This is a genomic window from Halomonas citrativorans (assembly GCF_900163645.1).
In the GTDB taxonomy this organism is placed as follows: Bacteria; Pseudomonadota; Gammaproteobacteria; order Pseudomonadales; family Halomonadaceae; genus Vreelandella; species Vreelandella citrativorans.
This window is the reverse complement of record NZ_FUKM01000036.1, coordinates 1-44037: the sequence shown is the minus strand read 5'-3', so window position 1 is coordinate 44037 and position 44037 is coordinate 1. Positions and strand designations below refer to the sequence as shown.

The window sequence follows — 44037 nt, the reverse complement described above, 5'->3', positions numbered from 1 at the left end:
GACGCGCTAGCTTCAGGTGCTAGTGTCCGTATGGACGTGGAGGTTCAAGTCCTCTCCTGGGCACCATACGAATACAATCAGCAAAACACCCGCAGTACAAATGATGCGCCCAGGTGGCGGAATTGGTAGACGCGCTAGCTTCAGGTGCTAGTGTCCGTATGGACGTGGAGGTTCAAGTCCTCTCCTGGGCACCATTAAGCTGGTCCCGTCCGCATCATTGAACATCGCCTTTTGTGTTATACCTTCCCTGCTTTTCTCTTTTTTATTTCGCTATTCAAAGAGCGAGCGCCAGTACTGGCCTAAACACCTGCCCTGTTAGTCTGTATAGCGCTGCAAACTCGTTATGCAATGGCATTGAACAACTCAGGTGCAGCCAGGCTTTACTTGATCTGGTAACGCACGTCGATGGTGTACACCCTACTCTGCCAGCTAATACCAGCGGGAGCACGAGGGAAAGGCATAGCGCTTTCCACTAAACGGCCACCCGCCTGGTTTAATTCTCGCACGCGGGATAATCCTACCAACTGATGGCTTAACACGTTGCCATTGCGATCCAGCGTGAACTCAACCGTAATCACCTCCTCTATGCGGCGAGCCCCCATCACTCTGGGCGTCTGCTTGTTTTCAAGCAAGTGCTGACGAACCAATAAATCATACCGGTTATCGACATCCGCACTGTTAGCCTGAGCAATCCCCGTTTCTTCCATGACCACCCCCTCGGCTGAAGAACCATCTTCGCCGGCGTGGCCAGCCACTGCCTCCACCATTTCATTTTCAGCCTGAGTATTATCGACGGCTTTCTGATTGACCAAAGGCTGTTCGACTTGCTCAAGCTGCGCGGTCGGCTCTGATTGTTTAACCGGATCAGGCCGTTCAGCCACGACAGGATCGGGTACGGGTTCTGGTACGGGTTTATCAGTCTTGGCCACTGGGCTTCTGCGTTCAACAGGAGGGGCCGCCTTATCTTCTGCTGGCTCTGGAAGCTCTGACAAAGGCTCATCGACAACCTCTTGGAGAGCCTCCTTAGGGGCCGAGTCCGACGTTGTGACTAAAGGTACTTTCGCTTGAGCCGTGTCGGGCTGGGTAGCATCACTCTTTTGCTCCCCCCCCGCCATGGCGGCCTGCAACCCTACGCTCATGGAAACGCTTTCGGTAGCTTTGGTCGCCACGACAGAATCTGCATCCTGCTTTAACCAGAAAACGCCCACTATTAAGTGCAAAAAGACAGATAAGCCTACATAAAAACCAATGCGTTGCGACATCAACCTTGGCATTTCTATCCTTCTCCAGAACGCTGCAAGGCCAGGTTTGCCACCTCAAGATCCAGCTTTTGGAGAATAGAAAAAAGGGTCACCACCCTTTCCATTGGCGCTTCCCGGTCACTCTGAACCACAATTTCCAGTTGCTCGCCATGCGCCGTTTTCAACATCGCCAGATGTTCGTACAAACTATCATTACTTTCAATCACTTGGTCATCCAAAAGCCACGCCGGGCCTTCGGATTTAACAGCAAGAATTGCTAGATGCTTATCACTAGAGGACAGGCTTGTTGATTCATCTGATGCCGGCAGATTAACCTCCATAACCTGCAAAGGCACATTAATCATTAACATCATGAAGGCAATAAGAACGAAAATAACGTCTATCATAGGAGTCATGATATCTTGCAGCGCCATGCGCTGCTCTTCATCATCCAACTCAATCATGACACCCAGACCCCAACTGCAAGTTATGCGAGATATAGTTCATAACCTCGGTGGCCTCAGCGAGATGACGCCGAATATAAGACCCGATAAGTGCATGAAAAAGAATACACACGACGGCAATCACCATACCAGCAGCCGTCGTCGACAGCGCCTGCCAAAGGCCATCGGCCACAGTAGCGGGCTCCACTGGCCCCTCACTCAACCCAATGTCATAAAAAGAGCGCATAAGGCCAACAATCGTGCCTAATAAGCCAAGCATGGGCGCTAAAGCCGCGACCGTCACCAGGCCCGACATTCGACGTCTTAATAGATTAGCGTACCGCATGAGCGCAATTTTAACGGCTTCATCACGAAGCTGCTTATCGCCTCCTTGATGCAGCCTTAATTCATCAATAGCATCCTGATAACCCCGCTCGTTTATTTCAAGAATGCGGATAGCCATACTCAAATCACGACGCTTTAGTGCTAATGTCATATCTTTATAATGCTGTTTATCAAGACCGCGCTTACTAAAAACGTAGAAGCATCGCTCCATGATCAATGCCAAGGCAGCGATCGAACAAATCGCCAAGGGTATAAATGTCACAATAACCCACTTATCAGCTTGCATAACCAGTTAAAACCTCCTGACGATTAAGTTCGATCATTTTATTTTCAAAAGCATTTAAACGCTTATAAACAGAAATAAGCTCCACAATACTTGCCCAACTAAAAACCAGATAATGCAATGCGCCTTCAACTTTATTAAAGGCTCTAAGAATTTGCTGCAAAACACCTAATGTAATAGCACCAGACACAATAGTAGGTGCCATTATAATATAGGGCATGAGTGTAGATAACTGTAAATAGGAGTGTTTAACCAAGTCAAAATAGAGATAATGACGATACATGGTCACGTAATTGTGCCGCACAGAATCAAACAAACTTCTAATTGACTCAGGCTGAGCTCTTTTTTCGTCATCCTCTCCAAAAACAAGCTCTTTTCTTAACGCAGCTTCAGTTCTCTGATTATTAAATTCAAGACCCGGAAGCTTTATACCAACCAAAGCCATTAATGCAGTTCCAAATATTGCAGATATAATCGCAACATAGATTAATATATGATCAACCTCTCCCAGCAGGGGCACCTCTTTCACTTGCTTACTTAATTCCCAAAGTAGCGGCTGAAAAGCAATAAGTGTTAAAACAGACCTCAACAAAAACGTACCTAGCCCTTGTACGAGCTGAGCAAAACGCATTGTATCCTCCTGCACACGCTGAGCCGCGCCTTCTATATGACGCACTTTATCCCAGCTCTCCATATAATAGTGGTGCATAGCTGAACGCCAACGAAAAACATAGTGACGAACAAAGAAATCCAATAGAATGGCAACCACAACAAAGATAGCTGCAATTTTTCCAAACGTTAGCATATGCAATAAAAGATCCGTGGACTCCACTGCACCTGGCTCAGCCAAGGCCTGCTGAATCGTATCGTAAAAACTCCCAAACCACTCATTTATTTTAACATCCAGATGAACCTGATAATAAGTGGCCGACAAAATGGCGGTCGCGCCCAACCAGGACCAGGCCCACCACTGTCTATTCAAAAAGAAACATCTAAACATAGTTAACAACCTAGTTAGTAACAGGAAGGCCTACAAAGACCGACTGATGCGCCATAGGCATTAATTCTCCTATAACATCGGACAATGATACTTCAGAGACCAATGCCCCAAGATCATCAAAAGAACCTAAATAATGCGGAGAATCGTACGCTTCATAACTAAGCGCCAAACGACGAAGCCAAGTATTGGAGTCAGCCATCCGAATGGCTTCAGAGTAATTAACGTCTTCTCTTATTTGGTTAAAATTTTCGCTTTTCATCCAGTCATTCAGGCTTTCCATTACATCCTGATAAGCCGCAACTATAGATGGCACTTTCTCAGAGCCAGTGTAAAATTTAGCCTCGGATCTCGCTCTATTATCTCTATCGAGTGTTATCTCAAAGCTCAATGTATAAATGCCGCCCAGCTCATGTCTTAACTTTCTCTTTAAAGCTCTTTTAATAATCGGATTCAAGGTGGATACAACGAAAGCACGTTCTGGCGTCCACTGATAACTGGACTCAGACTTAATTCTTATCATGGCTCTTTGATCATCAAAAACTTCAGAGGCTAAATATCTATCTCCATCAGGAATGCTGCCATAAGAGGATAGCAATGTGCTTTCTCGATGAATAGAAGAGATATACGGAAGGACATTTTCTAAAATCTCACTCTCACTTAGCTCTCCCACAAGAAATATCGTGACGGGCTGTTTCTGTAGTTCATTGATGGCAGATACGATATCGTTAGCCGCTAACTGTTCAGCTTCATTTTCTGAAGGATGCAACTCCTCTGAGGCACTAAAAAACGCCTCTTCCAGCATACTGTTAGCACTTCTTGCGTTAATTTGCTCAAAGAGCTGATTCTGCACATCAGCCATCGCCCCGCTATCAAAACGCCAGTGATTTTGGCGGATCAAGTAGCTTTTAAATAAGCTATCTAATTTATCTCGACCAATGATAGTCGCAATATCCAGCTCATTCTGTTTATGCGCCCATGACCAATCAATTTCATTTTTCTGTTCCCATGCCTCAAGCCGGGAACTTACTACAACATCTACGTCGGCTTGCTCCCAAATCTGCACGGCTAACTGTGAAAGCCAGGGCGATACTTTATTGTTAAAATATCCTGCAGAAGAAAGCGCTTTGACATAGATATTGCCGCTTGGTGTTGATCTGTTGAGCCAAACAACTTTGTCGCCATTTTCCAATTGCCATTCAGTTATACCATCTTGAGGATACGAGACCCTATGGCTAACCGGGTAAGCACCATTAACCTGCCCATCAGACAAGTTCACTTCTTCATAAGCATCCAAAGGCTCTGGTGTCTCACGCTCATCAGAAAAAGATGACACGGGTTGATGCTCAGCGTGTTCGATAACAGCTAAACTTCCTTGGGATACCTCTTCAGCAAGCGCCATCACCTCTTCTACACTTGGTAGGTCAGCCTGCCTATCACCAGGCACTTGATAAAATAAAAACTGATCAGGTGAAGACAGCAGGTATCTTGCACGCGCGTTTAACTCTTCAATCGTCATCTCCTCAATCCAGCTTAGAAGACGAGCGGATTTTTCAGTATAATTTTCCTCAACCGTATTTTTGATAACCGCTTCGGAGAGCTTATCTTCCCATTTGGCAAAATCCCGCTGAGCCACCAGCTCTCTATTTCTCTGAACTGCCTGGCGAGCACTATCTTTCAGGGCTTCAAATTCACCCTCATTCAATCCATCACGGTTAAGCCTTTCAACTTCCGTTAATACCGCTTCAAGCCCATTTGCATAATCTGTTGTTTTAGCTGAAATAGCGGTGATCAATCGCTCATTATTTGACGACCTTAATGTCGAAACCATCTTAAAGTCACTGGATATGGCCAAGGGCGTGTTTCTTATTTCATTAAACAGCAGTTTTCTTATGAAGTAGTTCTGTAGGCGAGCGTACTGCCCCTCTAGCGTGGCATGAGGAGCGACGGGCGACCGAAACCCATAGGTAACGGCTGAACTGGTGCCTTGATCATCCTGCACCTTACCAATAACCAGACCAGGCTCAAGAGGTAACTCAATGTAATCACGTATTGGGGGCTCTACAAAAGCTTCTTGGCCGAAGGATTCATGTATGCTGGTGATCGTTTCATCAGTATCGACATACCCTGACACTATCAATGTCATGTTGCCCGGCACATAAAACTTTTTATAGAAAGCTGTAATTTGTTCAGCCGTGACAGCCTGTATATCCTCCAGCCTTCCTATGGTGGGACGGTCTACATATCGAGACCCGTTGCGAACAATTGCTTTTTTAGCATCGTTAACACGCGAGGCAACGCTTTGCCCCCGGCGCATTTCTTCAAAAATCACTTCACGCTCAACATCCCAGTCAGTGCCAAGCATTTTAGCGCCGAACGCCAGGTCATTAAGCAGAATAATTGATTCACGTATATCCAATGCATCGTCTGGACGCGTTCGAATCATAAATTGCGTTTCAGTTTGACGGGTAACAGCATTCACTTGCTTGCCTGTTTCCCAGCCAATACTATCCAGAAACGCAAAAACATCCGGCTCATGAGCTCTATTTGAACGAAACACCATATGCTCAACAATATGCGCCATACCACGCTGCTCATCGTCGACAGAACCCGCATTAACGATTAAGCGTAAATTAAAAGGCTCATCAGGGTTATCACTACCGTGAATGATATAGCGAAACCCATTTTCAAGACGCCCCTGTTCAATCGACTCATCCCACTGCAGCTCTTGTGCTTTAGCAATATTACCCAGCACAAACAGACTAAAAACAATCAACACAGCTGAGCAAAGCTTGCTCCCACTCTTATAACGCTCTCTGCAAAACATTACACCCGCCTTAATGATAGAAAGACCCGACGCTCAGTCATGGTTAATTATTCTTTTGATCACTCATTCCCTCCGACCAGACGAAACATGAGTAGTCAGAGTGATGCGCCCTACCGCAAATTTTCGGGCAGTTGACGCCCACATTACGAAGCTAATCATTCATCGCACAAGAAAGCAAATGATCATGATTTTCATTAGCGTTCTCATATTAACATGTTATGATTCGCTGACAACAGCTACTAAACCGTATAGATATCAAGGAGTCGAATACGAATGAGAAAAGCTGCTTTGGGGTGCACTTTTCTATCAGCGGTTAGCTCGAGTGCCGTACTGAGTGACGAAAAGATTGACCTTGGAGAAATCGAAATTACTGAACAGGCCTCAATCTATTCAAACATTGAGCGTGTCAGCCCTGCCTATGAAAGCTACGACCCTATTAATTCAGGGTTGTCGGTCATTAGTGGTCAAGCGGTAGAAAACAGGCGTGGAGGTGGAATTGATACAACAGAACTGTTGCGCCCTCTTCCATTTGTCCAGATGGATGCACGTTCGGACGATGCCACAAAAGAAAACATACAGTCATTTAGGCCGCAGGATTTTTCGATTTCAGGTGGTAATTACTACGATAACAACATAAGTATTGATGGTGTCTCCGCAACGTCACTACATGATGTAACAGCGGCCTCGGGCGACAACGATTGGAACAACGTTTACACACAAACCTCTCAAACCTTTTACATTGATCCAACACTTATTGGTAACGTGGAAGTATTCGACTCCAACATTTCGGCCAAGTATGGCGATTTTATCGGGGGAGTCGTTAATTACGAAATTCGCCAACCCAAAGATGAATTTTCATTCAATATAACGACGGGCTTTCAAAGTGACAGCTTAGTCAAATATCATGCTCCTATCCCTGATGAAGATGATCCGCTTGACGCTCCTGCTGACTTCACAAAGTACCAAACATCAGTAACGGTTGATCTCCCCGTCACCGATAAGCTTTTCTTGTTAGCCGGCTATACCAGAGCAGAATCCAACGTTCAGTACAAGAAAGATCCTGAGCTTGGGTCCTTGACGCACTATAACGGCGATGTCTCGCAAAACTTTTTACTCAAAGGGCGCTACCTCTATAGCAATGATTTGACGTTCGAGGCGCAAATAGCTCACAGCCCTTATCGTAGCGAGCGCGATCTACCAAATACTTATAACGGTTTGACCACCAGCGATTCCAACGGAACTCAGGGATACTTTTCCGCATCAGGCTTCCTTGATACGACCAGTTGGGAAAGCAAACTCTCTCTGATGCACAACAATTCAAGCCGCCATGCCAGGAATCAACGCATTGCATGGCGAGGGGACTCAGTTGACTGGTGCTTTACAACACGCAACTGCTTTGAAGGCGGGGTGGGCAACCTTAATCAAACGCAAACAGACTATACGTGGAAAACAGATTTTTCTACCTACCTGCAAAGCGGCACACTTAATTATGGGAGCGAATTAAACTATTCCAACGCACAGAAGAGTCGTGATGAAGAAGCTCGCTACTATTATTTATCCCGCTCTGCCGGTAGTGAAGAGTTTAGCTGCGCACCCGGTGACCCTGCTTGTAATGGCCTAAATGCCGCCTCAAGAGATTTGGTCTATCAACCGTTTAATGCTGAGGTAAGTATTTATAATCATTCGCTTTGGGGCGAATATCTAAACACTTACGGAAATATAGATATTCGCGCAGGCGCGCGTTACTCCTATGACGACTTTCTGGGCAACCATAACGTGGCGCCCCGCCTGACGGGCACTTGGCAGTTTGTTCCTGATACATTTTTAACGCTAGGCGCTAACCGCTACTTTGGAAGAAACATGGTAGGGTATGCGATTAATGAGCAAGTTCCAGTCCACACCTGCTACGAGCGCCAGTTAAAAAACGCCCCCGATAACAGCTATGGCGGAGTACCAGGCAAGTGGGATGCCTGTAACTTTCAACCCTCGGTTACCAACTACTCTTCCTCTAACCTGCAGACCCCTTATAGTGACGAGTTGACGGCGTCACTGACGATTCCAACGCCACTGAATGGCCACTTGCGCCCTAAAGTCGTGTATCGTGAAAACCGCGACCAGTTCTCTCGCAGCGAAAAGCTTACGGATCGTGATGGCAATGATTACTATACGATGTCTAACGATGGAGAAACGGATTATCTTGGTTATGCGTTGGAGTGGTCTGGTAGCTATAAAAGCCATTTTTTCAATGCAAACGTGGTTTGGTCAGAAACTCGGACTAATGGAGCCGTTGATTATACGTATGAAGCCGACGATCAAAATGAGCTCGTCTATTACAGCAATGCAATCATGTCTATGGCCGACCTACGCGAACAAGATGCACGGCAAAACTTCGCAGCCCCCTTCAAAGCCTCTGTGAACTGGGCAACGGGCTGGCTTAACGGCAATTTAATTACTGATACCAGTTTAAATTATCGCGGTAAATACGAGTATTTAACCGATTCCAGAGAAAACTATACAGACAATGAGGGCAACACTTATGATATCTATGAGGACACTAACACGGGGTCTTTGACGACCGTTGATACGAATATTAAATATTATTTTTTAAACAAAAACATCCACAACGCCTCAGTTGATTTTAGAATTAAAAATATATTCGACAGGGTCACAGGTAATACCAGCAACTATCAGATTGGACGCTCTTTCTGGCTTGGCTTGAATTACGCATTTAACTGATAACCTGCATAATGCCCCTCAGCAAGGCGAGCATTTTATTGAACGAGAGCGCTACTCGCTAACATATAACGCTCGCCGCCAATCGCTACAATGATGATTTACTGAAAACGCCCTGGTCGCCGTGCCACCTCCTCCAGCGCCCACCCTTGCGTGCGCAACTCACCTTCCAGCACGGTTTCCATTTCGGGTGTCAGGTCCGGGAAAAAATTAAGCCCAGTACGCGCTTCTATTTCATTAATAGTGACCAGGTAATCATCTAACGGCTCGTTGCCGCGAACACCCTGGGGCATGATGAACGCCAGTGCGAGCGGTGCCTCATCGTGTGGGGCAACAATAATCTTATAGAACGCCTCTGGCACTTCGACAAAGCCCACCCGATTAAACACATTATCCATGAAATGTTCAGGGAATATCGGCCCGGTAATCACCTGTACGCGATCAAAACGCGGCGCAAAGTGGTTGATCACCGACTCTTCCAACCGCTGCCATAGCTGACGATTTAGATTAGGCCGCTGCGGCGTCATGTTACTCATCAAAAACGTATCAACCTGGGCATCGCGCCCGTGCACTGCGGCAATGGCATAGTTAGGTGCCATATGCCCCCGATCATAGCCACTACGGGCATAGCTGTCGGTTTTTACCGGCCAGAGGGTCCGCCAATCCGCTTGAAAATTGGGCCGTGAGCCAATCTGCGTCCCTTCCGGCACCGCCTCCAGCTGGTAACTCACCCACAGCGGGTTAACACGCACATCCGACCAGCCAACTAAATAGCCCTCATTGCGTAATACGCGGTGAAACGTTGTGGGATGAAAACTCTCCCACGTGGGAACGCCCATCCAGGTATACGCATCCTGATGCTGACGCTCCTGAAACTCCCATAACCCAGCTCCCGCGACCACAAACAGCAAAGCAACGCCCAGACGTCGCCCCTCTCGACGCCAGCGCCAAAACGATATCCCCACGTTCCCCTACTCCCCACACGCTAATTTTTATCGCCTGCTTATGACACGCGGCCATTGCTGTGGCCGGTGCCTATGTCAACATTACCAGCCTAGTGAAAACATGGTTTCAAGATCGTGGCGTGAATGTACCTGCATGGCGTTAAGCGTTTCCGTATCGCTGATACCTTCAACCTCGTTAAGGCGCTCGGTGACCAATTCAGCCAGGCTTTCAAAATCTCGCGTACGTGCAATGGCCACCAGGTCGTAACGCCCGCAGGTTGAGTACACTTCACTAATGCCTTCTACGTCCGCTAAACGCTCCGCTACTGCTTTAACCTGGCCTTTTTCGGTATTAATTAAAATAACTGCGTTTTGCATAGCGTCCTCACTGAAAAATGTAAGTGATACCGGGGCCCATCGTCATTTTACTCACAACGCCTACACCTGTTTAATGGCGTAATACGCAAGAAAAACGTCAACAGCCGCCAAAGCGTGGAGTATAACAGGCCTGGTTAAATCCGCAGCCTGGACACAAAATCTCTCTAAATCCTTGCCTTGCACGAAGAAGTCGCGCGCCACGCATCTATTCGTTAGCATGGATGGATAACAACGCGATATTTAGGGTCAAACGGTTGGTGCTCAAAACAGCATGTAACAAAACGGTCAGCAATAAACCGTTAGTCATTGACCGCTAGTAATAAACAGAAGCGATGGCCCACCATCCGATCACCGTGACTTATCGATGAGAGTGACCTTAAGGAGAGATCATGGCTAATCAGAGCCGCCGTCATTTTATACGCACCAGTATATGGGGGCTGGCAACCCTACCCTTGGGCATCGGTATTTTATCGAAAACGGCCTTTGCTCAATCGCTACCTCGCCTTGACCCTTCCGTACCGAGTGCCCAAGCGCTGAGCTATGTTGAAAAAGCGAGCGATGCCAGCGACCACCCTGCTTATACATCAGGTGAACGGTGCGACAACTGCATGTTTTATACCTCTGGTAATCAAGGCTGCCAGCTGTTTCCTGAAAACAGCGTTGAACCTGGTGGCTGGTGTCAATCCTGGGTAGCTCAGGGGTAACGCGGCTAAAAAGCCCTGCCAAACGCAGGGCGTTATACGTTACTCGCCTGTACGTTGTAATCATTTACGGATTGTCTTTACTTTCCTCCTCTATGGGCCAACGGTAGCGATGCGTCACCCGCCCTTCATCCATGGAAACCAGACGTACAGGGAACCCCCAAAGCTCATGCAGGTGCCGAATAACCGGGTAGACACTACGTCCAAGGGGGCGGCGACAATCCTGGACATGGTGCAGTGTTAATGAGCGATCTCCCCGGATATCAGCCTCAACCACTTGAATATTTGGCTCTTTCACCGATAGCGCGTACTGAGTAGAAAGCGCATCGCGCACCCGGCGATAGCCCTGTTCATTATGAATAGCCGCAACTTCGAGTGTTTCCGACTGATCATCATCCACAATTAAAAACAGCTTAAGGTCGCGCATTACCTTGGGCGACAGAAACTGCTGAATAAACGACTCATCCTTAAAGTTGCGCATAGCAAATTCAAGCGTACTACGCCAAGGCGTACCCGCAATATCAGCAAACCACTGATAATCCTCCTCGGTCGGTGCTTCGCATATCCGTTTGATGTCCATAAAGATGGCAAACCCCAACGCATACGGATTGATACCGTTGAAGTAAGGACTATCAAAGTCAGGTTGATTAATGACCGCGGCGTGAGACTGCAAGAACTCAAGCATCAGACCTTCATCAACATCGCCTTCGTCATACAAGCGATTCATCAACGTGTAATGCCAAAAGCATGCCCACCCCTCATTCATGACCTGAGTTTGGCGCTGGGGGTAAAAATACTGCGCCAGCTTGCGCACAATACGTACTATTTCACGCTGCCAAGGGGCCAATAACGGGGCATTTTTTTCAATAAAATAGAGCAGATTTTCCTGAGGCTCCGGCGGGTAAATTCCGCCGCTGTGCAGTCCTAGCGGATCGTTGTCGCTGTTAAGGCTACCAGGCAGCGGTGACGCATTGTCAGGCGGCTCAGGAATCGTACGCCACAACATATTCACCTGCGTTTGCAGGTAGGCTTCCCGTTCATCCTGGCGCCTGGCCTCCTCTTCAGCCGAGATCGGCGAAGGTCGCTTATAGCGGTCAACGCCATAATTTTGCAGCGCGTGACACGCATCCAACAGTTGCTCAACCGCATGAACGCCGTGGCGCTCTTCGCATTTAGCAATGTAGTGACGTGCAAACACCAGATAATCAACGATCGATTCGGCATCGGTCCAGGTACGAAACAGATAATTGCCCTTGAAGAAGGAATTATGCCCATAGCAGGCATGCGCCATGACCAGCACCTGCATCATCAGGGTGTTTTCTTCCATCAAATAGGCAATGCAAGGGTTGGAATTAATCACCAACTCGTATGCCAAGCCCATTTGGCCCCGCTTGTAAGCTTGCTCAACGGCCAGAAACTGCTTACCAAACGACCAGTGATAGTAGCCCACCGGCATGCCCACACTGGCGTAAGCATCCATCATCTGTTCGGTGGTGATGACTTCTATTTGGTTGGGGTACGTATCCAGGCGGTACTCGTCGGCAAGCGCAGCCAGCTTGTCGTTAAAGTGCTCCAGAATACTAAAATTCCAGTCAGAACCAGTCGCAATGGGCTTTTGGGACGCATTCATAGCGTACTCCTCAACACGCACGCGTTTAGCGCGCTTGATTCAAGCGGCGTTTAAACAGCTCACGAAAAACAGGGTAAATATCACTGGCTTCGACAATTTGGCGCATCGTAAAGCGTTCAGGAAAGTGTTCAGCGACGTTCTGGTACTCATGCCAAAGCGACTGATGATCGTGAGGGGTAATTTCTACATACGCGTAGTACTGAAGTTGAGGCATCAGCTTTTTAATCAGTAAATTGCGGCAGGTATTGGAATCATCGTCCCAATTGTCGCCATCCGATGCCTGAGCCACGTATAGATTCCACTGCTCGGCGGGATAGCGCTTTTGAATAATGTGATCCACCAGCGTGAGTGCGCTTGAGACAATGGTGCCGCCCGTTTCGCGGGAGTAAAAGAACTCCTCCTCACTCACTTCTTTTGCGGCTGTATGGTGGCGGACAAACACCAGTTCGACCTTTTCGTAGTGTTTCTCTAAAAAAAGATAAAGCAGCAGAAAAAACCGCTTCGCAATGTCTTTATGGTTCTGTGTCATGGAGCCTGAAACATCCATGACACAGAACATTACCGCCTGGCTTGAGGGCTGAGGCTGCGCTGCCAACTGGTGATAGCGCAAATCGTAGGTATCAATAAACGGCACTGCCTCGATGCGTTTCTTTAAACGCTCGATGTCAGCTTTCAGTTCAGCCACCCGTGCCGGATTACGTAGCACGCTGTCCTTGCGCTCTTCTGCCTCCAGTGCTTGCTCAGCTTCTTTTAGCGCTCGCTTGATCGGTGCTCGCATGGCAATACGGCGGGCGTAGGCCTCCCGCATGGAACGCGTAATACTGATACGCGAGGGCACGCCATCCCGGGAAAGGCCCGCGCGCACCATTTTTACTTCTTCCAATGATTTAAGCGGCTTACTCTGCAGGTGCGGAAGCTCCAAACCATCGAAAACAAACTCTAAAAACTCCTCCCGGCTAAGCGTAAACGCAAACTCATCGTTACCTTCGCCTTGGTCAGAAGCACTCCCTTCACCCGCGCCGCCTCCGCCGCCTTGGCCACTGGGGCGGCGAATCCTGTCGCCCTGTAGAAACTCTTTATTACCCGGCGAGACGATATTGCGCGCCCCACCAGGGCCATGCTGAAACACCGGCTCGGAAATGTCCTTGGTGGGGATAGAGATTTTTTCACCGCGCTCCATATCGGTAATGGAGCGGCGGTTAACCGCCTCTTCAACAGAGCGCTTGATATGCTGACGGTAGCGCTCCAAAAAGCGCTGCCGGTTAACCGCGCTCTTATGTTTGGCATTAGGTCTTCGATCAATAAAGTAGGTCATACGACCTCCTTAACCCAAAGGGCTTTTGCAGTACCGGCGCTTACTGCGACTTGCGCACGCGCAGGTACCACTCGGAAAGCAGACGCACCTGCTTCTCGGTATAGCCGCGCTCCACCATCCGAGCGACGAAGTCCTCGTGCTTTTTCTGGTCCGACTTTGAGGCCTTGGCGTTAAACGAGATGACCGGCAAAAGCTCTTCGGTATTGGCAAACATCTTGTGTTCAATAACCCCTTTAAGCTTCTCATACGACTGCCAGCTGGGATTCATGCCATTGTTCTGGGCACGCGCTCGCAGCACAAAGTTAACCACTTCATGACGGAAGTCCTTGGGATTGGAGATGCCCGCTGGCTTCTCAATTTTTTCAAGCTCTTCATTAAGCGATTGGCGATTCAACTGCTCGCCGGTATCCGGGTCGCGGTACTCCTGGTCTTGAATCCAGAAATCGGCATAGGTGACATAGCGATCAAAAATATTCTGCCCATACTCGCTGTAGGATTCGAGATAAGCCGTCTGGATCTCTTTGCCAATAAACTCCACATAGCGCGGAGCCAAAAACTCTTTAATAAAGCCCAGATAACGCTCAAATACTTCAGAGGGCAGTTGCTCACGCTCAAGCGCTTGCTCCAGCACATACAGCAGGTGTACCGGGTTAGCGGCAACCTCGGTGCTGTCAAAGTTAAATACCTTGGAAAGAATCTTGAACGCAAAACGGGTGGAGAGCCCTTGCATGCCTTCGTCCACACCTGCCGCATCGCGGTACTCTTGTATCGACTTGGCACGCGGGTCGGTATCTTTTAGATTTTCGCCATCGTACACGCGCATTTTGGAGTAGATACTGGAGTTCTCGGGCACTTTTAACCGAGACAGCACCGAGAATTGTGCCAGCATGCGCAGCGTATCGGGCGCGCAGGGTGCGGAATTGAGGGAGGAGTCTTCCAGTAGCTTTTGATAGATTTTGATCTCTTCAGATACTCGCAAGCAGTAAGGCACTTTGACGATATATACGCGGTCAAGAAAGGCCTCGTTGTTACGGTTATTGCGAAATGCCTGCCACTCGGATTCGTTGGAGTGCGCCAGGATAATGCCATCAAACGGAATGGCGCCCATCCCCTCCGTTGGGTTGTAATTCCCCTCTTGGGTGGCGGTTAACAGCGGATGTAGCACCTTGATCGGCGCCTTAAACATCTCAACGAATTCCATTAACCCTTGGTTAGCGCGGCAAAGCCCGCCCGAGAAGCTATAAGCATCCGGGTCATCCTGGGAGTAAAGCTCAAGCTGGCGGATATCGACTTTACCCACTAACGAGGAGATATCCTGGTTATTCTCATCACCCGGTTCCGTTTTAGAAATCGCTATCTGGTGCAGCCGCGAAGGATAAAGACGCACTACACGAAACTGGGAAATATCGCCGCCGTACTCTTTTAAACGCTTGGCGGCCCAAGGGGACATCACACTTTTCAGATAGCGCGGCGCAATCCCATACTCTTTTTCAAGCAGCTCGCTATCCTCTTCAGGTGAGAACAGCCCAAGCGGCGACTCATAAACGGGTGAGCCTTTAATGGCGTAAAAAGGGATGCGCTCCATTAGCAGTTTTAAGCGCTCCGCAAGTGATGATTTACCGCCACCCACCGGCCCCAGCAGATAGAGAATCTGCTTGCGCTCCTCAAGCCCTTGGGCGGCATGACGGAAGTAAGCCACTATCTGCTCAATGGCCTCCTCCATACCATGAAACTCAGCAAAAACCGGGTAGCGGCGTATTACCTTATTGGAAAAAATACGCGATAAGCGCGGGTCTTTTGCCGTATCAATAACAGTAGGCTCGCCGATGGCGTCCAGCATACGCTCCGCGGCGCTGGCATAAACCGTTGGGTCACGACGACAAAGCGCCAGATACTCTTCCAAACTCATGTCTTCTTGCTGCACGCGGGAAAAACGGTCTTGAACGTGGTCAAAGATGCTCATGGAACTCTCCTATGGCCATCCCCAGGCAATCACCACCCAGATGAATATTTTATCGTGGTGAGCCTAACGAGGTGTCGCTCTATTAGCGTAGCCAGCATTAGCAAAATGTGATGACTAAAACTTCAACGCTAACATGTGATACGCATAGGCATTCGCCAGAAAAGCCCTGCACTTAAAAGGCAGGATGTTGATACAACAGTGTTTTAACCAAAAAGCACTTCATCAGAAACGTTTAACGATTCTCTAATGATCAACATTGGCATGGCGGGCCAGACGTCACGCCTTTTTATTGAGCATCTACAAAAAACCGCCGCTGCGTGTGCAGCGGCGGTAAAAAAAGCGATACGCCTGAAAACTCCAGAGTCTCTTACTACCCAGAATGCTGTTCAAGAGCAATTTTGACATCCGCGATAAGTAAATCCAGTAATTCAACGGTGGTATTCCAAGCACATACAAAGCGTGCTCCTCCGGCGCCAATAAACGTATAGAAGGTCCACCCCTTGGCTTTTAGCGCGCTAATTGCATGGGCTGGCAACTCAACAAAGACGCTGTTTGCCTGGGCAGGAAACATCAACGACACGCCTGGCAGCGCTTGCAGCCCTTGCGTTAAATATTGTGCCATTGCGTTAGCATGTTGAGCATTGGTGAGCCACGCCCCACTCTCCAAAAGGCCTAGCCACGGCGCTGATATATAGCGCATTTTGGATGCCAACTGACCTGCCTGCTTGCAGCGATACGAAAAATCTTCTGCCAGCTCGCGATTAAAGAACAAAATCGCCTCACCCATCGCCAAGCCATTTTTAGTCCCAGAAAAACACAATGCATCAACACCTACCTGCCAGGTCAGCTCGGCAGGCGTAGCATTCAAGCTGGCACAGGCATTGGCAAACCGAGCGCCATCCATGTGTAGGCGTAAATCATGCTTATCGGCAATGGCACGAATGGCCAGTAGTTCTTCGCGGGTATATACCGTTCCTACTTCGGTTGCCTGGGTCAGCGAAACCACTTTAGGTTTTGGGTAGTGAATATCGCTCCGCCGAGTAACCAACGCCTCAATCCCCTCAGGGGTAAGCTTGCCATTCGCTCCTGGCGAGGTCAGCAGTTTGGCGCCATTGGAGAAGAACTCCGGGCCGCCGCACTCGTCGGTTTCAATATGCGCCAGCTCATGACAAATCACGCTATGGTAACTGCGCCCCATCGCAGAAAGCGCCAGTGAGTTAGCCGCAGTACCGTTAAAAACAAAAAACACTTCGCAGTCGTAATCAAACATTTGACGAAAGCGGTTCGCAGCACGCTCGGTCCAATGGTCATTGCCATACGCCAAGTCATCAACCTGATTAGCGTCCAGCAGATACGCCATGGCTTCCGGACAAATACCAGAAGTGTTATCGCTGGCTAAAAAACGGGGGGTACACTCCGACGTCATGGCAATTATCCTTTTTCACTGACATTGTCTTTCACTGACATTGTCTTTTGCAGACACAGTTACAGCGCCAGCTGGGTGCCACTAGCGCCTTTAAACATCACGTTATGCTTAATAAGGTGATGGGTCAGCCAGTCTATCGTCATTTATGGACGAGCGTCACCCGCCACTATCAACGCGTTTAAAGCTGGGCAGCCAAGCGCATTCCCTGATCAATAGCGCGCTTGGCGTCAAGCTCTGCCGCCTCATCGGCACCGCCAATGATATGAATCTGTTTACCGAGCGCCTCAAGCGGCGCCACTAAATCACGCACCGATTCCTGCCCCGCGCATACCACCACCGTATCCACACCCAGCACGCTGTCCTCGCCATTGCGGCGAATATGCAGCCCATCATCATCAATTTTAAGGTACTCGCAGCCCGTCAAGGTCGAAACGCCGCGCGCCTTTAGCGAAGCCCGGTGTACCCAGCCCGTGGTTTTACCCAGGTACTTGCCAGGCTTTGAGGTTTTACGTTGTAGCATGACAATGTCACGTGCTACAGCGGGCGCCACAGGGGCTTTTAAACCGCCGCGTTCGCTAACGGCCAGGTCAACGCCCCACTCGTCGCACCAGGTATCGATATCAAGGGCCGGATGTTCTTCATGGGCCAAAAGCTCGGAAACGTCAAAACCAATACCGCCTGCCCCGATAACGGCAACCCGGCGGCCTACCCGTTCAGGGGATTCAATGGCATCGGCATAGCTCAGCACGCTGGGGTGTTCAGCGCCGGGCAGCGACAGCGTGCGTGGGCGTACGCCGCTGGCAATAATAATATCGTCAAACTCAGCCAGTGCTTCTGGGATGGCACGGGTGTTCAAACGAATCTCTACCGCGTACTTTTCCAGCATTACGCGGTAGTAGCGTAGGGTTTCGTTAAACTCCTCTTTGCCTGGAATCCGGCGCGCGTAATTAAACTGCCCGCCCAGCGTGTCACGCTGCTCAAATAGCACTACGTGATGGCCACGGCTGGCGGCAGTAACGGCCGTGGCAAGCCCCGCTGGTCCACCGCCCACCACGGCCACGCGTTTAGGCGTGGTGGCGGGTTCAATCACAAGCTCGGTTTCATGGCAGGCGCGCGGATTAACTAAACAAGAGGTTAACTTGCCTGCAAAGGTGTGATCCAGGCAGGCCTGGTTACAGGCAATGCAGGTATTGATTTCATCGGCCTGCCCCGCTTCGGCTTTACGCACCCACTCAGGATCCGCCAAAAACGGCCGCGCCATGGACACCATATCGGCGTGGCCTTCGGACAGCACCTGTTCGGCAATCTCTGGCATATTAATCCGATTAGTAGTGATCAGCGGCACCGAAAGCGCTGTTTTTACTCGCCGGGTCACCTCGGTAAAGGCGGCACGTGGCACGCTGGTGACAATCGTGGGCACCCGCGCTTCGTGCCAACCAATCCCGGTATTGATGATATCGGCACCCGCTGCTTCCACCGCCTGGCCAAGCGTAACGATCTCTTGCCACGTACTGCCGTCTTCCACCAGGTCAATCATCGACAGACGAAAAATCACCACAAAGCGCTCGCCCACTGCCGCTCGAATGCGTTTAACAATTTCAAGTGGAAAGCGCATGCGCTGCTCAAAACTACCGCCCCAGGCATCCTGACGCTGATTGGTACGCTGGCAGATAAACTGATTAATCAGATAGCCTTCCGAGCCCATTATTTCGACGCCGTCATAACCTGCCTGTTGCGCCAGGCATGCGCAGCGCACGTAGTCGGCAATTTGCTGCTCAACGTCGTCACTACTTAGTTCGCGGGGAGTAAACGGATTAATGGGTGCCTGAATTGCCGAGGGCGCCACCAATTCAGGCGAGTAGGCGTAGCGCCCCGCATGGAGAATCTGCATGCACAGATGCCCGCCTTCCGCGTGAACAGCCTCCACGACTTGACGATGCTCTGCCAGTTGGCTTTCATCGGTTAGCGCGTTGGCGCCCTGAAACACCGCACCTTCCGGGTTTGGCGCAATCCCCCCGGTGACGATTAAACTTACCCCGGCCCGCGCACGCTCAGCATAAAAAGCCGCCAACCTTGCAAACCCATTGGGCGTCTCTTCCAGATTGGTATGCATGGAGCCCATTAAAATGCGGTTGGGTAGCGTTAAATGGCCAATCGTAATTGGCTGAAAAAGATGCGGGTAAGCGGGCGCACGGGTCATTACGGTTCTCCTTGGCGTTATTCAAACAAGCGTATGACATCCAAACGCCGTCGTACAGCCCTTTACTACTTACCAACGACATCCAGAGCCATCGCTTCTCAGTCTTGCTCATTGCGTTAAAGCACGTAACATTATCCGGCTAACGATAAGGAAAACCGCTATGCCGTTGATTTACTTTTTGCCGCCACTTGCCACCGTGCTGATCTGGTCGGGCAACATGACCATCAATCAGTTGACCGTAGGCGCTATTGCGCCGAGCAGCATCGCTTTTTTACGCTGGCTGTTGGCGCTAGCGGTGATGACACCCTTCGTGCTTCCGGCCGTGCTTCGTCATCGTGCGGAAATACGCCGCAACTGGCCGAAACTCGCCTTACTGGGCCTTTTAGGTATGGGGTTATGGCAAGGGCTGGCCTATGTTGCAGCGGAAACCACAACGGCTACCAACATGGGCATTCTAGCTGCGATGGTACCGCTTTTAACCGTGCTGCTGAGTGCGCTTATCCTGCGTGATCCGCCAACCCTGGGCGGCGTTATGGGGGGCGTGCTGGCCTTTATCGGCGTCACCGTGTTGCTGGGCCGCGGTAATCCCGTATCGCTTCTTCAGCTTGAAGTTGCCCATGGCGATGCGCTAATGGTGGTGGCAGCAAGCTGCTACGCGCTCTACGGCGTTATGCTAAAGCGTTGGAAAATGAACTTACCGCCTTGGGTAATGCTCTATGCTCAGGTATGTTTTGCGGTACTGTTTTTGCTGCCGCCCTATTTGATGGGGCCAATGACGCCTGTAGATAGCCAGAACATTGGGCTTATTCTCTATGCAGGCATTCCTGCCTCCGTCATTACCACATTTTTATGGATGCGCGCGGTCCGCCAAATTGGCGCTAACCAGGCGAGCATTTTTATCAACCTGATGCCTCTGTTCAGCGCACTGATTGCCATGGCGATGCTGGGCGAACAGGTGGCTGGCTTCCACTTTGCCGGTGGACTTCTGATTCTGGCGGGCGTCATCATGGCGCAAACCTTGACGCGCCCACTGGTGGGAAGCGTGTCGGTGAATAAGCCGGGCAGCGCCTAGCCATCATGTACTAGGCTGTTTTCTTTTTTATTCTGGAATCCCCTGATATGTCCCTGGAAGACCTGCATCTAAATCTGCGCAACCTGACGAGCGATGATTACGATCAGCTCAAGACATTGATGGACGCTGTCTATCATAACATCGGCGGCGCTTGGCCCCGTCACACCATCGACAAGCTGATTCAGGAATTTCCCGACGGCCAGATCGCCATTGAAGATGACGGCAATCTGGTAGGCGTAGCGCTAACGGTTCAGGTGGATTACGACGAGTTTTCCAACCCGCATAAGTATGACGACCTGATTGGCCATCGTGAGATTATTCTCAACGATGAAAATGGCGATGCGATGTACGGGCTGGATGTGCTGATTCACCCGGACTACCGCGGCCACCGCTTGGGGCGGCGCCTATACGAAGCACGCAAAGAGCTGTGTCGTTCGCATAACCTGCGCGCCATTTTGGCGGGTGGGCGCATTCCCGAATACTATCAGCATGCCGATGAGCTAACGCCGGCCCAGTACATCGAAAAAGTCTCTCGCAAGGAGATTTATGATCCCATTCTGTCGTTCCAGTTGGCTAACGACTTTCAAGTAAAACGCCTGCTGCGCAAATACCTGCCCGAAGATGAGCAGTCAAAGGGCTACGCGACCCTGCTCGAGTGGAACAATATTCTCTTTGAGCCTGCCGACAACGTGCTGGATACGCGCCCGACCCAAGTGCGTGTTGGCGCCGTACAGTGGCAGATGCGTGAGTTTGCCTCGGTAGAAGCTGCCCTCCAGCAGATTGAGTATTTTGTCGACGCGCTTTCAGATTACCAAAGTGACTTTGCGGTTTTCCCGGAGCTATTCACCACCCCGCTGATGGGCTTGCAAGACCGCGCCGCCCAGCAGGACCAAATGGCGGCGATACGCTTTCTGGCAGGCTTTACCGAGCGCTTTAAAGCCGAACTTTCACGCATGGCGGTCTCCTACAATATCAATATTGTCGGCGGTTCAATGATTGAAGTAGGCGAGGATGACCGGCTCTATAACGTTGCCTACCTCTTCCACCGTGACGGCGAAGTAGACAAGCAGGCCAAACTGCATATCACCCCTCAGGAGCGTCGCGATTGGGTAATCGAAGGCGGTGACAGCTTGCAGGTGTTTGACACCGATGCAGGCCGCGTGGGCATTTTGATCTGCTACGACGTGGAGTTCCCGGAACTCGGCCGTCTCCTGGCCGACCAGGACATGGATATCCTGTTTGTGCCGTTCTGGACCGACACCAAGAATGGCTATCTGCGGGTTCGCCACTGTGGTCAGGCGCGCGCCATCGAGAACGAGTGCTACGTAGTTCTCTGCGGTAGCGTCGGCAACCTGCCCTCAATTGAAAACCTGGATATCCAGTACGCGCAGTCTGCGGTCTTTACCCCTTCTGACTTCGCCTTCCCCCATGATGCAGTGCTGGCGGAAACCACACCCAATACCGAGATGATTTTCTTCTCGGACCTGGATTTGACTCGCCTAACCGTGGTGCGCGCAGAAGGCTCAGTGACGAACCTGAAGGATCGCCGCAAGGACCTGTTTGATCTGCGCTGGCGCGACTGGTCATTGAAATCAGGCTCCATTGAAGTATAAGCGCGAGCTGGAAGCCCTATGCCAATAACCAAGTACGGACGCAATTCGGGTACATTTTAATAAATGAGACAGCCAACAAGCCCACGATTTAGTCGTGGGCTTGTTAGTTAGGGGATGTTTTTAATTCTCACATAGCCCGTTTCAGGTCTACGTCTGGCTAGCCTGATACTGCAAACGAGCGGCCACGATGGTGCGGTGATGGGCATCTGCCCACGCTACCAGCTGTTGCATCGGCTCAAGAAAAGAGCGCCCCAACGGGGTTAGAGTATATTCCACCCGTGGCGGGACTTCAGGATAGAGCGTACGCGTGACAAAGCCATCCTGCTCCAGCTGTTTGAGGGTACGGGAGAGCATCTGCTTTGAAATATCACCAATCTCACGCATCAAGGCATTAAAACGCAGCGTGCCGGGGGCCAGGGCTTCCAGAATCAGTAAGCTCCACTGGTCGCCAATGCGGTCAAGCACATCGCGAATCGGGCAAGGCTGTTCAAGAACGATCTCTTCGCTAGCGGTAATGGCAGTCATCACGGCTCCATGGATGGGTATGCAGTGGGCATATAGATGTGACCGGGTCAGGTAAATGTGACTTCTTGTGCGGTCATGGGAACTCCTTTAAGTTTACCCCAAGGTCTACATTTTAGACCGTTTATTAAGGTGAAACTCAAGGGGCATGATGCGGTGATTAGTGCTGTGCCTTTGATCCATCTACCCGAAACAGGAGTGTTGACATGTCGTTACTGAAACCGTTGAGCGTTGCCACGTCAGTGCTGATGCTATCTTTACCCGCCGTATCGTTTGCGCAAGCCGAACGTGATCTTGAGGCCGAGGAAGCAAACCGGGCATTGGTCATCCAGTTCTATAACCAGTTCTTCAACGAGCATGAAACAGAGCAGAGCTCATTGGTGCTGGCGGAAGATTACATTCAGCACAATCCGGGCGTACCGGATGGCAAGGCGCCTTTCGTGGATTACTTTGCAGGCTACTTCCAGGAAAATCCGGACTACCAGAGCGAGATCGTGCGTAGTGCAACCGATGGCGACCTGGTCTGGCTGCATGTTCACTCTACCAATGGTGATGAGGATCGCGGTGAGGCCGTTGTGGATATCTTCCGCGTTGAAAATGAAATGATCGTCGAGCACTGGGATGTCATCCAGTCTGTGCCGGAAGAAGCGGCCAACGACAACAGCATGTTTTAAATCGGATAGTGTCAGATTATTGGCCCGAAAGGGCCTTTTCTACACCACTCAAAGCTACCTACCGGTCGGTAGCTTTTATAGTATGATGCGTCGCTTGGTTTTTGACATGCTTTAAGCATGCATCATCAAGATGTTTCATGTTCGGAGACTCGAAATGTTATCCACGACAACACCCGCGCTACGCCGGGTGCTCAACGCGGCCGTTGCCCAGTTTGCCCGGCATGGTTATGAGGGCGCCTCACTGGCGGGGATTGCTGCCGACGCCGGTATTCGCAAAGCGTCGCTTTATTCGCATATCAAAAATAAGGACGCGCTGTTTTTGGCGGTGTTTGAAGATGCCTTGAAAATTGAATCGCAATTTGCTCATGAATGCTTTGAGCATTCCAATACTGGACTGCCAGGCCAGCACTATTGCGAATCGTTGTTGGCACGTTACGCCGACTCTGAGCACTTTCGGTTTCTGCTACGCACCTCGTATATTCCACCTGAGTCGCTTTTCCACGAGCTTCAGGAAGGCTACGAAACTTACATGCAACAGCTGTTAGCAGATTTTACGGCAGCGCTGCGTCGCCATGTGGGGGAGGCACTCTCCGATCAAGATGCCCTGATACTGGGCCACGCTTACATGGGCATGGTGGATAGCCTCCACGTGGCGCTTATTTATATTGGCACCGAGCGCTTTGAGGCACGTCTCAACGCGCTTGAGCGCCTTATGGGCGACAGCATCGCCAAGCTTGTAGGAGAGCATCATGACTGAACAGGCCATCCGTGAGAATACTCACCAAAGTACCGTGGGCATGGCGCTAGTCACTCTGCTGGCCCTTTTGACCGCACTCGATGCCATGGCGATTGATATGTATCTGCCCGGCATGCCGATGATTGCGCACACCTATGAGGTCTCGGCAGGCAGCGTGCAGCAAACGCTGTCGGTCTTTTTGGCAGGACTGGCGCTGGGGCAGTGCCTTTATGGCCCGCTACTGGAGCGTTTTGGCCGCCGAATGCCGCTCCTGGTGGGGCTTGTGATCTTTGTGGCGGGCTCGGTGGTTGCGGCCATGGCGCCCACGCTTGAGTGGTTACTTGCTGCCCGATTTTTACAGGCCATCGGCGCGGCCGCCGGATTGGTCGCGCCGCGTGCCATTGTGGCCGATCTTTGCGATGTAAAAAGCTCTGCCAAAATCTTTTCGCTATTGATGCAAGTCATGATGATTGCACCCGTCGTGGCGCCCATGATGGGAGGCTTTCTGCTTGAGCACGGTGGCTGGCGCGGTATTTTCTGGATGCTGGCAGCTCTCGGCGTTATTGGATTGGCATGGAGCCTGGCCGCCATTCCCGAGACGCTTGATGTTGGGCAGCGCACAACGCTTAGCGTAAGCAGTGTCGTGCGTGGGTATCTGGCTCAGTCTCGTCGTCGAGTCTTCATGACTTATACGGCGGCCGGAGGCTTTGTTCTGGGGTCACTTTTCACCTATATCAGCGCCGCAGCGTTTGTGTTTACCGACCATTTTGGCATGACCCCGACCCATTTCAGCTATCTGTTTGCCGCCAATTCTGTCGGGCTGATTATCGGTGGCATGCTGTCCAATGCGTTGTCTGCACGCGGTATGACGCCTGCCGGGGTAACTTATATCGGGCTTGGTATACATGCACTGGCGGGTGCGCTTTTATATCTGGTCGTCACGACGGATATGGTCACGTTCGAAACGTACGTGGCGCTGCTGGGGGTGGCGATCGGGGCGCTCGGGCTAGTGTTTGGTAATTTGACCGCGCTAACCATGAACGCTGGCGGGGCGCAGGCCGGCGTGGCTTCGGCGCTGATGGGTACCCTGCACTATGTGGTCGCGGCGGCCGTTGGCTATGTTGCCAGCTTGGCGACCCAGGGGCCGCATCTGATGCCACTAACACTTACGCTGTGTGGCGTGACCGCTTTATTGCTCTGCCGACTTGCCGGTGCCATGACGATAAAAGCACAGGACGTTCACCTCGATGGGGCACGTACTTAGCGCTTTTCAGAAAGGGATAAATGAACGAACAAACGAAAAAGCCGCGCAACCGCGCGGCTTTTTCATTGAAAGACTTATTCTACGGCTCATCCGGCCACACCAGATGACGCGGCACGCGGCCCTTGGCATCAAACATCACGCCTTCATCACGCAATTTCTGGTGCTGACGGGTAGCACCGCCGTGGTCAGCAAGTTTAAGTGAGGCCGCAATCACCCGGTGCCAGGGAAGCTCATGGCCATCGGGCAAGTGGCGCATGGCAGACCCCACCATTCGTGGTGTGGCGCCTTCTGTCATAGCGGCAATACGCCCGTACGTCGTGACTCGCCCCGCCGGAATCTGATCGACAATCGTATAGATCTGCTCCAATAGTTCGGGACGTGCCATAACGGATTCTCCGTAATTACCTCAGGCTAACGGGCTTATAGCGCTTCCACCAACTGATCAATTGCCTGAAACGCTTCTTTCTGCGCCGCAGCACGCTGCTCTTCGCCCATGTTCAGGCCTTCTGCGTACACAACATCAACATCGGTAATGCCCATCAAGCCTAGCATGCTTTTCAGGTGTGGCGTTTGGCTATCCATGTCCGACCCCGCATACATACCGCCACGGGCCGCCAGAATAATCACCCGCTTACCTTCGACTAGACCTTGTGGGCCGTTTTCTGTGTAACGGAACGTTTCGCCAGCACGCAGTACGCGGTCAAACCAGGCTTTTAACTGCGAAGGGATGCCCAGGTTATACATCGGTACAGCCAAGACCAACACGTCATTAGCACGCAGTTCGGCCAACAGTTCATCAGAGCGAGCAGCCAGTGCTTTCTGCTCGTTGCTGCGCTCATCAGCCGGTGTCTGCCATGCGCCCAGTTCCGCAATATCCAGGTGAGGAAGCGCATCGGCAACCACGTCGCGTTTAGTGACATCGACGCCTTCGCGGGCAGCCGCACGGCTTTGGAAGTGGTTGGCCAAGGCGATAGATTGACCGTTTTCACCAAGTACAGAGGAGGTAACCAACAGGGCACGAGTTGTCATTTTAAAAAAGCTCCAACGCAGGATTAATAAGGAATTGGCGCTATTTTACGATGATTTTGATTAATCAAAAGCGCAATGATATGAGCGTTACGTTCGATAAAATCGAATTATGATATCTATAAAAAAACCCCGCTTTTGTATAAGCAGGGTTTTAGTTGGCGGGTGATTAGTGCTGCTTAGGCCACGCCTTGGGATCAACCTTATTGGCTAACTTGGGGAATTTGCTGGGATCAAAGGTAGGTTCTTTGCCTGCCTTCAGCTGCGCCTCGTAGTCACGGAACAACGCAAAAGCAACAGGTGAAAGCAGCAGGATAGCCACCAGGTTAATAATGGCCATCATACCCATGGAAAGATCTGCAAAGTTCCAGATCGCCCCCAGACTCGCCACCGATCCCACCATGATCATCCCCAGCACCGCCAAGCGGTAAAGGAGAATCGCCACCGGCGCTCGACGACCGGCTAAATACTCAATATTGGACTCGCCGTAAGAGTAGTTGGCAATCACAGAAGTAAACGCGAACAGCAAGATTGCGACGGCTACAAACATGCCCCCCCAATCGCCTACGTGGCTTGAAAGCGCCATTTGGGTCAATTGGATACCATTCGTCTCTTCACCGGCTAAAAGCTCAGGCCCTGCCATAATAATAATGGCCGCAGTGGCCGTACAAATAACCAGCGTATCCAGAAACACACCCAGCATCTGAATAAAGCCTTGGGCAGCCGGATGGTTGGGGCGCGTGCTGGCGGTAGCTGCCGCATTCGGCGCCGAACCCATGCCCGCCTCGTTGGAGAACAGGCCGCGTTGAATGCCGTGCATAATCGCTTGTGACACGGCATAACCCACGGCCCCACCAGCCGCTTGTTCAAGGCCAAAGGCGCTCTTCACAATGGTCATGATGGCTGCTGGGAAGTCACCGATATTAAGCCCGACTACAACAAGCGCGAGTAACAGGTAAAGCAGTGCCATTAATGGCACCACCAGCTCCGCGACCTTGGCGATGGACTTTAAGCCACCAAAGATAATCGGCGCCACAACGACCACCAAGACTAACCCCATGGCCCAGGTGGGAACAGCAAATGCCTGCTCCATGGCCTGGGCGATGGAGTTGGCCTGTACGCTGTTAAACGCCAATCCAAACGCGATAATCAAACAGATGGAAAACAGCACGGCCAGCCAGCGCAGTCCAAGCCCACGTTCAATATAACGGGCTGGTCCACCGCGGAAGGTGCTATCGCCATGGTCTGTTTTGTAGGCCTGCGCCAAGGTAGATTCGACGAAGCTGGTCGCCATACCCACCATGGCGGTCATCCACATCCAGAAAATCGCGCCAGGGCCACCAAAATAGATCGCCACCGCCACACCCGCCAGGTTGCCGGTGCCTACGCGTGCCGCCAGGCTCGTCGAAAGCGCCTGAAACGAGGAGATACCGTCACCAGCGTTGCGCGAGGTGCGCAGCAGTTTAAACATGTGACCGAAATAACGTACCTGAATCGCGCCGGTTCGTATCGTAAAGTAGAGGCCTGCGCCGATCAGTAAGTAGATCAGCACACTGCCCCATAACAGCCCGTTGCCGCGATCAACCAACGCGGTCAACAGTTGAGGTACCGAAAAATCCATACAACACGCCTTTTTTTAACTTATCGGAGGCGCTTCATTCTTCACGCCTGCACCAAAATGGCAAGAAAATTGGTGTATTTATTCTTAAAACGCCCCTAAGTGGCGTCAGTATCCTTCGCTAACCACACCCAGACCAAGGCCGCTTCGTCATCTATTTGGCGACGGCTGGGACGTACCAGCCAGAACTGCTCATCGCTTGGCACACTAATGGACGGAAACGGCGTCACCAGGTCATTGCGCTGCTCCAACAAACGGCGATGAATGAGCGCTACCCCTGCGCCTTGGCTAGCTAACGCTAACGTCATCACTTGGTTATCGCATGTTATAGAACGACACTGCGTTTCCAAGTGACCCACGCCCGCCGCCTGTAGCCAGCCTGACCAGCCGACACCAAACCCTACCGCGTGAAGCAACGTGTGCCCTCTTAAATCGGCAGGCGTTGTTAGCGTTGCAGCAAGCGTTGGAGAACACACTGGCAGCAGTTGTTCATCGCCTAACGAGTGCATTTCAACGCCACTCCATTCGCCTCGCCCATAACGGATTTCGATATCGGCGCCCTCTGCCCCATAGTCATCTGGCCAGATAGCGCTAACCAGGCGAATGGAGATGTGTGGACAGTGCTGGTAAAGAGCAGCCAAGCGCGGCGCCAGCCATGATTGCTGGAGGATCGGCGTGGCTCTTAATGTCACAGGCTGCCCACTGGTAGCGCCAAACACCTCAGTCGTTCCTTCGCTGATCCGCGAAAAAGCATCATTGATACTGGGCAGCCAGGCTTGTCCTACAGGCGTGAGGGTTAAGCTTCGCGCATGGCGCACAAAGAGCTTTTGCCCCAACCGCTCCTCCAACAATCGAACTCGCTGACTAATGGCCGCCTGGGTAACGGCCAACTCATTTCCAGCCGCGGTAAAGCTGAGCGTTCGCGCCGCCGACTCAAACGCCTGCAGCCATAATAGTGGCGGTAACTGACTCATGGTAAACCCACCTATAAGTAAAACGAGGTCTTAGGGGCCATATTAATCATTTGTTTGAGCCATGACGAATGCGCATTCTAAGTGGCCGAATTTAAGCGTTTTTCATCACCATAAAGAGGCAAAAATGACGAGTACAGTGTTTGCCGCCGAAGCGCATCAGGCGCCCCAAATGGGCGAATTTACCCCTTACTACTCAGGCCCATCACTAAGCGACGCGATGCTCACCGAGGAAGGCGTGACGCTGACATGGCAAACCAGCGACGTTACTACGCTACCACTGCTTTGGCTGCGCGATCACTGCGCCTGCCCTGAGTGCCGCCACCCGCAAACACGCGAGCGGCTCTATATTCCTCTGGCTGACATTAACGAAGCACCCGATATTAGCCTGCAAAATGGGCACCTCTATTTACACTGGAAGGACGGACATACCAGTGCCTTCCACAGCGGCTGGCTCTATCAGCGCCGCCCGGAAACGCGCCTGACATCACCTGTTCCGAAGTCGGCTCCTTGGGTTGATAATTTTTTCCCTGAACGCATTTTACATGCTGACCTCCTCACCCCAGCGGGTGAGAAAGCCTGGATTACTGCCCTGCTACGCGATGGTTTAGCGCTGGTTACAGAAGCCCCATTGATGGAAGAAGAAGTCAGCCGTTTAGCGGAACGCATTGGCCCACTGCGCACGACTAATTTCGGCGCTCGTTTTAATGTACGCTCAAAGCCTAACCCTAATAATGCGGCGTATACGGCGGCAGGTTTACCCCTACATATAGATTTGCCCAACTGGCAGCAACCACCGGATATCCAGCTACTTTACTGCCTAAAAAATGAGGCCAGCGGTGGCGAATCACTGTTTGCCGACGGTGTCCGAGTCGTTAACGCATTGCGTCACCAGGACTCCAACGCGCTGACTATTCTGAGTGAGACCCCGATCGATTTTCGTTTTCAGGACGAGGCAACCGATATTACCGTTCGTGCCCCAGTCATTACCCTTGATAGCAGCGGCAACCTGGTAGAAATACGCTTGAATAACTGGATTCGGGATACCCTTCATCTTCCCGCCTCACAAATGAACGCATGGTACCGTGCCTATCGGACGCTGTGGCAGCTCTTCCACAGTGAAGCGCATCAGTTGGAATTTACGCTGCGCCCCGGTCAAATGGTGGCCTTTGATAATCGGCGTGTACTCCATGGACGACGAGAATTCGACCCCAATAGCGGCGCTCGTCACCTCCAGGGCACGTATTTAGACCGCGACATGCTCGCCTCTCGCCTGCGTGTGTTGGCACGCCACTCATAAACCGCCCCGCGCGATATAAAAACTCAGCAAGGAGATCTCAATGAAAACCTGCCTACGCCTCTCACCCAGCATGCCTTTGGTAGCAACAGCACTCTTATCCGCTGCATTTGCATCCACCACGCACGGCGATGATCAAACACTTGATTTTGGTGTTCCCGCTTGGCCTGGCATTACCGTAAAGACGGAAATAGCCGAACAGCTATTAAACCCGCTGGGTTATGAAACCCGCGCGCAAGAGATTGGCCTGCAGGTGATCTATCAGGGTATGGAGAGCGGTGATATCGATGTATTTCTGGGCGCCTGGCTGCCTGCTCAGCGTGACATGTTCACCCCACGCAAAGAGTCAGGCTTACTGATTGATGTGGCGAACAACGTTGATGGCGCGCAAATGACGCTGGCCGTGCCTACCTATATTTACGAGAGCGGCATTCAAAGTTTTGCTGACCTTGCCGAAAACCGCGACCTGTTTAACGGTCAGATTCTCAGCTTTGGCGCTGGCTCGGCCGCCAGCGAAATTCTCCATGACGCCATTGATAATGACGCTTGGGAGCTGGGTGACTGGCGCCTGGTTGATACCAGCGAAATCGCCATGCTGTCCGCCGCTCGCGATGCTATCGACCGCGAACAAGCGGTGGTCTGGGTCGGCTGGACACCTCACTGGATGAACCTTGAGCTACCCATGCGTTACCTGGAGGATCCAGAAAATCTGTTCGGTAAAAACAACGGTGAAAGTGATGTGCTTACCCTGCTGCGCGCCGACTATGCTGAAGCCAATCCCAATATCACTACGTTTTTTGAGCAGTTCAGCTTCACCGCTGACGAACAAAGCTGGATGATCCAAGCGTTTGGCCAGGACGAGCGTGCGCTTTCAGAGGTAGCCCAGGAGTGGATCAGCAATCACCCCGAGCGGGTAGAAGCCATGCTTGCCGATGTAACGAACACCGACGGCGAACCAGCATGGCCAATTATTAAAGCGCAGCTTACGTTATAAGTGCGCGTCTTATGCCAACGCATCGCAACCATTTAACGTAGCAAGGATGCGCCGCGGCCCTCCCCGGTCGCGGTGCTCGCCTAGCCAGAGGCCTTGCCACGTACCCAGCGCCAAGCGCCCATCACGCACGCCCAGGGTTAACTGAGTCCCTAACAAGATACTTATTTTATCCAATGGTTTCTGACCGAACGTGTCAGTGCTCTATGAGTTGATCATCGTCGTTTATGGTGATGAGTGCCTTCGCCATCAATCGAGGCAAGTAATGTCTGGCAACGGCGGTACTCGCCCGGTTATGTCACGCTGCGCATGGTCAATAAACGCGCGTAACCGCGTGGGCACATGGCGACGCTGCTCAAATACCGCATAAAAGTCGGCCCGCACGCCCTGCCATTCAGGCAGCAATGGCACCAGCGCCCCACTGGCCAAGTGCTCGTTTACATCCCACCATGAACGCATCATTATCCCGTGTCCGTCCAGGGCCAGCCGAGTAATGACTTCCCCGTCATTACTGGCCAGCCGCCCGCTTACCTTCACTGACTGAACGCAGCCCGGGTCATTACAACGCTCAAAACGCCAAAGAGGAAAGTCCGTATCGTTTTCACGAATCACCAGGCATGCCTGGCGCACAAGGTCGCCAGGCGCGTTCAACGGTGCCATTCGGGCGATATAACGGGGCGCTGCACACAGCACACGGCGATTGGGCAAAATTGGCCGAGCAATCAAACGTGAATCCGGCGGCTCGCCAACCCGTATACCGACATCAAAGCCGTGATCGCTCAGGTTAAGCGGGAAATTGGTGAGCTCCAGCCATCCCTCAACCGCTGGGTGCATTGCACAAAAGGTGGAGAGCAGCGGCGCAATGTGCTGCCGACCAAAACCAAAGGTGGCATTAACCCGCAGCCGTCCGCTAAGCCCATGCTTATGTGTATCGTTGAGAGAGTTCTCAAGCTCCCCCAACTCATCCAGAATCAGCGCCCCGCGGGAAAGATAACGCTCGCCTTCTGCCGTTAGCGTCAACCGCCGGGTGGTGCGTGCGGCAAGCTCCACGCCCAAACGCGCCTCTAGCTGCTTTAAGCGCTTGCTCACCGCCGACAGCGAAAGCCCCAGCTCACGCGCCGTTCCTGTCAAACTTCCTGCACGTGCTAACTGCTGAAAAAATGCAAGATCGTCTAGCGCCGACATGGATTCTCCACTTTCAGGCAACAATAGCTTGAATAGTAGCCTGATTATTATCACTCAGATAGCGGCTACACTGCGTTCATCGCTCATCTTTTTTAATAACAAGGAATCCAAATGGCCCACCGTATTGCAGTGATCGCTGGCGACGGCATTGGTACCGAAGTCATGCCCGAAGGTATTCGCGCCCTTGAAGCCGCAGCCAAGCGCTTTAATATCGACCTTGAGTTCACGACCTTTGAATTTGGCAGCTGCGACTACTACCTGGAGCACGGCCAAATGATGCCGGACGACTGGTTTGAACAGCTCAAAGGGTTCGATGCGCTGTTTTACGGCGCGGTCGGCTGGCCCGACAAAGTGCCCGACCATATTTCTCTTTGGGGCTCGCTACTGCAGTTTCGCCGCCAGTTCGACCAGTACATCAACCTACGCCCTTGCAAGTTAATGCCCGGTATTAAAAGCCCGCTTGCCGGGCGTGAACCGGGCGATATCGACTTTTACGTGGTGCGCGAAAACACCGAGGGCGAATACTCAAGCATCGGCGGCAAGATGTTTGAAGGCACCGAGCGCGAAATTGTCATTCAGGAAACCGTGATGTCGCGCACAGGCGTTGACCGCGTGCTTAAATATGCGTTTGATCTGGCGCAAACTCGCCCGCGCAAAAAGCTCACCTCGGCCACAAAATCCAACGGTATCTCTATCACCATGCCCTACTGGGACGAGCGCGTGCTGGAAATGGCCAAGCAGTATCCGGAGATTGATGTCGATAAATTCCATATTGATATTCTGACCGCCAACTTTGTACTGCATCCCGACTGGTTTGACGTGGTCGTCGGCAGCAACCTGTTTGGCGATATTCTTTCCGACCTGGGGCCGGCGTGTACCGGCACTATCGGCATTGCCCCTTCGGCCAACATTAACCCCGAAGGCAAATTCCCCAGCCTGTTTGAGCCGGTACACGGCAGCGCACCGGATATTGCAGGCAAAGGTATCGCCAACCCAATTGGGCAAATTTGGTCTGGCGCCATGATGCTTGAGCATCTGGGCTATAAAGAAGCCGCTGATGCGATGGTGACAGCGATTGAAGATGTGCTTCGCGAAGGTGACAGCCAAGTGGTCACCCGTGATGTTGGCGGCCAAGGCACCACTGAAAGCCTGGGCCGCGCGATTGCCAAACGTTTAAGCCTGTAACCCCTTCGCCAATAAAAAGCCACCCCGCAGATAATTATCGACGGGGTGGCTTTTTATTGGCGGTTGGTTACTCCGCCAGCTTCGCAGCGATTTTCGCAACGTGCTCGCCCTGAAAGCGCGCAAGCTTCAGTTCACGCTCGCTTGGCTGGCGGGAGCCATCACTACCTGCCAAAGTCGCCGCTCCGTAAGGGTTACCGCCGCTGACTTCGGAAATATCAAACTGCTCTTCAATGCCATAACCGACGGGCACAATCACCATGCCGTGGTGGGCAAGCGTCGTCCAGGTGGAGGTAATCGTCATCTCATCGCCACCGCCGGTACCTGTTGAGGTAAACACACTCGCCACTTTGCCACGCAAGGTGCCGTTAGCCCATAAGCCGCCGGTTTGGTCAAAAAAGGTGCGCATTTGGCCGGTCATATTGCCAAAGCGGGTTGGGGTACCAACAATAATCGCATCGTAATCGGCCAGTTCCTGGGGAGTCGCTTCGGGCGTATCGTAATCCTGCTTACCGCCGGCATTTTTGAAAGCATCTGCGGGCATGGTTTCAGGTACTCGCTTAACGGTTACCTCTACGCCTTCAACTTTCCTTGCCCCTTCTGCAACGGCCTTGGCCAAGGTATCAACATGCCCATACATGGAATAGTAAAGTACCAATACCTTTGTCATTGCTTACTCCTTTGGACTGCGTTTTAGCTACGTTAATGGCATTCCGATTAGGGAATGACTACAACATAGCCTAGCCTGCAGCAGCGAAAAGCGAATGTTTTCCCCTGCTCTCTTCGATTTTCACCTTACGCAGATACAAAGCAGCGGCTGGTTTCTCGCATTGAATTCCAAAAGTGCGCGGCAAAGCGCCCTTCCTATTAAAACGCCCACTCACCGTGAGCGTTTTAGGTACCGTCTTACACTCGAGCGCCCGCCATTTTCATAACCACGACGCTAGTGCTTGCTCCCGTTTTTGAGCATGTTAAAGATAGCGTGTGAATTTCCAACCAATAACAAGAGGCCGATAATGCTGAATCACTGGCTTGACTGGACCCTTGATGGGCACCTTCCCGTACAGCGTAGCGGCCAATTTCCAAGCGGTACTTATCGGTTTCATGCCCCCGGCATTATGGAACTTATCCCTCATACGCCACAGCCAGAGGCCTATGCCTGCGTTTTTTCAGCGGCGATTCATGGCAACGAAACAGCTCCGGTTGAATTGCTCGGTGAATGGCTAAGCGCCCTGGAAGCAGGCACTACCCCGCTGGGTGCTCCCGTACTGGTCATTCTTGGCAATATTCCCGCGCTACGCGCTCAGCAACGGTTTATAGCAACGAACCTTAACCGCCTCTTCAAGCGTGACTTAACAGGCAGCGGTGAGGAGCCAGAACGCGCACGTGAATTAATGGCTGCGGTAGACAAATTTTATGAAACTCACGCCGCGCGGCCCAGGTTGCACTACGACTTGCACACCGCCATTCGTGAAAGCCTCTACCCGATTTTTGTTGTCGAGCCGTTTGCTAACACTGTGACCCTGCCGGAGCAGTGGCAGTGGCTTGCTGCTGCGGGCATGCGGGCCGTGCTTCATCAACACCAGACAAGCTGGACCTTCTCGCACTACAGCAAGCATTACCATGGCGCTCAAGCGTTTACTTTTGAGCTAGGCCGCGTCGCCCCTTTCGGGCAAAATGATAGGGCATCACTGATCCCAATGGGCGCGCTGCTTACGTCGCTCAGCAAAGGCGAAACGCCTGCTCAGCAAGACCCGGCTGCCATGGTATTCTTTCAGGTAGAGCATGAGCTTAAGCGCCAAGCGGAGGACTTTACGCTCTACGTTGATGCTGACATGCCCAACTTCAGCCGTTTTGAGCCCGGCACGCGTTTGGCCTGGGATAGCGTGGCAGGCGATTTCGTGGTTGGCGAGACGCCGCTACATGTCGTATTTCCTAATGCCAACGTGGCGCTGGGTGCGCGGGCGGCGCTTTTGGTGGCTCCGACTCACCCCCCAAGTAAAACCGAAAAACAAGCTTAATAGTTATTTAATAACAACAACATGGAGATAATATCGAGGCACATGTGTTTCACTTACGGTAGCCTTCCTACATTTATCGTATAAGGAAAGCACGCATTTTTCGCTGAGCCTGATAGAATCGCCACTTTTTTCGCGCCAGCCGCACTTAGCCTGCGTTAACTCAACACGTTGCTACCGCGGCAACTTTGTACTGGAGCCTATGTTTATGGCCGCTACTCCCCTGGAAGTGCGTAATATTAAAAAGCGCTTCGGCGATACGGAAGTTCTGAAAGGCCTTTCACTGGAAGCCCAAAAAGGTGATGTGATCACGCTGATTGGCGCTTCAGGGTCGGGTAAAAGTACCTTTTTGCGTTGTATGAACCTGTTAGAGCAGCCGGATGAGGGCGAGATCATCCTTCACGGCGACCCGATACGCTTTAAGGCGACCCGACACGGACGCGAGCCAGCCGATTGGAAACAGGTTGTCCAAATGCGTGCCAAGCTTTCCATGGTGTTTCAGAATTTCAATCTCTGGGCACACATGACGCTGCTTGAAAATATAATTGAAGCGCCTATCCATGTGCTCGGCATTCCTAAAAAAGAGGCGATCGAACAAGCCCATGCGCTGCTTGAGCGTGTGGGGTTAACCGCCCGCGCCAACGCTTACCCGGCGCAAATGTCAGGAGGCCAGCAGCAGCGCGGCGCGATTGCTCGGGCACTGGCCATGAATCCAGAGGTTATGCTGTTTGACGAGCCGACCTCGGCGCTGGACCCAGAGCTTGTCGGCGACGTGCTGAAAGTCATGCGCGATTTAGCCAATGAAGGGCGTACCATGGTGGTGGTTACCCATGAGATGAGCTTTGCTCGCGATGTCTCAAGCAAGGTGATCTATCTTCACCAGGGCTTGGTGGAAGAAGCCGGGACGCCAGATGACGTATTAGGCAACCCGCAATCGTCTCGTCTGAAACAGTTTCTTACTCCTAACTACTGATCTGCGAGGCGACCATGCTGGATTTGCAAGGGTACGGCCCCCGTTTAATCGAAGGTGCCGGGGTCACCGTTCAACTAGCGGTTTTATCGCTACTGTTAGCCATCGCGCTAGGCCTGCTAACCGCCACAGCCAAGATGTCGCGTCACTGGCTATTGCACGGCACGGCAACTGTCTACACGACGCTGATTCGCGGCGTGCCAGACCTTGTCTTGATGATGCTGCTGTTTTACGGCGGTCAAATCGGTGTCAACGCGATTAGTGATATTCTTTACTACAGCTACGACATTGATATTTACATTAATTTCAACGCCTTTGCCGCTGGCGTATTGACCATTGGCTTTATTTTTGGTGCCTATATGGGCGAGACCTTCCGAGGCGCCTTTATGGCAGTGGACAACGGTCAAATTGAGGCAGGCAAAGCCTACGGGATGAGCAGCGCACTGGTATTTCGCCGCATTCGTTTTCCGCAAATGATGCGCCATGCGCTGCCCGGGCTCTCCAATAACTGGATGGTGCTGCTGAAAACCACCGCGCTCGTCTCGGTGATCGGCCTGACCGATATGGTCCGCGTGGCCGCTGAAGCCTCCCGGGCGACTCACGAGCCGTTTGTGTTTTTAATCCCCGTCGCCGTTGCCTACCTGTTGATTGCCAGCGTCTCCGAGTGGATTTTTGCCCGGTTACAAAAGCGCTACGACATCGGCTTTGGAGAGCAGTGACATGCTAGATATTTCCGCATGGTTTAATGACCTTTTGTCCGGCAACCTGATCTTCACTTCCACTACGCTGGGCTACTACTGGACAGGGCTTGTCACCACCACACAGCTGGTGTTTTTGTCGCTGGTGATCGGGCTGGTGCTAGCAGTGCCGCTTGCCATTATGCGCAGTTCACGGCGTAAATGGATCAGCCTGCCCGTGTATGCCTATACCTACGTGTTTCGTGGCACGCCGCTGCTGATTCAGCTGTACATTATTTACTATGGCGTGGTGTTTTTTGACGGCATTCAGGAAAGCTTTTTGTGGCCAATCTTTCGTGAGGCCTTCTATCCAGCACTGATCGCTTTCACTCTTAACACAGCTGCTTACACAACAGAGATTTTCCGAGGGGCTATCAAAGCAACCTCTAAAGGCGAAATTGAAGCGGCCCGCGCTTACGGCATGTCACAAAGCCTGATGATGCGACGGATCATTATCCCCAGCGCGTTCCGTCGTGCCCTGCCCGCCTACGGCAATGAAGTGATTTTTATGCTGCATGCCAGCGCGATAGCCAGCGTGGTCACCTTAATGGATCTGACCGGGGCAGCTCGCTATGTCTATTCACGGTTCTATACGCCGTTTGAGCCCTTCCTGTTTGTCGCGGCTATCTATCTGTGCTTAACGTTTGCCATTCTGTTTTTCTTCCGCTTTTTAGAGAAGAAATTACTTGCGCACTTAAAGCCACAAACCCCGTAAACGGTTCGATTACTAGCGAACGTCAAACAAACGTTGGTTCACAGGGTGTTTTCCTCTTTCCGCCGACCCCAACCTGGGTTACGTTAAAGAGGATCACCTCGGGTGGACCTCTTTAACAACGGAGTTAAATAATGAAAAAGTTGCTATCAGTTTCTTTAATTGGTTTGGCTGTTGCTGCGGCCTCTTCCGCCCAGGCACGTGATTATGATCAGGTGCGCATTGGCGTTGATGTACCTTATGTTCCGATGGAATTCCGCACCCCTGAAGGCGACCTGACCGGTTTTGATATCGACCTGGGCAACGCCATGTGTGAAGAGATCGGCGTGACCTGCGAGTGGATCGAGCAGGAGTGGGACGGCATTATTCCGGGCCTTCTGTCACGCAACTACGACGCCGTCATGTCCTCCATGACCATCAACGATGAGCGTCGCCAGCAGGTGCTGTTCTCTGACCCCTACATCACCATGCCGTCTGCCTGGTTTGCCGCAAGCGACCTGGATATCGACGAAGCCAATGAAGAAACCCTTGAAGGCCTGACCATCGGCGTTCAACGCGGTACGCTCCAGGACAACTACGTCACTGACAACTACAGCAGCGTAGCCGATATCAGCCGCTACTCCACCGCCGATGATATGGTGCTGGATATGGACGCACAGCGTCTGGATATCGTTTTCCTCGATTTCCCGATCGGCCAGTCAACGCTGGTTGAAAACGAAGACGCTGACTACACCATTGTGGGCGAAAAAATCACTGAGCCTAAAGAATACTTTGGTGATGGCTTTGGTATCGCGTTCCGCCAGCGTGATGAAGCGCTTGCCGAAAAATTCAACGAAGCCCTCGCAACACTTCAAGAAAACGGCACCTACGATGAGATTCACGCTCGCTACTTTGGCGAAGAGTAATCACATAGCGTAGTGACTTCCCCATCACCCCGGCCTTTGCCGGGGTGGTTTATTTACGCCCTTGCCTTTTTTCTCCTTGCATCAGCAGCTTAAAAACCAGGTACGCTGGCCATGAACAAGCACGCTGCCCCTTGGAATGAACCAGGTCAGTGTGTGAGAGTCTCTGTATCATTCACTACGTTTATATAGCCGATATAGCTCATACAGCCGATATAGCCGATATAGCCGATATAACCCATATAGCGATGAAACGTCATTTCGCTATCACCGTAATTTAGTCATAAAAACAGGGAGGTTTTATGGCAGCAACTCTCAGCGCCACACCAGACATCAACCGACGCCCGTCTTCCTACTGGACAGGCTGGGGCCAGTGGCTCGCGCTCATTACCATGACGGTAGACCACCTTACCCGCTATGTATTGCCTGGGGATTTTAGCTGGGCAGGCTCCTCTATTGGCCGGATTGCCTTTCCGCTGTTTGCCGCCATGGTCGCTTGGCACGGGCTATTTAATACCCGTAACCCACTGCGTTATTCACGGCGTATTCTGATTATCGGGCTGGTAGCTCAACTCCCTTACATGATGATGCCACGCGCATCGGATGCGTTGATCTTTAACGTCTGCTTTACGCTGGCCAGTGGCCTGGTCTTGGGCACACTGGCCCGCCAAGGCTGGCAGCACTACCAACAGCAAACGCTGGGGTTTGGTTGGCTGCTGTTGGGCACCGCGGTGGGCGTCACGGTGTGGTACCTGCTCGGTTTCTGGGTGGAATACGGCCACAACGGCCTGCTGTTGATTCCACTATTCATGTTTGCCATGCATTCACTTAGCCAAGCGGGCACCCATTTTCAGGCGCGACTTTGGGCAGGCTTGGCCGCCTTTCCCGTACTCTGGGTTGCCGGACAAATGAACGCCTCGGATATGGCGAAATCGTTTACGGTGGGGACCTGTGTCGTGGTGCTGATACTTGCTGCTGGCCTGGCTCAGCGCGTTCCTGCGGTAACGTTTGCCATGCCACGCAGGCTGTGGCTGGCCTGGTACCCTGGGCACTTTGCGTTAATCGCGCTGTGGCTACTGCTGAGCGGGCGTATTGTGCTGGGTTGGTAAGCGTCCAAGCTGGTTCGCGGGACTTTAAACAGAGCTTAAAACGGTCGTAAAAACAGAGCTTAAAACGGTCTTAAAAAAGAGCTTAAAACCGGAATTAAAAAAGGCGCCTCACATCGTGGGGCGCCTTTTCAGTAACTTATTAACGCTTATCTATAATGAGCGCTCAAAACTCCACTCAACCGCCGGGGCATCGGGTATCAGTGCTTGGCAGGCGCGCACCTTTTCCAGCAGTTCAGCGTGGGTAGCGGCCACCACGTTAACGTGGGCCAGCTTCCGCCCTGCCCGCTCGGCCTTGTCGTAGCGGTGCAGGTGGGTATTGGCAAGCTTGAGCATGGCCACGTTGTCACCTTCCTGGCCAATCACATTAACCATACAGGTGGGCGCAATGGCCGCTGTGCTGCCAAGCGGTAATCCTTGAACCGCCCGTAGATGGTTCTCGAACTGGCTGGTAACCGCACCATCCATCGTCCAATGGCCGGAGTTATGCACGCGTGGCGCCATTTCGTTAGCCAGCAGGCTGCCATCGCGGGTTTGGAAGAGTTCAAGCGCCAGCACGCCCACGTAATCCAGCTCATCCAGCAGCGCACGAATATACGTATCAGCCGTTTGCTGCACCTGGGCGTCCAGGTCCGGCAGCGGCGCCACCGAGTAACGCAGAATGCCGCCTACATGCTGGTTCTCTGCCATGGGGTAGAAAACCACCTCGCCATCGCGACCGCGCACAGCAATCATCGAAACTTCGCGCACAAAATCCACAAACGCTTCAACGATCAACTGCGTATGGCCAATGCTTTGCCAAGCGTCAGCCGCCTCTTCTGGGGCTTTTAGGACCGCCTGACCTTTACCGTCGTAACCTTCCGTGACGGACTTTGCCACGACCGGGCAGCCAAGTTCACGTGCGGCGGTTTCAAGCTGCTCTGCGCTCTCGACCACACGGTAAGCAGGCGTCGGGATGTTCAAGCGATCAAACAGGGCTTTCTCTTCAACCCGATTTTGGCATACCTCAATCGCTCGGCTACTTGGATACACCGGCTTGTGCTTTTCGATCTCCTGCACAAGCGTCACCGGCAGATGCTCGAACTCGTAGGTCACAACATCCACCTTGGCGAGAAACTCCGCCAAGTGCTGATTATCCGGGTCGACAATGACCTCGCCGATGCCTGCGCTTGGGTTACCCGTAGTATCCAGGAACGTAAACCGATTGCCTAGCGGGTAGCCCGCCAGCGCCAGCATACGGCCCAGTTGGCCTGCGCCTAAAACGCCGATGTTTGTCGTACCAGAGTTCATGGGGGCTCCTTTTACTCAGCATCCGGCGCGGGGCGCGGGTCCGGGTTATCCAGTACTAGTTGAGTCTGCTCTGCACGGAAGGCCTCAACCGCGTTACGCACAGCGCTATCCTGAAGGCCCACAATCTGCGCGGCCAGCAGGCCCGCATTGGTCGCACCGGCCTTACCAATCGCCAGTGTGCCTACGGCGATACCGCCGGGCATCTGCGCAATCGAGAGCAGTGAATCAAGGCCTTTAAGCGCTTTGGATTCAACCGGCACACCTAGTACCGGCAGCGGCGTTTGTGAGGCCACCATACCGGGCAGGTGGGCTGCACCGCCTGCACCGGCCACAATCACCTGCAGGCCACGCTCAGCGGCGCTTTTAGCATAGTCGAACAGCAAGTCAGGCGTTCGGTGGGCAGAGACCACGCGCGTTTCATAAGCAACGCCTAAGCGCTCCAGCATCGTCACCGCGTGCTCCATCACCGGCCAATCCGATTTGGACCCCATGATGACGCCCACTTTGGGTGCGCTATTCGACGACATGCCATTTCTCCCCGGCCAGTGGCCTTATAAAAAAAAGATAAAAGTGCCGCACGCCAGAAGCAGCCGCGTACGCTAAAATAAGGCACATAGTTTACCAGAGCCAAGCCGCAATCGGGTGTTCACAAGTGTCGCGAAATTTTCATCAAATTAAATATTGAAAAGCACCTGCGTTGGCGGCATTGTGTCCTTGTCATTTCAGACTAATGGAGTCTCATGAGTACGGCATACTCAACTGCTCACGCAGAAACGCTGGATCCTCCGCGAAGCAGCCCTGACCTCGATGTCAGGGAATTAGAAAAACGCACGCGCCTAATGCGCATTATCACGCGTTTAATTGCAGTATCAGATCTAGGAAGCCGGGAAATTGCCCGCCAGGCAGGGCTTCCAGTACAGAAGATTAGCGACTTGCTCGCCGGCAGGCTGGAGCACCTGAATATTGACGAGCTCAATGTTCTGCGCCGCACGTTAGAGCTGGAGGCGCCATAGGAGCAGCCATTAGCCCTTTAAATCACGAACGCCTCGCTTAAGCGAGGCGTTTTTGTAAGGTCTTGGCTCATTATCTACTGAACCGGTATCAAAAGACCGCCCAGTGCAATCACAACCACCACCGCCCAGGCAGGCAGCTTCCACACGGAAAGCAGTAAAAAGCCGCTAAGCGCCAAGGCAAATTCATACGGTCCGATAATCGCGCTGGTCCACACCGGCTGGTAAAGTGCGGCGCCCAGAATCCCCACCACTGCGGCATTGGCACCACGCATCAACGCCTGAGCACTTCCCCATTGGCGAAAGCGATTCCAGAATGGCAGCACGCCCACCAGCAGTAAAAATCCCGGTATGAAGATGGCCAGCAAGGCCACTATCGCACCAACAAGGCCATTAACGCCGGGCAGCAACGCCCCAAGATAGGCGGCAAAGGTAAACAGCGGCCCCGGCACGGCCTGTGCCGCTCCGTAACCGGTTAAAAACGCATCAGGCGTTATCCAGCCTGACTGCACCACTTCCGCTTGTAATAGCGGCAGCACCACATGCCCACCGCCAAATACCAGCGCGCCTGAACGATAAAAGGCATCCGCGATATCAAGCCAAACCGTACTTCCCGCAAGCAACGGCAACCCAATCAATAGCCCAGCGAACAGCCCCAGTGCGATAACGCCAACTGAGCGCGACACAGCAAAGTGGAGTGTTTCGCTTTGCGTGGCAGTCACGGCTTCGCGGCATAGCAGAAACCCCGCCAAACCACCGAACACAATGGCACCCACCTGCCCTAGCGGCCCGCTAACCAATAACACCGTAAACACGGCCAGTAGTGCAATGCCCGTGCGGGTTTTATCCGGGCACAGATTACGCGCCATGCCCCACACCGCATGCGCCACAATCGCTACCGCGACTATCTTCAAGCCGTGGATAAGGCCGCTGGCGACAGGGCCATCCAATACCGCTGCGCCAAACGCAAACAGTACTAGCACAATGGCCGAAGGCAGCGTAAATGCCAGCCACGCCATCGCGGCTCCCCAAGGGCCAGCGCGCATTAGCCCAAGCGCAAAACCCACCTGGCTGCTGGCGGGTCCTGGCAAAAATTGGCAAAGCGCGACCAAGTCCGCATAGGCAGCCTCCGAAAGCCAACGGCGGCGCTCCACAAACTCGGCCCGAAAATAGCCCAGATGCGCCACCGGCCCACCAAAGGAGGTCAGGCCAAGCCATAGAAAAATCCTAAAGACTTCGCTGACGCGCGTGCGTAAATTGTTCTCTTCAGCCATAGTGGAAGGCTCTTTTGTGTAATAGAAAGTGCCCAAGATACCCGCTGCATTTTACGCAGTGATGACAAGCCACCCGGGGCGTGCCACCTAACTACGGCACCGCTCCGCGCTGCATCCGCGGGTGCGCTGGCGCTTACCACGCGCTACTTAATCCGGCAAACGTACAATCACACGCCCACAAATTGAATACCTGCATATCTCGTAGCGCGGCGTAACGTTTTGCGAGGAACGAGCAAATAAGGCACCCGCGAAGGCGGCGCCAGCCGCCCGGGCCGTGCCACCTAACGCCGGCACCGCTTCGCGTTGCATCCGCGGGTGCGCTGGCGCTTACCACGCGCTACGAAATTCGGCAAACGAATAATCACACGCCCACAAATTGGATACCGGCATATCTCGTAGCGCGGCGTAACGTTTTGCGAGGAACGAGCAAATAAGGCACCC

At 52.3% G+C, this 44037-nt stretch carries 39 protein-coding genes, 1 tRNA gene and 1 pseudogene; 18 read left to right on the top strand and 23 right to left on the bottom strand.

The annotated features are described in order from the left end of the window. Positions 1-107: 107 nt before the first annotated feature. Positions 108-194 (top strand) — tRNA-Leu (locus CZ787_RS09460). 186 nt (positions 195-380) lie between these two features. On the opposite strand, the gene CZ787_RS09455 is transcribed toward CZ787_RS09460, so the two are convergent. The 5 genes from CZ787_RS09455 to CZ787_RS09435 are packed head-to-tail and all read right to left on the bottom strand — an operon-like array spanning position 381 to position 6136. Continuing rightward, positions 381-1274, bottom strand: a complete 894-nt coding sequence (locus CZ787_RS09455; protein WP_087108530.1) for an energy transducer TonB — start codon at positions 1272-1274, stop codon at positions 381-383. Between the two features lie 2 nt (positions 1275-1276). Beyond that, positions 1277-1705: an ExbD/TolR family protein gene (locus CZ787_RS09450; RefSeq protein WP_087108527.1), complete on the bottom strand. Its 429-nt coding sequence runs from the start codon at positions 1703-1705 to the stop codon at positions 1277-1279. Continuing rightward, the gene (locus tag CZ787_RS09445; RefSeq protein WP_087108525.1) at positions 1698-2315 is read right to left on the bottom strand and encodes a MotA/TolQ/ExbB proton channel family protein; all 618 of its coding nucleotides are present in this window, start codon (positions 2313-2315) and stop codon (positions 1698-1700) included. The genes CZ787_RS09450 and CZ787_RS09445 overlap by 8 nt, the downstream gene beginning before the upstream one ends. Continuing rightward, positions 2305-3312, bottom strand: a complete 1008-nt coding sequence (locus CZ787_RS09440) for a putative transporter (RefSeq protein ID WP_087108523.1) — start codon at positions 3310-3312, stop codon at positions 2305-2307. The genes CZ787_RS09445 and CZ787_RS09440 overlap by 11 nt, the downstream gene beginning before the upstream one ends. Before the next feature lie 10 nt (positions 3313-3322). After that, positions 3323-6136 (bottom strand): M16 family metallopeptidase, encoded by a 2814-nt coding sequence (locus CZ787_RS09435; protein ID WP_087108521.1) that lies wholly within the window; start codon positions 6134-6136, stop codon positions 3323-3325. A 273-nt stretch (positions 6137-6409) separates the two neighbouring features. On the opposite strand from CZ787_RS09435, the gene CZ787_RS09430 reads away from it, so the two are divergent. Next, a complete protein-coding gene (locus CZ787_RS09430; protein WP_087108519.1) occupies positions 6410-8872 on the top strand; it encodes a TonB-dependent receptor plug domain-containing protein in 2463 nt (820 codons plus the stop codon). A gap of 98 nt (positions 8873-8970) precedes the next feature. On the opposite strand, the gene CZ787_RS09425 is transcribed toward CZ787_RS09430, so the two are convergent. After that, positions 8971-9834, bottom strand: a complete 864-nt coding sequence (locus tag CZ787_RS09425; RefSeq protein WP_087108516.1) for a DNA/RNA non-specific endonuclease — start codon at positions 9832-9834, stop codon at positions 8971-8973. Positions 9835-9915: 81 nt separating this feature from the next. Next, entirely contained in the window at positions 9916-10191 is a 276-nt protein-coding gene (locus CZ787_RS09420; RefSeq protein ID WP_018918618.1) for an Lrp/AsnC family transcriptional regulator, read from the bottom strand. A 389-nt stretch (positions 10192-10580) separates the two neighbouring features. Here CZ787_RS09420 and CZ787_RS09415 point away from each other — a divergent pair, with 389 nt between their 5' ends. Next, positions 10581-10895: a high-potential iron-sulfur protein gene (locus CZ787_RS09415; protein WP_087108514.1), complete on the top strand. Its 315-nt coding sequence runs from the start codon at positions 10581-10583 to the stop codon at positions 10893-10895. Between the two features lie 64 nt (positions 10896-10959). Here CZ787_RS09415 and CZ787_RS09410 read toward each other — a convergent pair whose 3' ends face one another. The 5 genes from CZ787_RS09410 to CZ787_RS09390 all read right to left on the bottom strand — a co-directional run bounded on the left by CZ787_RS09410 (position 10960) and on the right by CZ787_RS09390 (position 19426). Continuing rightward, positions 10960-12522, bottom strand: coding sequence for a SpoVR family protein (locus CZ787_RS09410; RefSeq protein WP_087108512.1), 1563 nt, complete (start codon positions 12520-12522; stop codon positions 10960-10962). Between the two features lie 25 nt (positions 12523-12547). After that, entirely contained in the window at positions 12548-13837 is a 1290-nt protein-coding gene (locus tag CZ787_RS09405; RefSeq protein WP_087108510.1) for a YeaH/YhbH family protein, read from the bottom strand. 40 nt (positions 13838-13877) lie between these two features. After that, positions 13878-15800 (bottom strand): PrkA family serine protein kinase, encoded by a 1923-nt coding sequence (locus CZ787_RS09400; protein ID WP_087108508.1) that lies wholly within the window; start codon positions 15798-15800, stop codon positions 13878-13880. Between the two features lie 370 nt (positions 15801-16170). After that, entirely contained in the window at positions 16171-17226 is a 1056-nt protein-coding gene (locus CZ787_RS09395; RefSeq protein ID WP_087108506.1) for a threonine aldolase family protein, read from the bottom strand. A 178-nt stretch (positions 17227-17404) separates the two neighbouring features. Continuing rightward, positions 17405-19426, bottom strand: coding sequence for an NADPH-dependent 2,4-dienoyl-CoA reductase (locus CZ787_RS09390; RefSeq protein ID WP_087108504.1), 2022 nt, complete (start codon positions 19424-19426; stop codon positions 17405-17407). 160 nt (positions 19427-19586) lie between these two features. On the opposite strand from CZ787_RS09390, the gene CZ787_RS09385 reads away from it, so the two are divergent. Both CZ787_RS09385 and CZ787_RS09380 read left to right on the top strand, forming a co-directional pair. Further along, positions 19587-20498: a DMT family transporter gene (locus CZ787_RS09385; protein ID WP_087108502.1), complete on the top strand. Its 912-nt coding sequence runs from the start codon at positions 19587-19589 to the stop codon at positions 20496-20498. Between the two features lie 47 nt (positions 20499-20545). After that, positions 20546-22111: a bifunctional GNAT family N-acetyltransferase/carbon-nitrogen hydrolase family protein gene (locus CZ787_RS09380; RefSeq protein WP_087108501.1), complete on the top strand. Its 1566-nt coding sequence runs from the start codon at positions 20546-20548 to the stop codon at positions 22109-22111. Positions 22112-22258: 147 nt separating this feature from the next. Here CZ787_RS09380 and CZ787_RS09375 read toward each other — a convergent pair whose 3' ends face one another. Continuing rightward, positions 22259-22636, bottom strand: a complete 378-nt coding sequence (locus CZ787_RS09375; RefSeq protein ID WP_087108499.1) for a winged helix-turn-helix transcriptional regulator — start codon at positions 22634-22636, stop codon at positions 22259-22261. Positions 22637-22839: 203 nt separating this feature from the next. Between CZ787_RS09375 and CZ787_RS09370 the strand changes: the two genes are divergently transcribed. From CZ787_RS09370 to CZ787_RS09360, 3 genes are all read left to right on the top strand, one after another. Continuing rightward, positions 22840-23307 (top strand): nuclear transport factor 2 family protein, encoded by a 468-nt coding sequence (locus CZ787_RS09370; protein WP_087108497.1) that lies wholly within the window; start codon positions 22840-22842, stop codon positions 23305-23307. A gap of 154 nt (positions 23308-23461) precedes the next feature. Beyond that, on the top strand, positions 23462-24064 hold the full coding sequence (locus CZ787_RS09365; protein WP_176372204.1) for a TetR/AcrR family transcriptional regulator: 603 nt from the start codon (positions 23462-23464) through the stop codon (positions 24062-24064). Continuing rightward, positions 24057-25307, top strand: coding sequence for a multidrug effflux MFS transporter (locus tag CZ787_RS09360; RefSeq protein WP_087108492.1), 1251 nt, complete (start codon positions 24057-24059; stop codon positions 25305-25307). Before CZ787_RS09365 ends, CZ787_RS09360 begins: the two co-directional genes overlap by 8 nt. Positions 25308-25386: 79 nt before the next feature. Here CZ787_RS09360 and CZ787_RS09355 read toward each other — a convergent pair whose 3' ends face one another. The 4 genes from CZ787_RS09355 to CZ787_RS09340 form a co-directional block, all read right to left on the bottom strand. Beyond that, complete coding sequence (locus CZ787_RS09355; RefSeq protein ID WP_087108490.1) at positions 25387-25692, bottom strand: MGMT family protein; 306 nt, start codon at positions 25690-25692, stop codon at positions 25387-25389. Positions 25693-25727: 35 nt separating this feature from the next. Then, positions 25728-26336, bottom strand: a complete 609-nt coding sequence (locus CZ787_RS09350; protein ID WP_087108488.1) for an FMN-dependent NADH-azoreductase — start codon at positions 26334-26336, stop codon at positions 25728-25730. A 166-nt stretch (positions 26337-26502) separates the two neighbouring features. Beyond that, on the bottom strand, positions 26503-27954 hold the full coding sequence (locus tag CZ787_RS09345; protein WP_087108485.1) for an alanine/glycine:cation symporter family protein: 1452 nt from the start codon (positions 27952-27954) through the stop codon (positions 26503-26505). Between the two features lie 95 nt (positions 27955-28049). Further along, entirely contained in the window at positions 28050-28925 is an 876-nt protein-coding gene (locus CZ787_RS09340) for a LysR substrate-binding domain-containing protein (RefSeq protein WP_087108484.1), read from the bottom strand. 124 nt (positions 28926-29049) lie between these two features. Between CZ787_RS09340 and CZ787_RS09335 the strand changes: the two genes are divergently transcribed. Continuing rightward, on the top strand, positions 29050-30222 hold the full coding sequence (locus tag CZ787_RS09335; RefSeq protein WP_254908600.1) for a TauD/TfdA family dioxygenase: 1173 nt from the start codon (positions 29050-29052) through the stop codon (positions 30220-30222). A gap of 40 nt (positions 30223-30262) precedes the next feature. Next, the gene (locus CZ787_RS09330) at positions 30263-31213 is read left to right on the top strand and encodes an ABC transporter substrate-binding protein (RefSeq protein WP_412767843.1); all 951 of its coding nucleotides are present in this window, start codon (positions 30263-30265) and stop codon (positions 31211-31213) included. A gap of 9 nt (positions 31214-31222) precedes the next feature. Here the strand turns inward: CZ787_RS09330 and CZ787_RS09325 are convergent. Together CZ787_RS09325 and CZ787_RS09320 are read right to left on the bottom strand one after the other, a co-directional pair. Then, a pseudogene (locus CZ787_RS09325) lies at positions 31223-31372 on the bottom strand (YjbQ family protein); the annotation flags it as partial. Positions 31373-31459: 87 nt separating this feature from the next. Further along, positions 31460-32395: a LysR family transcriptional regulator gene (locus tag CZ787_RS09320; RefSeq protein WP_087108482.1), complete on the bottom strand. Its 936-nt coding sequence runs from the start codon at positions 32393-32395 to the stop codon at positions 31460-31462. A 111-nt stretch (positions 32396-32506) separates the two neighbouring features. Here CZ787_RS09320 and CZ787_RS09315 point away from each other — a divergent pair, with 111 nt between their 5' ends. Next, a complete protein-coding gene (locus CZ787_RS09315; RefSeq protein ID WP_087108480.1) occupies positions 32507-33580 on the top strand; it encodes a tartrate dehydrogenase in 1074 nt (357 codons plus the stop codon). Positions 33581-33647: 67 nt separating this feature from the next. Here the strand turns inward: CZ787_RS09315 and wrbA are convergent, their stop codons facing one another. After that, positions 33648-34247, bottom strand: a complete 600-nt coding sequence (wrbA, locus tag CZ787_RS09310; protein ID WP_087108478.1) for an NAD(P)H:quinone oxidoreductase — start codon at positions 34245-34247, stop codon at positions 33648-33650. Between the two features lie 346 nt (positions 34248-34593). On the opposite strand from wrbA, the gene CZ787_RS09305 reads away from it, so the two are divergent. The 6 genes from CZ787_RS09305 to CZ787_RS09280 all read left to right on the top strand — a co-directional run bounded on the left by CZ787_RS09305 (position 34594) and on the right by CZ787_RS09280 (position 40025). After that, positions 34594-35598, top strand: a complete 1005-nt coding sequence (locus CZ787_RS09305; protein ID WP_087108476.1) for a succinylglutamate desuccinylase — start codon at positions 34594-34596, stop codon at positions 35596-35598. Between the two features lie 199 nt (positions 35599-35797). Continuing rightward, positions 35798-36568, top strand: a complete 771-nt coding sequence (locus CZ787_RS09300) for an ABC transporter ATP-binding protein (protein WP_412767842.1) — start codon at positions 35798-35800, stop codon at positions 36566-36568. A gap of 14 nt (positions 36569-36582) precedes the next feature. After that, positions 36583-37284 (top strand): ABC transporter permease, encoded by a 702-nt coding sequence (locus CZ787_RS09295; protein WP_087108472.1) that lies wholly within the window; start codon positions 36583-36585, stop codon positions 37282-37284. Position 37285: 1 nt separating this feature from the next. Next, positions 37286-38017: an ABC transporter permease gene (locus CZ787_RS09290; RefSeq protein ID WP_087108470.1), complete on the top strand. Its 732-nt coding sequence runs from the start codon at positions 37286-37288 to the stop codon at positions 38015-38017. 131 nt (positions 38018-38148) lie between these two features. After that, complete coding sequence (locus CZ787_RS09285; protein ID WP_087108468.1) at positions 38149-38919, top strand: transporter substrate-binding domain-containing protein; 771 nt, start codon at positions 38149-38151, stop codon at positions 38917-38919. Between the two features lie 299 nt (positions 38920-39218). After that, positions 39219-40025, top strand: coding sequence for a TraX family protein (locus CZ787_RS09280; RefSeq protein ID WP_087108466.1), 807 nt, complete (start codon positions 39219-39221; stop codon positions 40023-40025). A 150-nt stretch (positions 40026-40175) separates the two neighbouring features. On the opposite strand, the gene CZ787_RS09275 is transcribed toward CZ787_RS09280, so the two are convergent. Next, entirely contained in the window at positions 40176-41312 is a 1137-nt protein-coding gene (locus tag CZ787_RS09275) for a 5-(carboxyamino)imidazole ribonucleotide synthase (RefSeq protein WP_087108464.1), read from the bottom strand. A gap of 11 nt (positions 41313-41323) precedes the next feature. Continuing rightward, positions 41324-41839, bottom strand: coding sequence for a 5-(carboxyamino)imidazole ribonucleotide mutase (purE, locus tag CZ787_RS09270; protein WP_087108461.1), 516 nt, complete (start codon positions 41837-41839; stop codon positions 41324-41326). Between the two features lie 213 nt (positions 41840-42052). Between purE and CZ787_RS09265 the strand changes: the two genes are divergently transcribed. After that, a complete protein-coding gene (locus CZ787_RS09265; RefSeq protein ID WP_018918645.1) occupies positions 42053-42325 on the top strand; it encodes an XRE family transcriptional regulator in 273 nt (90 codons plus the stop codon). 74 nt (positions 42326-42399) lie between these two features. Here the strand turns inward: CZ787_RS09265 and chrA are convergent, their stop codons facing one another. Further along, complete coding sequence (gene chrA, locus CZ787_RS09260) at positions 42400-43596, bottom strand: chromate efflux transporter (protein ID WP_087108459.1); 1197 nt, start codon at positions 43594-43596, stop codon at positions 42400-42402. Positions 43597-44037: the final 441 nt, after the last annotated feature.

Coding starts and splice junctions, on each gene's coding strand:
- CZ787_RS09455 (WP_087108530.1), bottom strand. CDS start 1,274: ATGCCAAGGTTGATGTCGCAACGCATTGGTTTTTATGTAGGCTTATCT.
- CZ787_RS09450 (WP_087108527.1), bottom strand. CDS start 1,705: ATGATTGAGTTGGATGATGAAGAGCAGCGCATGGCGCTGCAAGATATC.
- CZ787_RS09445 (WP_087108525.1), bottom strand. CDS start 2,315: ATGCAAGCTGATAAGTGGGTTATTGTGACATTTATACCCTTGGCGATT.
- CZ787_RS09440 (WP_087108523.1), bottom strand. CDS start 3,312: ATGTTTAGATGTTTCTTTTTGAATAGACAGTGGTGGGCCTGGTCCTGG.
- CZ787_RS09435 (WP_087108521.1), bottom strand. CDS start 6,136: ATGTTTTGCAGAGAGCGTTATAAGAGTGGGAGCAAGCTTTGCTCAGCT.
- CZ787_RS09430 (WP_087108519.1), top strand. CDS start 6,410: ATGAGAAAAGCTGCTTTGGGGTGCACTTTTCTATCAGCGGTTAGCTCG.
- CZ787_RS09420 (WP_018918618.1), bottom strand. CDS start 10,191: ATGCAAAACGCAGTTATTTTAATTAATACCGAAAAAGGCCAGGTTAAA.
- CZ787_RS09415 (WP_087108514.1), top strand. CDS start 10,581: ATGGCTAATCAGAGCCGCCGTCATTTTATACGCACCAGTATATGGGGG.
- CZ787_RS09410 (WP_087108512.1), bottom strand. CDS start 12,522: ATGAATGCGTCCCAAAAGCCCATTGCGACTGGTTCTGACTGGAATTTT.
- CZ787_RS09405 (WP_087108510.1), bottom strand. CDS start 13,837: ATGACCTACTTTATTGATCGAAGACCTAATGCCAAACATAAGAGCGCG.
- CZ787_RS09400 (WP_087108508.1), bottom strand. CDS start 15,800: ATGAGCATCTTTGACCACGTTCAAGACCGTTTTTCCCGCGTGCAGCAA.
- CZ787_RS09395 (WP_087108506.1), bottom strand. CDS start 17,226: ATGACGTCGGAGTGTACCCCCCGTTTTTTAGCCAGCGATAACACTTCT.
- CZ787_RS09390 (WP_087108504.1), bottom strand. CDS start 19,426: ATGACCCGTGCGCCCGCTTACCCGCATCTTTTTCAGCCAATTACGATT.
- CZ787_RS09385 (WP_087108502.1), top strand. CDS start 19,587: ATGCCGTTGATTTACTTTTTGCCGCCACTTGCCACCGTGCTGATCTGG.
- CZ787_RS09380 (WP_087108501.1), top strand. CDS start 20,546: ATGTCCCTGGAAGACCTGCATCTAAATCTGCGCAACCTGACGAGCGAT.
- CZ787_RS09375 (WP_087108499.1), bottom strand. CDS start 22,636: ATGACTGCCATTACCGCTAGCGAAGAGATCGTTCTTGAACAGCCTTGC.
- CZ787_RS09370 (WP_087108497.1), top strand. CDS start 22,840: ATGTCGTTACTGAAACCGTTGAGCGTTGCCACGTCAGTGCTGATGCTA.
- CZ787_RS09365 (WP_176372204.1), top strand. CDS start 23,462: ATGTTATCCACGACAACACCCGCGCTACGCCGGGTGCTCAACGCGGCC.
- CZ787_RS09360 (WP_087108492.1), top strand. CDS start 24,057: ATGACTGAACAGGCCATCCGTGAGAATACTCACCAAAGTACCGTGGGC.
- CZ787_RS09355 (WP_087108490.1), bottom strand. CDS start 25,692: ATGGCACGTCCCGAACTATTGGAGCAGATCTATACGATTGTCGATCAG.
- CZ787_RS09350 (WP_087108488.1), bottom strand. CDS start 26,336: ATGACAACTCGTGCCCTGTTGGTTACCTCCTCTGTACTTGGTGAAAAC.
- CZ787_RS09345 (WP_087108485.1), bottom strand. CDS start 27,954: ATGGATTTTTCGGTACCTCAACTGTTGACCGCGTTGGTTGATCGCGGC.
- CZ787_RS09340 (WP_087108484.1), bottom strand. CDS start 28,925: ATGAGTCAGTTACCGCCACTATTATGGCTGCAGGCGTTTGAGTCGGCG.
- CZ787_RS09335 (WP_254908600.1), top strand. CDS start 29,050: ATGACGAGTACAGTGTTTGCCGCCGAAGCGCATCAGGCGCCCCAAATG.
- CZ787_RS09330 (WP_412767843.1), top strand. CDS start 30,263: ATGAAAACCTGCCTACGCCTCTCACCCAGCATGCCTTTGGTAGCAACA.
- CZ787_RS09320 (WP_087108482.1), bottom strand. CDS start 32,395: ATGTCGGCGCTAGACGATCTTGCATTTTTTCAGCAGTTAGCACGTGCA.
- CZ787_RS09315 (WP_087108480.1), top strand. CDS start 32,507: ATGGCCCACCGTATTGCAGTGATCGCTGGCGACGGCATTGGTACCGAA.
- wrbA (WP_087108478.1), bottom strand. CDS start 34,247: ATGACAAAGGTATTGGTACTTTACTATTCCATGTATGGGCATGTTGAT.
- CZ787_RS09305 (WP_087108476.1), top strand. CDS start 34,594: ATGCTGAATCACTGGCTTGACTGGACCCTTGATGGGCACCTTCCCGTA.
- CZ787_RS09300 (WP_412767842.1), top strand. CDS start 35,798: ATGTTTATGGCCGCTACTCCCCTGGAAGTGCGTAATATTAAAAAGCGC.
- CZ787_RS09295 (WP_087108472.1), top strand. CDS start 36,583: ATGCTGGATTTGCAAGGGTACGGCCCCCGTTTAATCGAAGGTGCCGGG.
- CZ787_RS09290 (WP_087108470.1), top strand. CDS start 37,286: ATGCTAGATATTTCCGCATGGTTTAATGACCTTTTGTCCGGCAACCTG.
- CZ787_RS09285 (WP_087108468.1), top strand. CDS start 38,149: ATGAAAAAGTTGCTATCAGTTTCTTTAATTGGTTTGGCTGTTGCTGCG.
- CZ787_RS09280 (WP_087108466.1), top strand. CDS start 39,219: ATGGCAGCAACTCTCAGCGCCACACCAGACATCAACCGACGCCCGTCT.
- CZ787_RS09275 (WP_087108464.1), bottom strand. CDS start 41,312: ATGAACTCTGGTACGACAAACATCGGCGTTTTAGGCGCAGGCCAACTG.
- purE (WP_087108461.1), bottom strand. CDS start 41,839: ATGTCGTCGAATAGCGCACCCAAAGTGGGCGTCATCATGGGGTCCAAA.
- CZ787_RS09265 (WP_018918645.1), top strand. CDS start 42,053: ATGAGTACGGCATACTCAACTGCTCACGCAGAAACGCTGGATCCTCCG.
- chrA (WP_087108459.1), bottom strand. CDS start 43,596: ATGGCTGAAGAGAACAATTTACGCACGCGCGTCAGCGAAGTCTTTAGG.